The sequence below is a fragment of the Trabulsiella odontotermitis genome (assembly GCF_001188485.1).
Lineage (GTDB): Bacteria > Pseudomonadota > Gammaproteobacteria > Enterobacterales > Enterobacteriaceae > Trabulsiella > Trabulsiella odontotermitis_A.
This window is the reverse complement of sequence record NZ_JNGH01000085.1, coordinates 57,672-113,781: the sequence shown is the minus strand read 5'-3', so window position 1 is coordinate 113,781 and position 56,110 is coordinate 57,672. Positions and strand designations below refer to the sequence as shown.

At 56.0% G+C, this 56,110-nt stretch carries 50 protein-coding genes, 16 pseudogenes and 1 other annotated feature (2 of these 67 only partly in view); of the genes and pseudogenes, 36 read left to right on the top strand and 30 right to left on the bottom strand.

The window, feature by feature from the left end; translation table 11 throughout:
• Positions 1–193, bottom strand: partial view of a YceK/YidQ family lipoprotein gene (locus GM30_RS11610; protein WP_049848745.1) — the 5' portion only. 140 nt of this gene lie to the left of the window's left edge; the window shows 193 of its 333 coding nt (coding positions 1–193); it begins with the start codon at positions 191–193; its stop codon lies off the left edge, out of view.
• Positions 194–422: 229 nt separating this feature from the next.
• Positions 423–496: a sequence feature (ROSE (Repression Of Heat Shock gene Expression) occurs in the 5'-region of heat shock genes and acts as an RNA thermometer to modulate expression.), on the top strand.
• Here GM30_RS11610 and ibpA point away from each other — a divergent pair.
• The 3 genes from ibpA (at position 490) to GM30_RS11595 (ending at position 3,459) form a co-directional block, all read left to right on the top strand.
• Positions 490–903, top strand: coding sequence for a small heat shock chaperone IbpA (gene ibpA, locus GM30_RS11605; RefSeq protein ID WP_049848744.1), 414 nt, complete (start codon positions 490–492; stop codon positions 901–903). Its footprint overlaps the feature before it by 7 nt.
• Before the next feature lie 164 nt (positions 904–1,067).
• Positions 1,068–1,496: a small heat shock chaperone IbpB gene (gene ibpB, locus GM30_RS11600; protein ID WP_049848743.1), complete on the top strand. Its 429-nt coding sequence runs from the start codon at positions 1,068–1,070 to the stop codon at positions 1,494–1,496.
• A 301-nt stretch (positions 1,497–1,797) separates the two neighbouring features.
• Positions 1,798–3,459, top strand: a complete 1,662-nt coding sequence (locus GM30_RS11595) for a putative transporter (protein ID WP_049848742.1) — start codon at positions 1,798–1,800, stop codon at positions 3,457–3,459.
• Here GM30_RS11595 and GM30_RS11590 read toward each other — a convergent pair.
• A complete protein-coding gene (locus GM30_RS11590) occupies positions 3,452–4,336 on the bottom strand; it encodes a helix-turn-helix transcriptional regulator (protein ID WP_049848741.1) in 885 nt (294 codons plus the stop codon). The two genes, GM30_RS11595 and GM30_RS11590, sit on opposite strands and share 8 nt — an antisense overlap.
• A 174-nt stretch (positions 4,337–4,510) precedes the next feature.
• Between GM30_RS11590 and GM30_RS11585 the strand changes: the two genes are divergently transcribed.
• From GM30_RS11585 to GM30_RS27215, 5 genes and pseudogenes are all read left to right on the top strand, one after another.
• Complete coding sequence (locus GM30_RS11585) at positions 4,511–6,070, top strand: solute:sodium symporter family transporter (RefSeq protein ID WP_049848740.1); 1,560 nt, start codon at positions 4,511–4,513, stop codon at positions 6,068–6,070.
• Positions 6,067–7,546: pseudogene (locus tag GM30_RS11580) on the top strand (sulfatase-like hydrolase/transferase). The gene GM30_RS11585 and the pseudogene GM30_RS11580 overlap by 4 nt, the downstream one beginning before the upstream one ends.
• A gap of 47 nt (positions 7,547–7,593) precedes the next feature.
• On the top strand, positions 7,594–7,941 hold the full coding sequence (locus tag GM30_RS11575; protein ID WP_049848739.1) for a YidH family protein: 348 nt from the start codon (positions 7,594–7,596) through the stop codon (positions 7,939–7,941).
• Positions 7,931–8,293: a DUF202 domain-containing protein gene (locus GM30_RS11570; RefSeq protein WP_049848738.1), complete on the top strand. Its 363-nt coding sequence runs from the start codon at positions 7,931–7,933 to the stop codon at positions 8,291–8,293. The genes GM30_RS11575 and GM30_RS11570 overlap by 11 nt, the downstream gene beginning before the upstream one ends.
• A pseudogene (locus GM30_RS27215) lies at positions 8,290–8,754 on the top strand (radical SAM protein); the annotation flags it as partial. The gene GM30_RS11570 and the pseudogene GM30_RS27215, both read left to right, overlap by 4 nt.
• A gap of 417 nt (positions 8,755–9,171) precedes the next feature.
• Here GM30_RS27215 and emrD read toward each other — a convergent pair.
• From emrD to GM30_RS26595, 4 genes and pseudogenes are all read right to left on the bottom strand, one after another.
• Positions 9,172–10,197 (bottom strand): annotated as a pseudogene (gene emrD, locus GM30_RS11560) (multidrug efflux MFS transporter EmrD); the annotation flags it as partial.
• Between the two features lie 199 nt (positions 10,198–10,396).
• A complete protein-coding gene (locus GM30_RS11555; protein ID WP_049848736.1) occupies positions 10,397–10,843 on the bottom strand; it encodes a GNAT family N-acetyltransferase in 447 nt (148 codons plus the stop codon).
• A 64-nt stretch (positions 10,844–10,907) separates the two neighbouring features.
• Positions 10,908–10,997: a type I toxin-antitoxin system toxin TisB gene (tisB, locus tag GM30_RS11550; protein WP_038161205.1), complete on the bottom strand. Its 90-nt coding sequence runs from the start codon at positions 10,995–10,997 to the stop codon at positions 10,908–10,910.
• Between the two features lie 37 nt (positions 10,998–11,034).
• Positions 11,035–11,538: a hypothetical protein gene (locus GM30_RS26595; RefSeq protein ID WP_162212992.1), complete on the bottom strand. Its 504-nt coding sequence runs from the start codon at positions 11,536–11,538 to the stop codon at positions 11,035–11,037.
• On the opposite strand from GM30_RS26595, the gene ivbL reads away from it, so the two are divergent.
• The 3 genes from ivbL to ilvN all read left to right on the top strand — a co-directional run bounded on the left by ivbL (position 11,521) and on the right by ilvN (position 13,706).
• Complete coding sequence (gene ivbL / locus GM30_RS26155; protein WP_124965767.1) at positions 11,521–11,619, top strand: ilvB operon leader peptide IvbL; 99 nt, start codon at positions 11,521–11,523, stop codon at positions 11,617–11,619. The two genes, GM30_RS26595 and ivbL, sit on opposite strands and share 18 nt — an antisense overlap.
• Before the next feature lie 104 nt (positions 11,620–11,723).
• Positions 11,724–13,412 carry an acetolactate synthase large subunit gene (ilvB, locus tag GM30_RS11535; protein WP_049848734.1) on the top strand — a complete coding sequence of 563 codons (1,689 nt, stop codon included), beginning with the start codon at positions 11,724–11,726 and terminating at the stop codon, positions 13,410–13,412.
• A 3-nt stretch (positions 13,413–13,415) separates the two neighbouring features.
• Positions 13,416–13,706 carry an acetolactate synthase small subunit gene (gene ilvN / locus GM30_RS11530; protein WP_038161198.1) on the top strand — a complete coding sequence of 97 codons (291 nt, stop codon included), beginning with the start codon at positions 13,416–13,418 and terminating at the stop codon, positions 13,704–13,706.
• Position 13,707: 1 nt separating this feature from the next.
• On the opposite strand, the gene GM30_RS11525 is transcribed toward ilvN, so the two are convergent.
• Complete coding sequence (locus GM30_RS11525) at positions 13,708–14,499, bottom strand: DeoR family transcriptional regulator (RefSeq protein WP_049848733.1); 792 nt, start codon at positions 14,497–14,499, stop codon at positions 13,708–13,710.
• Between the two features lie 353 nt (positions 14,500–14,852).
• Between GM30_RS11525 and rbsK the strand changes: the two genes are divergently transcribed.
• The 5 genes and pseudogenes from rbsK to nepI all read left to right on the top strand — a co-directional run bounded on the left by rbsK (position 14,853) and on the right by nepI (position 19,935).
• Complete coding sequence (rbsK, locus tag GM30_RS11515; RefSeq protein ID WP_049848731.1) at positions 14,853–15,776, top strand: ribokinase; 924 nt, start codon at positions 14,853–14,855, stop codon at positions 15,774–15,776.
• Between the two features lie 26 nt (positions 15,777–15,802).
• On the top strand, positions 15,803–17,080 hold the full coding sequence (fucP, locus tag GM30_RS11510) for an L-fucose:H+ symporter permease (RefSeq protein ID WP_049848730.1): 1,278 nt from the start codon (positions 15,803–15,805) through the stop codon (positions 17,078–17,080).
• An 11-nt stretch (positions 17,081–17,091) separates the two neighbouring features.
• Positions 17,092–18,085 (top strand): annotated as a pseudogene (locus tag GM30_RS11505) (aldose 1-epimerase family protein).
• Between the two features lie 130 nt (positions 18,086–18,215).
• Complete coding sequence (locus GM30_RS11495; protein WP_049848727.1) at positions 18,216–18,668, top strand: DUF1198 family protein; 453 nt, start codon at positions 18,216–18,218, stop codon at positions 18,666–18,668.
• An 85-nt stretch (positions 18,669–18,753) separates the two neighbouring features.
• The gene (gene nepI / locus GM30_RS11490) at positions 18,754–19,935 is read left to right on the top strand and encodes a purine ribonucleoside efflux pump NepI (RefSeq protein WP_049848726.1); all 1,182 of its coding nucleotides are present in this window, start codon (positions 18,754–18,756) and stop codon (positions 19,933–19,935) included.
• A 4-nt stretch (positions 19,936–19,939) separates the two neighbouring features.
• On the opposite strand, the gene GM30_RS11485 is transcribed toward nepI, so the two are convergent.
• From GM30_RS11485 to GM30_RS27930, 5 genes are all read right to left on the bottom strand, one after another.
• Positions 19,940–20,845: an EamA family transporter gene (locus tag GM30_RS11485; RefSeq protein WP_049848725.1), complete on the bottom strand. Its 906-nt coding sequence runs from the start codon at positions 20,843–20,845 to the stop codon at positions 19,940–19,942.
• 67 nt (positions 20,846–20,912) lie between these two features.
• Positions 20,913–22,214, bottom strand: coding sequence for a PTS N-acetylmuramic acid transporter subunit IIBC (gene murP / locus GM30_RS11480; protein ID WP_049848724.1), 1,302 nt, complete (start codon positions 22,212–22,214; stop codon positions 20,913–20,915).
• Between the two features lie 21 nt (positions 22,215–22,235).
• Positions 22,236–23,138 carry an N-acetylmuramic acid 6-phosphate etherase gene (gene murQ / locus GM30_RS11475; protein WP_049848791.1) on the bottom strand — a complete coding sequence of 301 codons (903 nt, stop codon included), beginning with the start codon at positions 23,136–23,138 and terminating at the stop codon, positions 22,236–22,238.
• A gap of 80 nt (positions 23,139–23,218) precedes the next feature.
• Entirely contained in the window at positions 23,219–23,635 is a 417-nt protein-coding gene (locus GM30_RS27935) for a LysR substrate-binding domain-containing protein (protein ID WP_420802261.1), read from the bottom strand.
• Entirely contained in the window at positions 23,602–23,847 is a 246-nt protein-coding gene (locus GM30_RS27930; protein WP_476690939.1) for a helix-turn-helix domain-containing protein, read from the bottom strand. Before GM30_RS27930 ends, GM30_RS27935 begins: the two co-directional genes overlap by 34 nt.
• A gap of 127 nt (positions 23,848–23,974) precedes the next feature.
• Here GM30_RS27930 and GM30_RS11465 point away from each other — a divergent pair.
• Positions 23,975–24,620 (top strand): annotated as a pseudogene (locus GM30_RS11465) (pyridoxamine 5'-phosphate oxidase family protein).
• Complete coding sequence (locus GM30_RS11460) at positions 24,613–25,083, top strand: nuclear transport factor 2 family protein (RefSeq protein ID WP_049848723.1); 471 nt, start codon at positions 24,613–24,615, stop codon at positions 25,081–25,083. The pseudogene GM30_RS11465 and the gene GM30_RS11460 overlap by 8 nt, the downstream one beginning before the upstream one ends.
• Positions 25,084–25,124: 41 nt before the next feature.
• Here GM30_RS11460 and argE read toward each other — a convergent pair.
• Positions 25,125–26,215, bottom strand: a pseudogene (argE, locus tag GM30_RS11455) (acetylornithine deacetylase).
• An 88-nt stretch (positions 26,216–26,303) separates the two neighbouring features.
• Between argE and GM30_RS11450 the strand changes: the two are divergent.
• The 5 genes and pseudogenes from GM30_RS11450 to oxyR all read left to right on the top strand — a co-directional run.
• A pseudogene (locus GM30_RS11450) lies at positions 26,304–26,803 on the top strand (Asd/ArgC dimerization domain-containing protein); the annotation flags it as partial.
• A gap of 64 nt (positions 26,804–26,867) precedes the next feature.
• A pseudogene (locus GM30_RS27925) lies at positions 26,868–27,020 on the top strand (N-acetyl-gamma-glutamyl-phosphate reductase); the annotation flags it as partial.
• Between the two features lie 9 nt (positions 27,021–27,029).
• Positions 27,030–27,806 (top strand): acetylglutamate kinase, encoded by a 777-nt coding sequence (gene argB, locus GM30_RS11445; RefSeq protein WP_124965765.1) that lies wholly within the window; start codon positions 27,030–27,032, stop codon positions 27,804–27,806.
• 64 nt (positions 27,807–27,870) lie between these two features.
• Positions 27,871–29,172 (top strand): annotated as a pseudogene (gene argH / locus GM30_RS11440) (argininosuccinate lyase).
• 215 nt (positions 29,173–29,387) lie between these two features.
• Complete coding sequence (oxyR, locus tag GM30_RS11435) at positions 29,388–30,305, top strand: DNA-binding transcriptional regulator OxyR (RefSeq protein WP_049848722.1); 918 nt, start codon at positions 29,388–29,390, stop codon at positions 30,303–30,305.
• Here the strand turns inward: oxyR and sthA are convergent.
• The gene (gene sthA, locus GM30_RS11430) at positions 30,288–31,688 is read right to left on the bottom strand and encodes a Si-specific NAD(P)(+) transhydrogenase (RefSeq protein WP_049848721.1); all 1,401 of its coding nucleotides are present in this window, start codon (positions 31,686–31,688) and stop codon (positions 30,288–30,290) included. The genes oxyR and sthA overlap by 18 nt on opposite strands.
• Positions 31,689–31,885: 197 nt before the next feature.
• On the opposite strand from sthA, the gene fabR reads away from it, so the two are divergent.
• The 5 genes and pseudogenes from fabR (at position 31,886) to GM30_RS11405 (ending at position 35,803) form a co-directional block, all read left to right on the top strand.
• The gene (gene fabR / locus GM30_RS11425; RefSeq protein ID WP_049848720.1) at positions 31,886–32,536 is read left to right on the top strand and encodes an HTH-type transcriptional repressor FabR; all 651 of its coding nucleotides are present in this window, start codon (positions 31,886–31,888) and stop codon (positions 32,534–32,536) included.
• Positions 32,536–32,895, top strand: a complete 360-nt coding sequence (locus GM30_RS11420) for a YijD family membrane protein (protein ID WP_049848719.1) — start codon at positions 32,536–32,538, stop codon at positions 32,893–32,895. The genes fabR and GM30_RS11420 overlap by 1 nt, the downstream gene beginning before the upstream one ends.
• A 146-nt stretch (positions 32,896–33,041) precedes the next feature.
• Positions 33,042–34,031: a sulfate ABC transporter substrate-binding protein gene (locus GM30_RS11415; protein ID WP_049848718.1), complete on the top strand. Its 990-nt coding sequence runs from the start codon at positions 33,042–33,044 to the stop codon at positions 34,029–34,031.
• Between the two features lie 93 nt (positions 34,032–34,124).
• Positions 34,125–34,849, top strand: a pseudogene (locus GM30_RS11410) (CDP-diacylglycerol diphosphatase).
• 72 nt (positions 34,850–34,921) lie between these two features.
• A pseudogene (locus GM30_RS11405) lies at positions 34,922–35,803 on the top strand (SLC13 family permease).
• Between the two features lie 80 nt (positions 35,804–35,883).
• On the opposite strand, the pseudogene tpiA reads toward GM30_RS11405, so the two are convergent.
• Both tpiA and GM30_RS11395 read right to left on the bottom strand, forming a co-directional pair.
• Positions 35,884–36,598 (bottom strand): annotated as a pseudogene (gene tpiA / locus GM30_RS11400) (triose-phosphate isomerase).
• A 109-nt stretch (positions 36,599–36,707) separates the two neighbouring features.
• Positions 36,708–37,307: a DUF1454 family protein gene (locus tag GM30_RS11395; RefSeq protein WP_049848717.1), complete on the bottom strand. Its 600-nt coding sequence runs from the start codon at positions 37,305–37,307 to the stop codon at positions 36,708–36,710.
• Between the two features lie 111 nt (positions 37,308–37,418).
• On the opposite strand from GM30_RS11395, the gene GM30_RS11390 reads away from it, so the two are divergent.
• Positions 37,419–37,838 carry a DUF805 domain-containing protein gene (locus tag GM30_RS11390; protein ID WP_049848716.1) on the top strand — a complete coding sequence of 140 codons (420 nt, stop codon included), beginning with the start codon at positions 37,419–37,421 and terminating at the stop codon, positions 37,836–37,838.
• Here the strand turns inward: GM30_RS11390 and GM30_RS11385 are convergent.
• The 7 genes and pseudogenes from GM30_RS11385 to gmk all read right to left on the bottom strand — a co-directional run bounded on the left by GM30_RS11385 (position 37,839) and on the right by gmk (position 45,485).
• Positions 37,839–38,503: pseudogene (locus GM30_RS11385) on the bottom strand (ferredoxin--NADP(+) reductase). It lies immediately after the preceding gene.
• 95 nt (positions 38,504–38,598) lie between these two features.
• Complete coding sequence (glpX, locus tag GM30_RS11380) at positions 38,599–39,609, bottom strand: class II fructose-bisphosphatase (RefSeq protein ID WP_049848714.1); 1,011 nt, start codon at positions 39,607–39,609, stop codon at positions 38,599–38,601.
• A 49-nt stretch (positions 39,610–39,658) separates the two neighbouring features.
• On the bottom strand, positions 39,659–41,740 hold the full coding sequence (gene recG / locus GM30_RS11375; RefSeq protein ID WP_049848713.1) for an ATP-dependent DNA helicase RecG: 2,082 nt from the start codon (positions 41,738–41,740) through the stop codon (positions 39,659–39,661).
• A gap of 3 nt (positions 41,741–41,743) precedes the next feature.
• Positions 41,744–42,433: a tRNA (guanosine(18)-2'-O)-methyltransferase TrmH gene (gene trmH, locus GM30_RS11370; protein WP_049848712.1), complete on the bottom strand. Its 690-nt coding sequence runs from the start codon at positions 42,431–42,433 to the stop codon at positions 41,744–41,746.
• A gap of 4 nt (positions 42,434–42,437) precedes the next feature.
• A pseudogene (gene spoT / locus GM30_RS11365) lies at positions 42,438–44,512 on the bottom strand (bifunctional GTP diphosphokinase/guanosine-3',5'-bis pyrophosphate 3'-pyrophosphohydrolase).
• Positions 44,513–44,531: 19 nt separating this feature from the next.
• Positions 44,532–44,807 carry a DNA-directed RNA polymerase subunit omega gene (rpoZ, locus tag GM30_RS11360; RefSeq protein ID WP_000135058.1) on the bottom strand — a complete coding sequence of 92 codons (276 nt, stop codon included), beginning with the start codon at positions 44,805–44,807 and terminating at the stop codon, positions 44,532–44,534.
• A 54-nt stretch (positions 44,808–44,861) separates the two neighbouring features.
• Positions 44,862–45,485 carry a guanylate kinase gene (gmk, locus tag GM30_RS11355; protein ID WP_049848711.1) on the bottom strand — a complete coding sequence of 208 codons (624 nt, stop codon included), beginning with the start codon at positions 45,483–45,485 and terminating at the stop codon, positions 44,862–44,864.
• A 258-nt stretch (positions 45,486–45,743) separates the two neighbouring features.
• Here gmk and ligB point away from each other — a divergent pair.
• Positions 45,744–47,250: pseudogene (gene ligB, locus GM30_RS11350) on the top strand (NAD-dependent DNA ligase LigB).
• Here the strand turns inward: ligB and GM30_RS11345 are convergent.
• The gene (locus tag GM30_RS11345) at positions 47,244–47,861 is read right to left on the bottom strand and encodes a trimeric intracellular cation channel family protein (RefSeq protein ID WP_049848710.1); all 618 of its coding nucleotides are present in this window, start codon (positions 47,859–47,861) and stop codon (positions 47,244–47,246) included. The pseudogene ligB and the gene GM30_RS11345 overlap by 7 nt on opposite strands.
• 190 nt (positions 47,862–48,051) lie before the next feature.
• The gene (locus GM30_RS11340; RefSeq protein WP_049848709.1) at positions 48,052–48,915 is read right to left on the bottom strand and encodes a YicC/YloC family endoribonuclease; all 864 of its coding nucleotides are present in this window, start codon (positions 48,913–48,915) and stop codon (positions 48,052–48,054) included.
• A 126-nt stretch (positions 48,916–49,041) separates the two neighbouring features.
• On the opposite strand from GM30_RS11340, the gene rph reads away from it, so the two are divergent.
• Positions 49,042–49,758, top strand: coding sequence for a ribonuclease PH (gene rph, locus GM30_RS11335; protein WP_049848708.1), 717 nt, complete (start codon positions 49,042–49,044; stop codon positions 49,756–49,758).
• Positions 49,759–49,820: 62 nt separating this feature from the next.
• A complete protein-coding gene (gene pyrE / locus GM30_RS11330) occupies positions 49,821–50,462 on the top strand; it encodes an orotate phosphoribosyltransferase (RefSeq protein ID WP_049848707.1) in 642 nt (213 codons plus the stop codon).
• 44 nt (positions 50,463–50,506) lie between these two features.
• Here the strand turns inward: pyrE and slmA are convergent, their stop codons facing one another.
• From slmA to coaBC, 3 genes and pseudogenes are all read right to left on the bottom strand, one after another.
• On the bottom strand, positions 50,507–51,103 hold the full coding sequence (slmA, locus tag GM30_RS11325; RefSeq protein ID WP_049848706.1) for a nucleoid occlusion factor SlmA: 597 nt from the start codon (positions 51,101–51,103) through the stop codon (positions 50,507–50,509).
• Positions 51,104–51,215: 112 nt separating this feature from the next.
• Positions 51,216–51,674 carry a dUTP diphosphatase gene (dut, locus tag GM30_RS11320; RefSeq protein WP_049848705.1) on the bottom strand — a complete coding sequence of 153 codons (459 nt, stop codon included), beginning with the start codon at positions 51,672–51,674 and terminating at the stop codon, positions 51,216–51,218.
• Positions 51,652–52,668, bottom strand: a pseudogene (coaBC, locus tag GM30_RS26150) (bifunctional phosphopantothenoylcysteine decarboxylase/phosphopantothenate--cysteine ligase CoaBC). Before coaBC ends, dut begins: the two are co-directional and overlap by 23 nt.
• Before the next feature lie 174 nt (positions 52,669–52,842).
• Here coaBC and radC point away from each other — a divergent pair.
• The 4 genes from radC to mutM all read left to right on the top strand — a co-directional run bounded on the left by radC (position 52,843) and on the right by mutM (position 55,029).
• On the top strand, positions 52,843–53,508 hold the full coding sequence (gene radC / locus GM30_RS11310) for a RadC family protein (RefSeq protein ID WP_049848704.1): 666 nt from the start codon (positions 52,843–52,845) through the stop codon (positions 53,506–53,508).
• Between the two features lie 216 nt (positions 53,509–53,724).
• A complete protein-coding gene (gene rpmB, locus GM30_RS11305) occupies positions 53,725–53,961 on the top strand; it encodes a 50S ribosomal protein L28 (RefSeq protein WP_002436699.1) in 237 nt (78 codons plus the stop codon).
• 22 nt (positions 53,962–53,983) lie between these two features.
• A complete protein-coding gene (rpmG, locus tag GM30_RS11300) occupies positions 53,984–54,151 on the top strand; it encodes a 50S ribosomal protein L33 (RefSeq protein WP_003024094.1) in 168 nt (55 codons plus the stop codon).
• A 68-nt stretch (positions 54,152–54,219) separates the two neighbouring features.
• Positions 54,220–55,029, top strand: coding sequence for a bifunctional DNA-formamidopyrimidine glycosylase/DNA-(apurinic or apyrimidinic site) lyase (gene mutM / locus GM30_RS11295; RefSeq protein WP_049848703.1), 810 nt, complete (start codon positions 54,220–54,222; stop codon positions 55,027–55,029).
• Here mutM and coaD read toward each other — a convergent pair whose 3' ends face one another.
• Complete coding sequence (gene coaD, locus GM30_RS11290) at positions 55,030–55,509, bottom strand: pantetheine-phosphate adenylyltransferase (RefSeq protein ID WP_049848702.1); 480 nt, start codon at positions 55,507–55,509, stop codon at positions 55,030–55,032.
• Positions 55,510–55,511: 2 nt separating this feature from the next.
• Positions 55,512–56,110, bottom strand: partial view of a glycosyltransferase family 2 protein gene (locus tag GM30_RS11285; protein ID WP_049848701.1) — the 3' portion only. 178 nt of this gene lie beyond the right edge of the window; 599 of the gene's 777 nt are visible here — the last part of the coding sequence; its start codon lies beyond the right edge, outside the window; its stop codon occupies positions 55,512–55,514.

Here is a 56,110-nt window from a genome sequence, read left to right as displayed (position 1 = left end):
TGAAGGGCATATCCAGCGCGACCAGCGATTTTGTTCCCCAGTTGGTGTCGTCATCGCCCAGCATCGCGGCGCTGGCGCGCGTGCCGGGATACGTTCCTTCCTTACCACCGGTGTGCGACATCACGCTCGAACAGCCGCCAAGAACCATCATTCCACTGAGCAGAGCCAGTTTTAGCAGAGTCAATTTCATCATAATGTTATCGTTGTGATGCCTGTCGTTGGGTTATATCGACCCGCAGATCAAATAGAAAGTTTGAAAGCGCCGCTCTGTGGCGGCTGTCTCACTTTAACCTTTAGTGCTGTCATTCAGTCTAAACACTTAGCCTGAAAGTGCAAAAAAACTCAGACAACAGCCCTTGAAATGCGTTCCGTCGCACCCATTTTAAGAGTACGGCCCGATGTGGGATACGCCTGCGGGGTATTCCGGGCAAACGACCTGTCCAAGATGGAAGGTGATTAAACACTCGCTGATTTCAGGAGCTTTTTACTATGCGTAACTTCGATCTTTCTCCGCTGTACCGTTCTGCTATTGGTTTTGACCGTCTGTTCAATCTGTTAGAAAACAACCAGAGCCAGAGTAACGGCGGCTACCCTCCGTACAACGTTGAACTCGTTGACGAAAACAACTATCGCATCGCCATCGCCGTGGCCGGTTTTGCGGAAAGCGAACTGGAAATCACCGCGCAGGACAATCTGCTGATTGTCAAAGGGTCGCATGCGGCAGAGCAAAAAGAGCGGACCTACCTCTATCAGGGCATCGCTGAGCGCAACTTTGAGCGCAAATTCCAGCTAGCGGAAAACATCCACGTTCGTGGCGCCAACCTGGTGAACGGCCTGCTGTATATCGATCTCGAGCGTGTGATCCCGGAAGCGAACAAACCGCGCCGCATCGAAATTAACTAATTCCGTTGGGCCGCGCGGCGGCCCACATCTCAACCTGCCCGCCGTCAGGGGGCAGAAAATGCGAATCATGCGATTCGTAATAGTACGCTAAATCATTCGGGTTGCATCGAGGCAGCTTGAAGGATGACGCGTAAAAACTCGCTTCTTAGAAGGAGATTTATACTATGCGTAACTACGACTTATCCCCACTGCTGCGTCAATGGATCGGTTTTGACAAACTGGCCAATGCCCTGCAAACCGCCGGTGAAAGCCAAAGCTTCCCGCCCTATAACATCGAAAAAAGCGACGATAACCACTACCGCATTACCCTTGCGCTGGCCGGTTTCCGTCAGGAAGATTTGGACATTCAACTGGAAGGCACGCGGCTGACCATCAAAGGCGCACCGCAGCAGCCGGAAAAAGAGACCAAATGGCTGCATCAGGGGCTGGTAACCCAGGCCTTCAGCCTGAGCTTCACCCTTGCGGAAAATATGGAAGTGTCTGGCGCGACCTTTACCAACGGTCTGCTGAACATTGATTTAACCCGCAATGTACCGGAAACCCTCGCTCCGCAGCGGATCGCTATCAGCGATCGCCCGGCACTAAATAGCTAATAAATTAGCGATGTCATAGCCCCGCTTCGGCGGGGCTTTTTTGTGTGTAAACGCAGAAGAACACGCCTTATCGCTTTTTACCGATAAAAGCATTCAGCAACTGCAAAACTGTGTGCCGGGAACAGAGAAAAAGTCTGCAAAGTAGCGGTATTGCTTATTGGAGGGGTAAATGTGCGCTATCGCGCATACAACCCCCGATCTCTCTGCCAGAATCCATTATATCTATAATGTTATTCACCTAATCTATCAGCTGCCTCGAGGCAGTCTGAAAGATGGCGTGTATCTTCACAGGGAATCTGTCATGAGTGACATAGCATTGACCGTCAGCATTCTGGCACTCGTCGCCGTGGTTGGCTTATGGATAGGCAATGTAAAAATACGCGGCGTTGGGTTTGGCATTGGCGGCGTCTTATTCGGCGGCATTATCGTTGGTCATTTTGTCGATCAGGCCGGGCTGACCCTCAGTAGCCCAATGCTGCATTTCGTTCAGGAATTTGGCCTGATCCTGTTCGTCTACACCATCGGGATTCAGGTGGGGCCGGGCTTTTTTGCCTCGCTTCGCGTGTCGGGGCTACGGCTTAATCTTTTCGCCATTCTGATCGTCATTCTCGGCGGTCTGGTGACGGCGCTGCTGCATAAAATTTTCAATATTCCGTTGCCGGTGGTGCTGGGGATTTTCTCCGGTGCGGTCACTAATACCCCTGCGCTGGGCGCCGGGCAGCAGATCCTGCGTGATTTAGGTGTGCCAACGGATATTGTCGACCAGATGGGGATGAGCTATGCGATGGCTTACCCGTTTGGGATTTGCGGCATTCTGATGACCATGTGGCTGGTGCGTCTGTTCTTTCGCGTTAACGTTGAGAAAGAAGCGCAGCAGTTTGATGACAGCGTCGGCAACGGCAGTGCGCATCTGAACACTATCAACATCCGTGTTGAGAACCCGAACCTCAATAATCTGGCGATTCAGGATGTGCCGGTGCTGAACAGCGACAAAATTATCTGTTCGCGCCTGAAACGGGGCGACATGCTGATGGTACCGTCGCCAACCACCATTATTCAGGCAGGTGATTTGCTCCACCTGGTGGGGCGGCACGAGGATTTGCACAGCGCCCAGCTGGTGATCGGTAAAGAGGTGGAAACGTCGCTTTCAACCCGGGGAACCGATCTCCGCGTCGAGCGTGTGGTGGTCACCAACGAGAAGGTATTAGGCAAAAAAATCCGCGATCTGCACTTTAAACAGCGTTATGACGTGGTGATCTCGCGCCTCAACCGTGCCGGTGTTGAACTGGTGGCGAGCAGTAATGCCAGCCTGCAGTTCGGCGATATCCTCAACCTGGTCGGCCGTCCCTCGGCGATTGACGCGGTCGCCGCAGAACTGGGTAACGCGCAGCAAAAACTGCAACAGGTGCAGATGCTGCCGGTATTTATCGGTATCGGCCTTGGGGTGTTACTGGGCTCGGTACCGCTGTTCGTGCCGGGTTTCCCGGTGGCACTGAAGCTGGGACTGGCGGGCGGTCCGCTGATTATGGCACTGATCCTCGGGCGTATCGGCAGCATCGGTAAGCTCTACTGGTTTATGCCGCCGAGCGCCAACCTGGCGTTGCGTGAACTGGGGATTGTGCTGTTCCTGGCGGTGGTGGGGCTGAAATCCGGCGGCGATTTCATTGAGACGCTGACCAAAGGCGACGGTCTGAGCTGGGTAGGTTACGGCATCTTTATCACCGCCATCCCGCTGCTGACGGTGGGGATCCTGGCGAGAATGTTCGCGAAGATGAACTACCTGACGATTTGCGGCATGCTGGCCGGCTCAATGACCGATCCGCCGGCGTTAGCCTTTGCTAACAACCTGCACGCCACCAGCGGTGCGGCAGCACTCTCCTATGCGACGGTTTATCCGCTGGTGATGTTCCTGCGTATCATCACGCCACAGCTGCTGGCCGTGCTGTTCTGGGGGCTCAGCTAGTCCCCTCTTTCTGGCTTTTATGCGCTTTCAGGACGGCTGAAGGCGCATAGCCAAACTTATGTTTGAACGCTTTGCTGAAATGGAACGAGTCGAAAAAGTTCAGCATGTTCGCCACGTCACTGACCGAATTCCCTTCCTGCTTAAGTAATGACTGCGCGAGTTCCAGCTGCGCGTCGAGATAATACTCTTTCGGCGTTTTGTCGGTATAGCGCAAAAACAGACGCCGCAGCCAGGGTTCGCTGCACTGCATCCACTGCGCCATATCCGCGACGCTCCAGCGTTTTTGCGGATTGCTGTGTAACGCGGTGATCAGTTTTTCCAGTTTTATTAACTGACGGTCTTTTTGCCCGTTTTCTGTAATAAGACAAATCCACTGATAGATAATTTTGGTGAGAAAGGCCACCGCAAGGTTATTTTTAAGCGACTCCCCGCTATTTATCAGCTCTGCAACCTCATTGAGCTCTTTATTAAAGTTCTCTCCGTTATATATTATCCCCGTTTGTAATATCGGTATTTCCATTATGCTGGTGGGGATAAACTCCATCCAGTATTGTTCCCAGACCAGCCCGTCACAATGATAGGACTTAATCTCCATTGGTTTCAGGAAAATAACGCAATTGCCATTAAGGGTTATTTCGGAATTATCTTTCAGGTATATCCGCCCGCAGCCTTGTAGGGTGTACACCGCGACCCAGGAGTTGGCGATCAGCGGCTTCTTTTTATCACGAGGCCAGGTGACGCGGTACGTCTCGTCGGCCAGGGTGTGCCATAACGAGATGAGGGAAATTCCGCTTGAGATCACATTTTCATCAAGAACTAATGGAATATTGTACGTGGTTTCGTTTTTTACATGCGAAATTTGAGTTTTTCCATTCATTTTAATTTCCCGTCGGCGAATTATGCCTGCAACCTGAAATTAAAACCTAGCATACTTTTTTCTTTTCAGGGATGTGTTGCTTGTCGTTTAAGAAAACAAACCGCCTGGTTCCGGTACGTCCTTAATTCCTCTGTGCTTTGACGGGCCGGACATAATCATAAATAAGGGCATATGATGAGTATTCAGCAAATTGTGAGCTTTATCGCTTTTACGCTGCTGGTGGCTTTCATTACCTGGTGGAAGCTGCGTAAAGCGGATACCGGTTCGCAGCAGGGGTATTTTCTCGCCGGACGGTCGCTGAAAGCGCCGGTGATCGCGGCCTCCCTGATGCTAACCAACCTGTCGACAGAACAGCTGGTCGGGCTGACCGGTCAGGCCTATCGCAGCGGAATGTCGGTGATGGCCTGGGAGGTGATTTCCGCCATTCCGCTGATCTTTCTGGCATTGATTTTCCTGCCGCGCTATTTACAGCGTGGCATCGCTACCATTCCTGATTTTATTGAAGAGCGCTATGACAAAACCACGCGCATCATCATCGACTGCTGTTTTCTGATTGCCACCGGGATTTGCTTCCTGCCGATCATTCTTTATTCCGGCGCGCTGGCCTTTAACAGCATGTTTCACGTCACGGAAGCGTTTGGCATTTCGCAAAACGCTGCCATCTGGGCGATGGTCACCGTACTCGGGATTTGCGGCATTTTGTATGCGGTGCCCACCCCCATCGGCGCCAGCCACGACCCGGTACCGATTGGCGCGGCGCTGACCGGGCTGATTCTGGTGAACACCTTTTACTGGTGTACTAATCAGGGCATCGTCCAGCGTACGCTGGCCTCAAAAAGCCTGTCGGAAGGGCAAAAAGGGGCGCTGCTGACGGCGGTACTGAAAATGCTCGACCCGCTGATTCTGGTGCTGCCGGGCGTGATTGCGTTTCATCTTTTTCAGGACTTGCCGAAAGCGGACATGGCCTATCCGGCGCTGGTTAACAAAGTGATGCCGCTGCCATTGGTGGGTTTTTTTAGCGCGGTACTGTTCGGCGCCATCATCAGCGCGTTCTGCGGTTTCTTAAACAGCGCCTCGACGCTGTTCAGCATGGGGATTTATCGCCGCATCATTAACGAGCAGGCGACGCCGGACCAACTGGTATCCGTCGGTCGTCGCTTCGGGTTTATCGTCGCGATTGTCTCGGTGCTGGTTGCGCCGTGGATCGCCAACGCGCCGCAGGGGCTTTATACCTGGATGAAGCAGCTCAACGGCATTTACAACGTGCCGCTGGTGACGATTGTGATTATGGGCTTTTTCTTCCCCAGAATTCCGGCGATCGCCGCAAAAGCCGCCATGTTCTTCGGTATTTGTAGCTATATCGTCGTCAATTACCTGGTTAAATTCGACTTCCATTTCCTCTATGTGTTGGCTTGTACGTTCTGCATCAACGTGGTGCTGATGCTGGTCATCGGTGCTGTCAGGCCGCGTGCAACGCCGTTTAAATTTCACGACGCGTTTGCAGTGGATATGGTGCCGTGGCGACACGTGAAAATCGCCTCCGTTGGCGTCCTGTTCGCGATGATTGGCGTCTATTCCGGCCTGGCGCAGTTTGGCGGTTATGCGTCTCAATGGCTGACCATTCTCTGCTATCTCATCGTGGCCGCCGTGGTGATTTACCTGATTTACAGCCGTTGGCATGAGCGCCGCACCGCGCCTGCCGAATTTGCTTCAGACGTTAAGGACAAATCATGACTCGCCCCAATTTTCTGTTCATCATGACCGACACCCAGGCGACCAATATGGTGGGTTGTTACAGCGGTAAGCCGCTGAATACCCAAAATATTGATAAGCTGGCCGACGAAGGGATCCGTTTTAACTCCGCTTACACCTGTTCCCCGGTATGCACGCCCGCGCGTGCCGGGTTATTTACCGGCATTTACGCTAATCAGTCCGGGCCGTGGACTAACAACGTCGCGCCGGGGAAAAACATTTCGACGATGGGGCGCTATTTTCAGGATGCGGGCTACCACACCTGTTACATCGGCAAGTGGCATCTCGACGGGCACGACTATTTCGGCACCGGCATTTGCCCGCCGGAATGGGATGCGGAGTACTGGTACGACGGCGCAAACTACCTCTCCGAATTGACCGACGAGCAAATCGGGTTGTGGCGAAACGGTCTCAACAGCGTCGAGGATTTGCAGGCGCACCACATTGATGAAACGTTTACCTGGGCGCACCGCATCAGCAATCGGGCGATTGATTTCCTGGCGCAACCCGAGCGCGCCGAAGAACCATTTCTGATGGTGGTCTCCTACGACGAACCGCATCATCCGTTCACCTGCCCGGTGGAGTATCTTGAGAAGTATCAGGATTTCCGTTACGACCTCGGGGAAAAAGGGCGCGACGATCTGGCGAACAAACCGGAACATCACCGCTTGTGGGCACAGGCGATGCCGTCGCCGGTGGGGGACGATGCGCAGTACAATCACCCGATGTATTTTGCCTGTAACGATTTTGTCGATGACCAGATCGGCCGGGTGATCAACGCGTTAACGCCGGAACAGCAGCAAAATACCTGGGTGATTTATACCTCCGATCATGGCGAAATGATGGGCGCTCATCGCCTGATCAGCAAAGGCGCGGCGATGTATGATGACATCACTCGTATCCCGCTGATCGTGCGGTCGCCGACCGGCATCAAAAAGCAGGTGGATACGCCGGTCAGCCATATCGATTTGCTGCCAACGATGATGGCGCTGGCAGGGATCGATAAGCCGGATATCCTGCCGGGCGAGAACCTCTTCAGGGCGCAACCTGAGCGCGGCGTGATGGTGGAATTCAACCGTTATGAGATAGAGCATGACAGCTTCGGCGGGTTCATTCCGGTGCGCTGTTGGGTGACCGATCGCTATAAACTGGTATTAAATCTGTTTACCAGCGATGAGCTGTACGACCGGCAAAACGACCCTAACGAGATGCGAAATCTCATCGATGTCGCTGATTTTTCACAGATTCGCGATCATCTGCACGATCAACTACTGGACTNGGGATCCGTTTCGCACCTATCAATGGAGCATGCGGCCGTGGCGGGTGCAGGCGCAGCCGCGCTGGATGGGAGCGTTTCGCCCGCGCCCGGAAGATGGCTATTCGCCGGTGGTGCGTGATTACGATACCGGCATGCCAACGCAGGGTGTTAAGGTGGAAGAGAAGAAACAGAAATTCTGATGTTACCCCCTCTCGCCGGTAGAGGGGGCGTCTGCAAAGGAGATTGAATGAAAATTTCGCGCCTTGGCGAAGCGCCGGATTACCGCTTCTCGCTGGCTAACGAGCGAACCTATCTCGCCTGGATCCGCACTTCGCTGGGGTTTCTGGCCGCGGGTGTCGGGTTAGATCAGCTGGCACCCGATTTTGCCACACCGCTCATTCGTGAAGTGTTAGCGCTGTTGCTGTGCCTGTTTGCCGGGACGCTGGCGATTTATGGCTATCTGCGCTGGCTGAAAAATGAAAAAGCGATGCGGATGAAAGAAGATTTACCCTACACGCACACGCTTTTGATCATCAGCGTCATTTTGCTGGTCGTCGCCTTCACCGTGATGGGCCTGGTGCTGTATGCCGGATAGCCGCAAAACGCGCCGCCAGCAGGATCCTGGTCTGCAACCGGAACGCACGTCACTGGCCTGGTTTCGAACGTTGCTGGGCTATGGCGCGCTGATGGCGCTGGCGGTCAAACATAACTGGCATCAATCAGGCATGCCGTTCTGGATTTCCCTCGGCCTGCTGGCATTGGTCAGCATTATCTTATGGCGATATACCCGCAATCGTAACGTTATGGACATCAATAAGAGCGATTTCGCCCAACCGCGGGCAGTGCGTGACAAATTTTTGATCTCCCTCGCTGTCCTTTCCCTCGCATTATTGTTTGCTGTAACGCACTTAAGACAAATCGCCATATTTTTAAAGGATGCTGTATGACAGGATGTCACGTGATGGCTAAGCCAGCCAGTTCGCGGTGTAACCTCAAATGCCGTTATTGCTACTACCTTGATAAGCCCAAAAATGAAGAAATGGATGACGCCACCCTTGAGGCGTTTATCCGCCAGCAGATAGACGCGCAGCCCGGAAAGGACGTTCAGTTTGCCTGGCAGGGTGGCGAACCAACGCTGTGCGGGCTCGATTTTTTCCGTCGCGTTGTCGCCCTGCAAAAACAGTACGCTGGCGAAAAGCGCATCCATAACGCCTTTCAAACCAACGGGCTACTGGTCACTGATGAATGGTGCCGTTTTTTTCATGATAACGACTGGCTGGTGGGCATTTCGCTTGATGGCCCGGCAGATCTTCATGATACGTGGCGAGTTAGCCGCAGCGGAAAACCGACGCATTTTAAAGTGGTGGAGGCGATCGGCAGGCTGGTCGCACACCGCGTCGACTTCAATCTGCTGACGGTGGTCAACCGGCAAAACAGTCAGCATGCCGAGCGGGTGTACCGGTATTTGCGTCGTCAGGGCACGCCGTTTATCCAGTTTATTCCTCTGATGGAGCTGGATAAAAATGGCGAGCCGAGTGCGGAGTCGGTATCAGCGGAAGCCTGGGGGGCATTTCTCACCACGGTGTTTGACGTCTGGGTGCGGGAAGATGTGGGCCGCACTTACGTGCAGCTGTTTGATTCAACGCTTGGCNGCGATGACCCGCAGTCCGGAGGCGATCGCCTTTGGCGAAAACAAAAAAGCCTCGCTGCCGCAGGCGTGCCAGGAGTGTCACATGCGGCAGTTGTGCAACGGCGACTGCCCGAAACACCGCACAGCGGACGGCGTGAGCGCGCTGTGCGAGGGGTATCAACGCTTTTTTACCTATACCGCACCNCCCAGCGCGCCTGCTGTACCGGCGAGGAACGGGAACGGCTCCATCGCGCCGCTGGTGGCCAGCGGGAACAGCATGCCCGCGCCGAAGAAGAACAGCGCGGCGGGGATCAGCAACGTCCAGACCGTCATCACGCCAAGCAGACCGGGGATCCACATCATCAGCCCCGCCAGCAGACAGCTAATCACCGACTGCCACATCAGCGACGAAAAACGCTTGTTCTGACGACCGGCAAACCAGGCGCCGAAAAAGGCGGCGGGGATCGGCAGAATAAACAGAATACTGACCGCCATGCTGCTCAGGCCGAGCACGCCACCCAGCAGTACACCGGAGCTGGCTTCAAACACTGCAATGCCCGCCAGCCCGCCGATCAGCATCAGCAGATAACAGTTAAACGCTGTGCTGCCAAACAGGGTTTTATAGCTGGTGAGTAGACGGGTTTTCGGTGCCGCTTTCGGCCGCGTTTCCGGCATCCAGCGGGCCATGCTGAACGTCACGATAACGCACAGCGCCAGCAGGAAACCATAACAGGCGCGCCAGCCCCAGGCGGTATCGAGCAGGCCGCCAATCAGCGGCGCCAACAACGGACTGACCAGAATCCCCATATTTAACAAACTGTTGGCGTGGCGAAGCTGCGTGCCTTCATACAGGTCGCGCGGCAGCGTTCGCGCCATCACACCGCCGACGCCGGTCCCCATGCCCTGCAACGCGCTGGCGGCGATCAGCACCGTCAGGCTGTGCGTGGTGATCGCCACCACCGTTGCCAGCATAAAAATCGTCATCCCGACCAGAATCACCGGGCGTCGGCCAACGCGATCAGAGAGCGGGCCGTAGAACAGCTGCGAGACGCCATAAGTCAGCAGGTAGGCCGCCATCACGCTCTGCACCGCACCTTCCCGCACCTGTAATTCCAGCGCCATATCCGCAATAGCCGGGATGTAGATGGTTTGCGCCATCTGACCGACGGCCACGAGCAGAACCAACATCAACAACAAATTGAAGTTCTTATGCCTTTTCATGTCGAATGTTACGTCTTAAAAAATGAGAAAATGAAGAATAAATCGCCAGGAACACCGGTAAATTCGGGAGGAATCTACCACAGCCTGATGGCAACTTAACCATCGTGAACGTTAAAGGTGAGGCGGAGGCAGGCAGGATTTGTAAACAACTTCGGCAAGTAATGTTGCCAGTTTTGGCCTGCCTGGGCGCGGCGTGCGATCAGACCGAGCAGAACAGCCGGTGGGTGACGCGCGATTCGCCGATAACCGGCACAAAGCCCATTTTATGATAGAAACCGTGCGCTGCTTGTGGGGCGTGCGTATTCAGGAAATCAAACCAGATGCTGGCGTCGGCCATCACCGTGGTCAGCAGTTGTTTGCCAATACCTGCCCGGCGCCAGGCTTTGCTGATGTAGAGATGGCGAATGCGCCCGGCGCGTGGCAACTGGCTGAACGGATCGCGATTCAGGCCGCAAATGCCGACCAGCCTGCCGTTCAGGAACGCGCCTAACAGCTTTTCGCCAGGCGCATTGAACTGGTTTTCGCCGCGCAGCCAGCTCTCTTCGAGTCTGCGCAGCATGTTGAAATGGTGCGTCAGGCTTTCCGTCTTGAGCGCGATATAGCCGGGCTCCGCTGGGGTGATCGGCTCAATAAGTAAACGCATCATAACACTCCCTCGTGATGAAAGAGGGGCGGTTGCCCGCCCCTCTTAGGTGCGACCTGAACCTGAATTACCGGAAGTATTTCAGGACAGCATCAAGCAGTTGCAGTACTGCAACAATGAGTTTCAGGATAAGAATGATCATATCCATCACGCCCATACGCGTCTCCTCAGGTAAAGGAGCACTGCGGGTTGGCTTACCTTTCCGCCGCCTGTAACCAACCGCGTTGTTGACGTAACACAGTGTGCTCTCTCAGGGGTAAGGCACTGACGGCACCACCCGTTTCAGCCAGGACTTCATTGCGCCCGTGTAACACGCGGCCCCCGAATCTCACAAAGTGAACATCCTCATTATAGATAAACACTGTATGCATGAACAGTATTTTTTGGACAAAATCGACGGTGTCATCCATACTCAACACGTCAAAATCCGTGCCGAAAATTGCGCGTTCCTTTCCGTTCGCGTATACTTTAGCCGTTGACGTAACACAGTGTGTTCTGCGGCTACCACCCGCAAACGCTGTCGATAAAAACCTCGCTCCGGCGGGGTTTTTTGTTTTCTGGCGCCGCGAAACGAAACGTGATCGGCGGCGCAGTTTTACGCTGATGAAAATAATTCCGTTGTCTGTCAGCCAAACCTGTGTTTGTATAAATTCAATTGATGAATCACAGGCTGGTCCCAAATGAACGCTTCCATGCATACGACGAACCTACTAAACACCGCGCAACTAGCCGCGGTGGTCGTCGTGCGTGTGGTGGTGGTCGTCGGCAATGCGCCGTAGGGTCCGGAACACACGATTCCAAAACCCCGCCGGCGCAAACCGGGCGGGGTTTTTCGTTTAAGGAACTCGCCAGGTAAGTCGGCCCAGAAGAAAAGGACTGGAGCATGGCAAGTTCGGGCAAAACCTCACAAAGCACGCGTTATACCGGTGCGCAGTTAATCGTTCATTTACTGGAACGACAGGGCATAACCACCGTGGCAGGTATCCCGGGAGGGACAGTGCTGCCGTTGTATGATGCGTTAAGTCAAAGCACGCAGATCCGCCATGTACTGGCGCGCCACGAACAAGGCGCAGGGTTCATTGCACAAGGCATGGCGAGAACGCAGGGCAAACCGGCTGTTTGTATGGCCTGTAGCGGGCCGGGCGCGACCAACCTGGTCACGGCGATTGCCGATGCGCGACTGGATTCCATCCCGCTGGTCTGCATCACCGGCCAGGTCTCTTCGTCGCTGATCGGCACCGACGCCTTTCAGGAAGTCGACACTTACGGCATTTCCATTCCCATCACCAAGCACAACTACTTAGTCCGTGACATTCACGAGTTACCGCAGGTGATTTGCGATGCGTTTCGCATTGCGCAGTCGGGCCGCCCGGGCCCGGTGTGGATCGATATTCCCAAAGATGTGCAGACGGCGGAAATCGACATTGCCGATCTGCCAGTGCCTGGCGGACGCGCGCCTGCGCCGGTGTTCCGTCTGGAGGATATCCGTGACGCGGCGGCCATGATCAACGCCGCCCGTCGTCCGGTGCTCTACCTGGGCGGCGGCGTGATTGCCTCAGCCGATCAGGTGCGCAAGCTGGCGGAAAAAGCCAGTCTGCCAACCACCATGACCTTAATGGCGCTCGGCATTCTGCCGAAAGCGCATCCGCTGTCGCTCGGGATGCTGGGTATGCACGGCGCGCGGAGCACCAACTTTATTCTGCAGGAATCAGATTTGCTGGTGGTGTTAGGTGCGCGTTTTGATGACCGGGCGATTGGCAAAACCGAGCAGTTCTGCCCGAATGCGAAGATTATTCACGTGGATATCGACCGTGCGGAGCTGGGGAAAATCAAACAGCCGCACGTGGCGATTCAGGCCGATGTTGGCGAAGTGCTGGAGCAACTGATGCCGCTGATCGACGCCACACCGCGCGACGAGTGGCGCCAGATGGTCGCAGATTTACAGCAGGAGTTCCCGTCCGCTATCCCGACTGGCGGCGATCCGCTGAGCCATTACGGGCTGATTAACGCGGTGGCGGCCTGCGTTGACGACGACGCGATCGTGACCACCGACGTCGGCCAGCACCAGATGTGGGCCGCACAGGCCTATCCGCTGAACCGTCCGCGCCAGTGGCTGACCTCCGGCGGTCTGGGCACCATGGGCTTTGGTCTGCCTGCCGCTATCGGTGCGGCGCTGGCGAATCCGCACCGCAAAGTACTGTGCTTCTCCGGCGACGGTAGCCTGATGATGAATATTCAGGAAATGGCGACGGCAGCCGAAAATAATCTCGATATCAAAATTATTCTGATGAATAACGAAGCGCTGGGTCTGGTGCATCAGCAGCAGAGCCTGTTCTACAAGCAGGGCGTTTTCGCGGCGACCTATCCGGGCATGATCAACTTTATGCAGATTGCCGCCGGGTTTGGCCTGCAAACCTGCGACTTAACCACTGAAGACGATCCGCAGGCGGCGCTGCAGGCGATTATCGCGCGACCGGGTCCGGCGCTGATCCACGTGCGTATTGATGCTGAAGAGAAGGTCTATCCGATGGTTCCGCCGGGTGCGGCAAATACTGAAATGGTGGGGGAATAAGCCATGCAACAACCGACACATGACAACGTGATTCTGGAACTCACCGTGCGCAACCACCCTGGCGTTATGACCCACGTCTGCGGGCTGTTCGCCCGCCGGGCGTTTAACGTTGAGGGCATTCTCTGTCTGCCGATTCAGAACAGCGACAAAAGCCGCATCTGGCTACTGGTCAACAATGACCAGCGACTGGAGCAGATGATCAGCCAGATAGACAAACTGGAAGACGTGGTGCACATCGTCCGTCACCAGAGCGACCCGGGCGTGTTTAACAAACTCGGGCTGTTCTTTGAATAAGTTATTCGCCGTCTGAATCTGGCGTAATGACCTTCACAAATCCGTTCCGGCAGTGGGTCGCGTACTCTGCCGGCAGCGGACGATCGCTAATCAACACATCAAAGGTCGACAACGGACCAATGCTGGCGGGCGCGACGTCATCGAACAGGGCGTAGCGCGCCAGCAGGATTTTACGCAGGCCGTGCTGCAGCGCTTTTCGTTTGGTGGCGAGGTCATCCAGATTAAACCAGGTCACGCCATAGTGTTCATGAACGCCGCTGGCTGAGATAAACACTTTGCGCGGATTCAGCGAATCAAGAATCGAGGGGTTGCTGCTGTCATAAAAGGCATCGCTCTTGGCGCGGTAAGTGCCGCCGCACAGGATCGCCGTGGCGTTGGGTTTGTCATTCAGCGCCATAAATACGCGGTGGGAGTAGCAGATCCCCGTAAAGGTGATGTCATCCGGGATCATACTAATGACCAGTGGCATCTCCGGGCCGTTATCAAAAAAGACCAGGTCGTTTTCCGCCACCATGCCGGCAGCCAGGATCGCCACCGGTAAATCATCCGGGTGATGGGTTTTTTCCTTCACGTGCGGCGCGGAGACCGACGTCGGTTTGTTCACCATCACAATGTAGCCGCCAAGCAGCGTCAGCGGCAGCGCGTCGTCGCCGTTGTTATCCGGGCTTAAGTCGCGGCGAATGGTCATCACGGAGACTTCAAGCATGCGTGCGGCATCTTTAAGGTGAATACGATCTGTTTTCTTTAACAGCTCCACCAAACGACGAATGCGTTCTTTTTGCTTGGTTTCCATTCACTTTCTCCGCTGTAAGAACCTGTCCCTGTTGGCTCTTAATGTTTTTTCAGTAACATTGCCTGGTGCGAGCGCAACATCCCGCCTGCGCTTTACTATACTGCGCCGTTCGGGGAAAAGAAAGTCTGACACGCTGCGCTTAATCAATATTAATATGATGTATATCAGCATGTTATTTGCTTTCTGCATGGGCGGTTTTGCAGGATGCTAGCTGCATCACAAAAACAATCGATCAACAAATAAACAGGCATATGATCTTTTAATCGCGATCAGAATCACAAATGATACAAAAGTAACATGATAATGTTTCGATAATATCATTGCAGTGTGATTGTTTCAGAGAGGAAGTAAACATGGATATCGCGGTTATTGGCTCCAACATGGTTGATCTCATCACCTACACCAACCAGATGCCAAAAGAGGGGGAAACCCTCGAAGCCCCCGCTTTCAAGATTGGTTGCGGTGGAAAAGGCGCAAACCAGGCGGTGGCGGCGGCTAAGCTCAATTCTAAAGTGATGATGCTGACCAAAGTCGGCGATGACATTTTTGCTGACAACACCATCCGCAATTTAGAATCCTGGGGCATCAACACCACATACGTTGAAAAAGTGCCCTGCACCAGCAGCGGTGTGGCGCCGATTTTTGTGAATGCCAACTCCAGCAACAGCATTCTTATCATTAAAGGTGCGAATAAATTTTTGTCGCCGGAAGATATTGACCGTGCGGCAGAAGATCTGAAGAAATGTCAGTTAATTGTTCTGCAACTGGAAGTCCAGCTCGAAACGGTCTATCACGCCATTGAGTTTGGCAAAAAACATGGCATTAAGGTGTTATTAAATCCGGCTCCGGCATTACGCGAACTGGATATGTCTTATGCCTGTAAATGTGATTTCTTTATTCCTAATGAAACCGAACTGGAAATACTGACCGGTATGCCAGTGAATACCTACGACAATATTCGAATGGCCGCCCGCTCGCTGTTAGAAATGGGGCTAAATAATATTATCGTTACGATGGGTGAAAAAGGCGCGCTGTGGATGACCCGCGATCAGGAAGTCCATGTTCCCGCGTTTAACGTCAATGCCATCGATACCAGCGGCGCAGGCGATGCCTTTATTGGCTGCTTTGCGCATTACTATGTCCAGAGTGGCGACGTGGAATTCGCGATGAAAAAAGCCGCTCTCTTTGCCGCGTTTAGCGTAACGGGAAAAGGCACGCAGTCGTCTTATCCCAGCATTGAACAATTCAATGAGTATCTGGCGCTAAACGAAAAATAAAACTCTGCACAGTTAAAGGTAGCACTATGAACGATAAAAACATCGTTCAGATGCCTGACGGGTATCTGAATAAAACCCCTCTGTTCCAGTTTATTTTGTTATCCTGTTTGTTTCCATTGTGGGGATGCGCCGCTGCGTTAAATGATATTCTCATTACCCAGTTTAAGAGCGTATTTTATGGCGGTTATTTTTTAATTGCCATTCCGGCGTCACTGGTCATTAAAAATAGCACCTATAAAATCGCGATATTAATTGGACTAACGCTCTATATCGTCGGCTGTACGCTGTTTTTCCCGGCTTCGCACATGGCCACCTACACCATGTTCCTGGCGGCGATTTTCGCTATCGCCATCGGTCTGAGTTTCCTTGAGACCGCGGCAAACACCTACAGCTCGATGATTGGCCCGAAACAGTGGGCCACGTTGCGCCTGAACATCAGCCAGACCTTCTACCCGATTGGCGCGGCCTCCGGCATCCTGCTGGGTAAATATCTGGTCTTCTCCGAAGGCGACAGCCTTGAGAAACAGATGGCGGGCATGACGGCGGAGCAGGTGCACAATTTCAAAGTGCTGATGCTCGAAAACACCCTCGAGCCGTACAAATACATGATTATGGTGCTGGTAGTGGTACTGGTGCTGTTCCTGTTTACCCGCTTCCCGAAATGCAAAGTTGAGCAGACTGCCGCGCACAAACGCCCGTCAGCGATGGACACGCTGCGCTATCTGGCGACCAATGCCCGCTTCCGCCGCGGTATCCTCGCCCAGTTCCTGTATGTGGGCATGCAGGTGGCCGTCTGGTCATTCACTATTCGTCTGGCGCTGGAGTTAGGCGATATCAACGAACGCGACGCTTCCAACTTCATGGTCTACAGCTTCGCCTGCTTCTTTATCGGCAAGTTTATCGCCAACATTCTGATGACGCGCTTCAACCCGGAAAAAGTGCTGATCATGTACTCCGTCGTCGGCGCGCTGTTCCTCGCCTATGTTGCGCTGGTGCCGAGCTTCAGCGCAGTGTATGTCGCGGTGCTGGTAAGCGTGCTGTTTGGCCCCTGTTGGGCGACGATTTATGCCGGTACGCTGGATACGGTCGATAACGAACATACGGAAATGGCCGGTGCGGTGATCGTGATGGCGATTGTCGGCGCGGCGGTAGTTCCGGCCATTCAGGGCTACGTGGCTGACATGTTCCATTCGTTACAGGTCTCTTTCCTGGTATCGATGCTGTGCTTTGTTTATGTCGGTATTTACTTCTGGCGTGAGCTGAAAGTCCGTCGCACCCTGGGTGAAGAAGCCACCGCGTCCTGAGGAGAACGATGATGACAACCCGCATTCCGTTATGGCGCTCTCTGTTTACCGAACAGCCCCGCGTCCTGCTGGAAAACAGCGATTTTTCGGTCACGGCGTTTCGCTATGACAGTGGCATCGAAGGCTTACGCCTGCAGAACCGCCGCGGTCATCTGGTGATCCTGCCGTGGATGGGGCAGATGATTTGGGACGCGCAGTTCGACGGTCACGACCTGACGATGCGCAACATGTTCCGCCAGCCCAAACCAGCGAAAGAGGTGGTTGGGACCTACGGCTGCTTCGCGTTCCACTCAGGCCTGCTGGCTAACGGCTGCCCGTCGCCGGAAGACACGCACCCGCTGCATGGCGAAATGGCCTGCGCGACGATGGATGACGCCTGGCTGGAGCTTGATGGCGATACGCTGCGCATCGGCGGCGGCTACGAATACGTGATGGGTTTCGGACATCACTATCAGGCAAGCCCGACGGTGGCGCTGCATAAAGCAAGCGCGCTGTTTGATATCACCATGTCGGTGACTAACCTTGCGTCGGTGGCGATGCCGTTGCAGTACATGTGCCACATGAATTATGCGTATGTACCGCAGGCGACCTTTGCGCAGAATTTCCCGGACGAGGCGCTAANCACACGTCAAACCGACGCCGCAGTGGCTGGCGTTCAATCAGCGCATTCTGCAGGGCGAGGTGTCGCTGAAAACGCTGAACGCGCCGGAGTTTTGCGATCCGGAAATCGTCTTTTTTGGCGATCAGCTTGATCGCTACACGCAAACGCCAGAATTTAAGATGATCGCACCTGATGGCACCACGTTCGTCACCCGTTTCTCCAGTCGCGAGCTGAACTACGTCACGCGCTGGATCCTCTATAACGGCGATCAGCAGGTCGCAGCGTTTGCGCTGCCGGCCACCTGTCGCCCGGAAGGGTTTCTGGCGGCGCAACGTAACGGCAGCCTGATTGAACTGGCGCCGCAGCAAACCCGCACTTTCCACGTCACCACCGGGGTGCTGTGACCCCGCGTCTTCCTTGAGATTGTTCGTTTTCACGCGCTTATCGTTACGGTAAGCGCGTTTTTTTATCTGTCTGTCGACTTGAAAGGAATTCCCTTTATGATGTGAACGCAGAGACAACGTGAGAGGTTGCATGATCTGGTTGATGTTGGCCACGCTGGTGGTCGTATTTGTAGTGGGATTCCGGGTGCTGACCTCCGATTCCCGTCGTGCTATCCGCCGTCTGAGCGAGCGCCTGGTGATCACGCCGGAGCCGGTAGAATCGATGATCGATCAGATGGGCAAGCCTGCGGGCAACGAATTTCTCCGCTATCTGGAAAGGCCGAACGAGGCCCATCTGCAAAATGCGGCGCAGGTGCTGCTGATCTGGCAGGTGTTTATCGTCGACGGCAGCGAGCAGAATATGCGCTACTGGCACCGCCTGATGCAAAAAGCCCGGCTGGATGCGCCGATCACCGACGCGCAGCTGCGTCTGGCGCAGAGTTTCCTGCGCGAGCTGGAGCCGGACGGCTGGGAACTTAGCGCTTTCCAGACTCGCTACAACGCCCTGTATATGCCTGAAGAGGGTGTTCACTGGTTGCACTGAGTCGCCGGAAAAGTTGGCAAAACGTTAAATGCGTCACAGTTAAAATGATACACTGCGCAACCCACCACCAGGATCAGGACACCCGATGAGTGAATGCGCAGAAAAACAACAATCCGCTGATGTGATAGCCCGTGCTAACTGGTCCGCTGTTTTTGCGGTCGCGTTTTGTGTGGCGTGTCTGATCACCATAGAATTTCTGCCGGTCAGCCTGCTGACGCCGATGGCGCAGGATTTAGGCATCACCGAAGGCGTGGCCGGGCAGTCGGTCACCATCACCGCGTTTGTGGCAATGTTCGCCAGCCTGTTTATCACGCATCTCATTGGTAAAACCGATCGCCGTTACGTGGTGATCCTGTTTGCCGTGCTGTTAACGCTCTCCTGTCTGCTGGTCTCTTTCTCCAACAGTTTTGCCCTGCTGTTGCTCGGGCGCGCCTGCCTTGGCCCCGCGCTGGGTGGCTTCTGGGCGATGTCGGCGTCGCTGACCATGCGGCTGGTACCGCCGCGCGTGGTGCCGAAAGCGCTGTCAGTGATTTTTGGCGCCGTGTCGATTGCACTGGTGATTGCCGCACCGCTCGGCAGTTTCCTCGGCGGAATTATCGGCTGGCGCAACGTATTTAACGGCGCGGCGCTGATGGGGCTGCTGTGCATTATCTGGGTGGTGAAGGCGCTGCCGTCGCTGCCTGGCGAAACGGCGCAGCAACAAAACATGTTTGGCCTGCTGAAGCGTCCTGGGGTGCTGGCGGGCATGTTGGCGATTTTTATGGCCTTTGCCGGTCAGTTTTCCTTCTTCACCTACATCCGGCCGGTGTTTATGACGCTGGCCGGGTTTGATGTCGATGGCCTGACGCTGGTGCTGCTGAGCTTTGGTATCGCCAGTTTTATCGGCACCTCGTTGTCGTCGGTTATTCTGAAACGTTCGGTGAAAGCCGCGCTGGCCTGTGCGCCGCTGGTGCTGGCGTTAAGCGCGGCAACGCTGATGCTCTGGGGAGAGAATAAAATCGTCGCGTCGGCAGTGGCGATTATCTGGGGCTTTGCTTTTGCACTGGTGCCGGTCGGCTGGTCAACGTGGATCACCCGTTCGCTCTCTGACCAGGCGGAAAAGGCCGGTTCCATTCAGGTGGCGGTGATCCAGCTGGCGAACACTTGCGGTGCGGCAGTCGGCGGTTTTGCGCTCGACCATTTCGGACTGCTGTCGCCGCTGGCGCTGTCCGGCACGCTGATGCTGCTGACGGCGCTGCTGGTGGCGACGAAGGTGAAGATAAAATAAGCGCTTACAGGCCCGGTTTCACTCGTCGGCGCGAATCCAGCGAAATCAAAATCACCGAGGAGAGGATCAGCAGCGTGCCGAGCCAGTCGAGCAACGTGAAGGTCACGCCCAACAGCAGCAGGGACAACAGCGCGCTGCTCAGCGGTTCCGTACAGCTCAGAATGCTGGCTTTTGGCCCGCCAATTAACTGCGCGCCTTTCAGGTACAGGCTGAAGGTCAGCGCGGTGCCGATCACCACAAAGTAAAAAAAGGCCAGCACCAGACTACCGGTAATGGTGACCTGCGAGCCCTGTGCGGTGTAAAACGGTAACAGCACGATACCGCCGAGCAGCATGCTCCAGCCAACGATAGGGAGTGTGCCGTAACGGGCGATCAGCGTGGACGGATAAGTGGTATAAAACGCCGCCGCAAATGCCGAGGCGATGCCCCAGAACAGCGCCGCCGCGGAGATAGACAGCGACGTCGGGTTGCCGTGAGTGACCAGCAAAAAGGTGCCGATAAGCGACGTCAGAATAGCGACCACCACCAGCAGACCGGGGCGAACGCGTTTCGCCAGCGCAAACCACGCGACGATGATCGTCGGCGAGAGAAACTGCAGCACGGTGGCGGTGGCGGCGTTGGATTTTTCAATGGTCAGCAGGAAGGTCAGTTGTACCGTTAGCGCCCCCACCAGGGTGAAAAACAGCAGGCTGAGGGCATCTTTACGGTCACGCAGCACGGCAAAAATCTTATCGCCGTGAACAAACGACAGCGTTAACAGGATAGTGCCGGCAAACAGCAGTCGCGTCATGGTCAGAAACCCTGACGACATCTGGCTCTGTTCCATAATGTACTGCGCACAAACGCCTGAACTGCCCCACAAAATGGCGGCGATCAGCACGTTCATCATCCCTTTTCTGGTGGAGCCCATGATGTCCTCTTCGCTGTTTTATCTCACTTTTTGCCTCGGAGGACATCATAGCACAGGGATTTTGAGCTCAGCTTAAATCCACATCCTTGCTGCCAAACAGCCAGGTCAGGGCAAACCCGCAGAGGTAGGCCACACNNAAGACCCCGCCGCAGGCACCGCCCAGACAGGCCGTCACAAACGGTTTCATGCGCGGCAGGGTGACGCCGTAAATCAGCGGTTCGCCAATGCCGAGGAAACCGGGAATGATCGCCCCTTTAATCTGCGTACGCAGCAGCGCACCTGCTTTCGCGCGGAAAAAGAGCGCCAGCGCCGCGCCGACTTGCCCCGCGCCCGCCATCGCCAGAATGGTGAACAGTGAGTTAAAGCCCTGGGCGTCCATCAGCGCAAAATAGACCGGCACAAATCCCTGATGCACGCCGAACATCACCGCCAGCAGGAACAGTCCCGCCAGTACCGCTGAACCGAATGGGTTGCCGTTGAGATGCAGGAACAGCCACGACATGCCGGTAAACAGATAGCCGCCGAGCGGCATGATGACGACAAAGGTAACAGCGCCCATGATCAGCAGCGTCACGGCAGAGGTGAGGATCATATCGAGGTTAGCGGGCATCACGCTGCGTACCCGTTTTTCCACCCACGCGCCGAGCATGGAGGCGATCAGCACACCGATGATATTGCCGCGCGGATCGATACCGTGGCCGAAGAACGTCGAAATGCCGGAATAGACACCGCTGGTGGCGTCCGGGTTGTAACCGAGCACAAACAGCGAAGCGATAATTGCGCCGTTGACGCCGGAACCGCCGAAGGCTTTCTGCGCGTTATAACCAATCAGAATGCTCAGGAAAGTAAACATCCCCTTGCTGAATACTTTCATATACCCGATCAGTGCTACCAGCGTGGCGTTGGGGTGGGCGTTCTCCAGTACGAACATCTGTTCCGCCAGTGTTGCAAAGCCGAGCAGCAGGCCGACGGCGATAAACCCGGGAATTAATGGTGTGAAGATGGTGGCGAACTTCGCCAGAAACTTCTGCACGCCGCTGGTTTGTTTGCTTTTCAGCGCCTGCTTTTTGGCAGCAGCCATGTCGTTAAGCGACGGGCTGTCTGCCGCAGGAGCGGACTCAAGCAGCTGGTTCATTATCTCTGCCGCGGTATGCGCTTTACCGGGGCCGAGCACCACCTGGAACTGTTCGTCGCTGACAATCACCCCCAGCACGCCATCAATCTGGCGGATGGCGGCTTCATCGGCCTGGCTGTCGTTGCGCAGCGTCAGACGCAGACGCGTCATGCAGTTTCCTGCCTGCGCCACGTTTCCGGCACCGCCCACGTGGGACAGGATCCGGGCTACCATCTCTTGTGTTATTTTCGCCATTCATAATGTCCTGTGTGGAGTTCAGGCGTGGTTCAGCGCCTGACGGATATAGCCGTGGTTATCAGCCAGAAGGGTTCGGGCCTCGTCAGCGCTGAGATCGGCCAGCACCATTACGATGGCGGTTTTGCAGTGGCGACCGCAGGCGGCCAGCGCCTGTTGCGCCGTGTCGCGCGAGCACTCGGTGGCTTCCATCACAATAGATACCTGGCGCTCAATCAGCTTGGCGTTGGTCGCTTCCACGTCCACCATCAGGTTGCTGTAGACCTTGCCGACGCGGATCATGGCGCCGGTGGAGATCATGTTCAGCACCAGTTTTTGCGCGGTACCCGCTTTCAGGCGCGTGGATCCGGTGACCACTTCCGGGCCAACCACGGGCGTAATGGCGACGTCTGCCAGTTGCGCCATTTCGCCGTGCGGGTTGCAGCTGACAATTGCCACAAAGGCGTTTTGCGTTTTCGCGTATTCCATCGCGCCAATGACGTACGGTGTGCGGCCACTGGCCGCCAGCCCGACCAGCACATCGCGCTCGCTGAACTGGATGGCCTGCAGGTCAGCGGCACCCTGCGCTTTGTTGTCCTCAACGTTTTCCACTGCGCTGAGAATGGCTTTATGCCCTCCGGCAATCAGCCCCACCACCTGCTCCGGACGCGTGCCGAACGTCGGCGGGCATTCACTGGCGTCAAGAATGCCCAGTCGCCCGGACGTGCCTGCGCCAATGTAAATCAAACGCCCACCCGCCTGAATCGCCGCGGCAACGCGATCAACCACCTGCGCGATCTGCGGCAGATATGGCGTAATGGCGTGCGGCACCTGCTGGTCTTCGTGGTTGATCACCGCCAGCATTGCTTCGGTGGAGAGGGTGTCGATGTCAGCGCTGTTGCTGTTGCGGCGTTCGGTCAGTAACTTACTCAGGTCAATACTCATTTTTACCTCGTTTTTATGCACCTGTGTCATGCTAAGGAATATTATATTCCAGATTGCGGCAGAGTTGATGGAATTAATTATTACAACGAGGATGAATCAGTATTGATGACCTGTCGAGAGCGCTTTAATCGGCCCATCACTAAGCCGTGCGGGCAATCTGCTGGAGTGCAAGGCGCAGCGCGGGCGCTGCGAAATCGATGAATTTGCGCAGTTTCAGCGGTGTGAGATCGCGCGAAGCATAAAGCAGATGCACCGGCACCGGTGGTGGCTCGAAAGCGTCGAGGATCAGCGACAGCTCGCCGCGCCGCAGCCNGCATCTCTCCGGCGCGGGTCGCCACCATCGAGCTGTCCGGTAGCTGGCCGATGCGCACGGCGAGATCGATATGCTCTCCGACCAAATCCACATTGCGGTCGCTGAGCAACAGCCGCAGGGTGATTTGCGGATAACGGGCGAGAAATGCCGTCACCACCGGCAGCACATACAGGCGGCCAAACATTGTCGGTGCGCTGATTGCCAGTTCCCCTTTCGGCTCCTGATATTCCCCGGTGGCGCGCCGTTCGGCATTTTCCACCTCTTCCAGAATGCGCCGAGCTGCGGAGACNNCTCCAGCTCGGCAATATTACGGCTGACGGTGGTTAACGGTGTGTTCAGCGCCCGCGCCGCCGCCGACATGCTGCCCAGTTCGCTGACCTTCACCAGTAGCGCCATGGCTTCCAGACGATCCATGATTCTCCCGTTTTTCGGAAAGATGTTTGCTGAACTCTCAGTATTATCATTTACCCCGGCAGAGTCCATCATCGCGGCAGAACATAACGACGCGATGCAGAGGTGAAAGATGGCACTGGGATTTCTCGATATCGCCATGACACCGGACGTGATGGACGTGCAGCATGAAATGGGCAGCGATGCGCTGTGGCAGCATCCGCATCCGGGGCGGACGTCCGACCGCTTTACCGCCAGCGAAGCGGCGATGATCGCCAGCCGCGACAGTTTCTACATNNTTCTACAGGGCGACGGTGTCGCAAACCGGCTGGCCGTATCTTCAGCATCGCGGCGGGCCGGCAGGGTTTCTGCGGATGATTGACGACAAAACGCTGGCGATGGCCGATTTCAGCGGCAACCGACAGTACATCACCAGTGGGAATCTGCGTGGCAGCGATCGCGCCTGTCTCTTTTTGATGGATTACCCGCGTCGTGCCAGGCTGAAAATCTATGCCACCGTTGAGGTGTTCAGCCCGGAAGCGGCGCCTGAATTGCTGGCACAGGTGACGCTGCCTGACTATCGCGCGCGCATTGAGCGGGTCTATCTGTTTCACCTGATGGCGTTTGACTGGAACTGTCCGCAGCACATTACGCCGCGCTACACCACCCAACAGGTGGTTGAATACAGTCAGACGCTGCAAACACGTATCGCGGAGCTGGAGCATGAAAATCAGCAGCTCAAAGAGAAATTAACGTCGAATGGAGAACATCATGACTGAACAACGCCCCCCGTTGCCGCCGTTTACCCTGGAGAGCGCCGTGCAGAAGGTGCGCGCCGCTGAAGACGGCTGGAACAGCCGCGATCCGCAGAAAGTGTCGCTGGCCTACTCCCCGGACAGCGTCTGGCGCAACCGCAGCGACTTTGTGAACGGGCGCGAAGAGATTGTCGAATTCCTGACGCGCAAATGGCGCCGCGAACAGGAATATCGCCTGATTAAAGAGATCTGGGCATATAGCGACAACCGCATCGCCGTCCGTTTCGCCTATGAATGGCACGACGACAGCGGCAACTGGTTCCGTTCTTACGGCAACGAAAACTGGGAATTCGACGAGAACGGCCTGATGCGCAAGCGCTTCGCCAGCATCAACGACTTGCCGATTGCCGACAGCGAGCGCCTGTTCCACTGGCCGCAGGGGCGTCGCCCTGACGATCATCCGGGCTTAAGCGACCTCGGGCTATGAATCATCACCACGCCCTTTCCTCGCAGAGAAAGGGCGTGCGGTCAGTGCCAGCAAAAGTGATGCACGACCTGAGTGATTAATTCGCGGGTGGGTTTGATAAAACGCGTTTCGAGGTATTCATCCGGCTGATGCGCCTGATTGATGGAGCCAGGGCCGAGCACCAGCGTCGGACATCGGGTCTGAATAAACGGCGCTTCGGTACAATAGTTCACCACGTCGGTATGCGTACCGAGCAGCTCAGCTCCGACACCGTCAGCCTGCCCGGCCAGCGTTCGCTGACCGGTGCCAGCGCCTCATTCAACAAGCCGTTTAAATCGTCCAGCGTCATGCCCGGCAGCGGGCGGATATCCATATGCAGCTCACAGCAGGCACAAATACGGTTCGACGCATCACCGCCATGAATGGCACCGAGGTTGAGCGTCGGGTACGGTACCGTAAACGCTTCGTAGTGATAGCGTGATTTGAGATCGTCCCGCAGATGCAGAATGTGGCCGATGGCATCGTGCATCAGCTCAATGGCGTTCACCCCACGCGCCGGATCGCTGGAATGGCCAGACTGACCGAGCACGCGCACGGCGGTGGAAATATGGCCTTTATGGGCGCGAACCGGCTGCAGTGAAGTCGGCTCGCCAATAATGGCGCAGTCCGGGCGCAGCGCGGTGGTTTCGGCAAAATAGCGCGCCCCCGCCATGCTGGTTTCTTCATCAGCGGTAGCCAGAATGTAGAGCGGTTTTTTCAACTGCGTCACGTCAACGTCACGCAGGGCATCAAGAATAAAGGCAAAGAAGCCTTTCATGTCAGCGGTGCCGAGACCATAGAGCTTGTTGTCGTGTTCGGTCAGGGTAAAGGGATCGCGCGTCCAGCGTCCGTCGTCAAAAGGGACGGTATCCGTGTGTCCTGCGAGCAACAGTCCGCCAGCGCCGCTGCCGGTACTGGCCAGCAGGTTGAATTTATTGCGCGTTCCCGGCACCGGCTGCACCTCGACATTGAAGCCCAGAGAGGCAAACCAGTCGGCCAGCATATTGATTAAAGTCGCATTACTCTGATCGAGTGCTTCTTCGGTTGCGCTGATCGAGGGAGTGGCGATTAATGCGCGATAAATCTCGAGAAATGGCGGTAAATCGTTTTTCATTGTTGACACACCTCAGGTCATGATAGTATCAATATTCATGCAAAATTAGTGAATAAAAATACATTATCGTTGAGCTTAAAGGAACCCGATGTTGAATACGCTGATTGTAGGCGCCAGCGGTTATGCAGGTGCTGAGCTGGTGGGTTACATAAATCGTCATCCGCATATGAACATAACCGCTTTGACGGTCTCAGCGCAAAGCAATGATGCAGGAAAGTTAATATCTGATTTGCATCCCGCCCGCTCCAGCCGATGTCAGACATCAGCGAATTCAGCGGCGGCGTGGACGTGGTGTTTCTCGCCACGGCGCACGAAGTCAGCCACGATCTGGCGCCGCAGTTCCTGGCCGCCGGTTGTGTGGTGTTCGATCTCTCCGGAGCGTTTCGCGTCAANGCGCGAAAGCCGCTGATTGATGCCGGGGTGCTCAATCTCAATCAATGGCCGGTGATTAACGCCACCAGTGGCGTCAGCGGCGCGGGGCGTAAGGCCGCCATGTCCAACAGCTTCTGCGAAGTGAGCCTGCAGCCGTACGGCATCTTTACTCATCGCCATCATCCGGAAATCTCCACCCATTTGGGCGCTGAGGTGATTTTCACGCCGCATCTGGGTAACTTTAAGCGTGGGATCCTGGAAACCATTACCTGCCGTCGAGGGCCTGCCGTTCTGCGATATTGGCTTTGCGGTGGACGGCGAACATTTGATTATCGTGGCAGCGGAAGACAATCTGCTGAAAGGCGCAGCGGCTCAGGCGGTGCAATGCGCGAACATTCGTTTCGGCTACCCCGAAACGGCGTCTCTTCTTTAAGGTGTGATGATGATGAATCCTTTAATTATCAAACTCGGTGGTGTACTGCTGGATAGTGAAGAGGCGCTGGAGCGCCTGTTTACCGCGCTGGTTAATTATCGTGAATCTCATCAGCGCCCGCTGGTTATTGTTCACGGTGGCGGTTGTGTGGTCGATGAGCTGATGAAGCAGCTCAACCTGCCGGTGCAAAAGAAAAACGGCCTGCGCGTCACGCCAGCCGATCAGATCGATATCATTACCGGCGCGCTGGCGGGGACGGCAAACAAAACGTTGCTGGCGTGGGCGAAGAAGCACCACATTCCGTCTGTCGGCCTCTACCTTGGCGATGGCGACAGCGTAAAAGTGACCCAGCTCGACGAAGCGCTCGGTCATGTTGGACTGGCGCAGGCCGGTTCGCCTAAGCTGATTACCTCGCTGCTGGCGGGCGGTTTCCTGCCGGTGGTAAGTTCCATTGGCGTGACCGATGAAGGGCAACTGATGAACGTCAATGCCGATCAGGCGGCGACGGCGCTGGCGGCCACGCTGGGCGCGGATCTTATCCTGCTGTCGGACGTCAGCGGGATTCTGGACGGCAAAGGGCAACGCATCGCGGAAATGACCGCTGCCAAAGCGGAACAGCTGATTGACCAGGGCATCATCACCGACGGTATGATTGTCAAAGTCAACGCGGCGCTGGATGCGGCCCGCGCGCTTGGTCGCCCGGTGGATATCGCCTCATGGCGGCATGCGGATCAGCTCCCGGCGCTGTTTAACGGCACGCCGATTGGCACACGTATTCTGGCGTAATCCATTTACAGCCCGGTAAGCGCAGCACCACCGGGCAAAAATATCATTATTAAGGAAATTTGTTATGGCACTTTGGGGCGGGCGTTTTACTCAGGCAGCAGATCAACGGTTCAAACAGTTCAACGACTCTTTGCGCTTTGATTATCGCCTGGCGGAGCAGGATATCGTTGGCTCTGTGGCCTGGTCGAAAGCGCTGGTGACGGTAGGCGTGCTGACCGCCGACGAGCAGCAGCAGCTGGAAGCGGCGCTGAACGTGCTGCGGGAAGAGGTTCAGGCGAACCCGCAGCAAATCCTTGAAAGCGACGCGGAGGATATTCACAGCTGGGTGGAAGGGAAACTCATCGACAAAGTCGGTCAGCTGGGGAAAAAACTGCACACCGGTCGCAGCCGTAACGACCAGGTTGCTACCGATCTCAAACTGTGGTGCAAAGACACCATCGCCGAGCTGCTGACGGCGAACCGCCAGCTACAGAGCGCGCTGGTGGACACCGCGCAGAACAATCAGGACGCGGTGATGCCTGGATACACGCACCTGCAACGCGCCCAGCCGGTGACGTTTGCGCACTGGTGCCTGGCGTATGTTGAAATGCTGGCGCGTGACGAAAGCCGCCTGCAGGATGCGNCAGCTGGCCGGCTGGCTCGGCTTCGCGTCGGCCACCCGCAACAGCCTCGACAGCGTCTCCGATCGCGACCACGTGCTGGAACTGCTGTCTGACGCTTCCATCGGCATGGTGCATCTGTCGCGCTTTGCCGAAGATCTGATTTTCTTTAACTCTGGCGAAGCCGGGTTTGTTGAGCTGTCCGACCGCGTGACGTCGGGCTCGTCGCTGATGCCGCAGAAGAAAAACCCTGACGCGCTGGAGCTTATCCGTGGTAAATGCGGTCGCGTGCAGGGCGCGCTGACCGGCATGATGATGACCCTGAAAGGGCTGCCGCTGGCGTACAACAAAGACATGCAGGAAGACAAAGAGGGGCTGTTCGACGCGCTCGNNCCTGGCTCGACTGCCTGCATATGGCGGCGCTGGTGCTGGACGGCATTCAGGTGAAACGTCCGCGCTGTCAGGAAGCGGCGCAACAGGGTTATGCGAATGCCACCGAACTGGCCGATTACCTGGTGGCGAAAGGCGTTCCGTTCCGCGAGGCGCACCACATCGTGGGTGAAGCCGTGGTGGAAGCGATTGGTCAGGGCAAACCGCTGGAAGCGCTGGCGCTGGCGGATCTGCAAAAATTCAGCAGCGTGATTGGCGACGATGTTTACCCCATCCTGTCGCTGCAGTCCTGTCTCGACAAACGAGCGGCCAAAGGCGGCGTCTCACCGACGCAGGTGGCGCAGGCAATTGCCGACGCCAAAGCGCGTCTGCTCTGAGCGCCAGGCAAAAAAAAAGCGGACCACGGGGTCCGCAAAAGTTCACGTTGGCTTTAGTTATTGAGAGAAACTCTCTGAACGGGCGGTGGCTTCAAGGGTTAACGAGATACCGCTTCGTTTCTGGGTGTATTATTGAACAGAAAGCTTGATAGGGATAATCGTTCATTGCTATGCTACCTATCGCCATGAACTATCATGGCGATGGAGGATGAATAATGAATATTCGTGATCTTGAATACCTGGTAGCGTTAGCCGAACACCGTCATTTCCGCCGTGCTGCAGATTCCTGCCACGTAAGCCAGCCCACCCTGAGCGGGCAGATTCGTAAGCTGGAAGATGAGCTGGGTGTGATGCTGCTGGAACGCACCAGCCGTAAAGTGCTGTTCACCCAGGCCGGTTTGCTGCTGGTGGATCAGGCGCGGACTGTGCTGCGTGAGGTCAAAGTGCTCAAGGAGATGGCGAGCCAGCAGGGAGAAACCATGTCCGGGCCGTTGCATATTGGCCTGATACCTACCGTCGGTCCCTATCTGTTGCCGCATATTATCCCGATGCTGCACCAGACGTTCCCGAAGCTCGAAATGTACCTCCACGAAGCGCAAACGCATCAGCTGCTGGCGCAGCTGGACAGCGGTAAGCTTGACTGCGCGATCCTGGCGCTGGTGAAAGAGAGCGAAGCGTTTATTGAAGTGCCGCTGTTTGATGAGCCGATGCTGCTGGCGATCTACGAAGATCACCCGTGGGCGAATCGCGATCGTGTTGCCATGTCCGATCTGGCTGGTGAAAAGTTGTTGATGCTGGAAGACGGGCACTGCCTGCGCGATCAGGCGATGGGTTTCTGCTTTGAAGCGGGTGCTGACGAAGACACGCATTTCCGCGCGACCAGTCTGGAAACGCTGCGCAACATGGTGGCTGCCGGTAGCGGAATCACGCTGCTCCCTGCGCTGGCCGTGCCACAGGAACGTAAACGCGACGGCGTGATTTATCTGCCGTGCATTAAGCCGGAACCGAAACGTACGATTGGTCTGGTCTACCGTCCGGGATCACCGCTGCGCAGCCGCTATGAGCAGCTGGCAGAGGCCATCCGTGGATCGATGGATGGCCATTTCGATAAACCGTTAAAAGAGGCGGTTTAAGCCGTTCAGCGCCGCTACCCGATAGGCTTCCGCCATGGTCGGGTAGTTGAAGGTGGTGTTAACGAAGTACTCAATGGTGTTGCCACCACCTTTCTGCTCCATAATCGCCTGACCGATGTGAATAATCTCGGCCGCGCGCTCGCCAAAGCAGTGAATGCCCAGAATCTCTTTCGTGTCACGGTGGAAGAGAATTTTTAGCGTCCCGACGTTCATCCCCACAATTTGCGCTCGTGCCAGGTGCTTAAACTGCGCGCGTCCCACTTCGTACGGCACTTTCATCGCCGTCAGCTGCTGTTCGGTTTTGCCGACCAAGCTGATTTCCGGAATGGTGTAGATGCCGGTAGGGATATCTTCCACCAGATGCGCAGAGGCTTCGCCTTTGATCATCGCCTGTGCGGCAATGCGGCCCTGATCGTACGCCGCCGAGGCCAGGCTCGGGTAGCCAATCACGTCGCCCACCGCGTAGATGTGCGGCAGCGCAGTCTGGTACATGCTGTTGACTTTCAGCTGGCCGCGGTTGTCCGCTTCCAGACCGATGTTTTCCAGCGCCAGCGAGTCGGTATTACCGGTGCGTCCGTTGGCGTACAGCAGGCAGTCGGCTTTCAGCTTCTTGCCGGATTTCAGGTGCATGATGACGCCGTCATCCGTCCCTTCAATTCTCTCGTACTCTTCGTTGTGGCGAATCACCACGCCACTGTTCCAGAAGTGATAAGAGAGGGAATCCGACATCTCCTGATCGAGAAACGCCAGCAGACGGTCGCGGGTGTTGATCAGATCCACTTTTACGCTCATGCCGCGGAAGATCGACGCATATTCGCAGCCAATCACCCCGGCACCGTAAATAATCACGTGGCGCGGTTCGTGGTGCATCGACAGGATTGAGTCGCTGTCATACACGCGCGGATGGGAAAAATCGACATCGTTCGGGTGATACGGGCGTGACCCGCAGGCGATAACAAATTTCTCTGCGGTGATCGTTTCGACGGAGCCGTCGTGGCACTCGAGCGCCAGGGTGTGTTCGTCAATGAAATGGGCGTTGCCCTGCAAAATTTCGCAGTGGTTGCGCTCATAAAAACCTTGCCGCATCCGGGTTTGCTGATTAATAACGCTGTCGGCGTGGTTCAGGATATCGGCAAACGAGGAGCGGAGAAGTCGGGAGTGATCGCTGTAAAGAGGATTCTGGTTAAATTCGATGATGCGGCTGACTGCGTGTCGCAGCGCTTTCGACGGGATAGTCCCCCAGTGAGTACAACCGCCGCCGACGTTATGATAACGCTCAATAACGGCGACACGGGCTCCCTGCTTCACCAGACCCATTGCAGCGCCTTCGCCGCCGGGGCCGGAACCTATCACAATTGCATCATAATCGTAGGAGTGTGGCATGGTAAGGCTTACCTGTTCTTATACATAAAAGCAACAGAATAATAACATCATCAGCGCGATAACCCAATTATCGTTGTGCTTTTTTGCATCGCGAAAGCACAATCGGCGCGTAAACAATCATTCACAAAGCAGTACAAATCACGTAGCGTTATTCTCTGGTATAGTGCCAGCAGGGCCTTTGGAAGGATTCAGACATCGTGATGGGCGTAAGAGCGCAACAAAAAGAGAAAACCCGGCGTTCGTTAGTCGAAGCCGCATTTAGTCAGTTAAGCGCTGAGCGTAGTTTCGCAAGCCTTAGCCTGCGCGAAGTCGCGCGCGAGGCAGGGATCGCGCCAACCTCCTTCTATCGCCATTTCCGCGACGTGGACGAGCTTGGCTTAACGATGGTCGATGAGAGCGGTCTGATGCTGCGCCAGCTGATGCGTCAGGCGCGTCAGCGTATCGCCAAAGGCGGCAGCGTGATCCGCACGTCAGTCTCCACCTTTATGGAGTTTATTAGTAACAACCCTAACGCCTTCCGCTTACTGTTGCGTGAACGTTCCGGCACTTCGCCAGCGTTTCGTGCCGCCGTTGCGCGTGAAATTCAGCACTTTATTGCGGAACTCGCGGACTATCTGGAAATCGAAAACCATATGCCGCGCGCCTTTACTGAAGCACAGGCCGAAGCGATGGTTACCATCGTGTTCAGCGCAGGCGCGGAGGCACTGGACGTTGGCGCGGAACAGCGTCGGCAATTAGAAGAGCGACTGGTTTTACAGCTGCGGATGATCTCCAAAGGCGCGTATTACTGGTATCGCCGGGAGCAGGAAAAGAGTTCACAACATTCCGACCAGGTGAAGGACAAGTAATGAAACAGTCAGTGCAGGATAAAGGTACGCTCTTGCTGGCCCTGGTGGCTGGCTTATCGATCAACGGCACGTTCTCTGCGGTTTTCAGTTCCATTGTGCCGTTCTCCATCTTCCCGATCATTTCGCTGCTGCTGGCGGCTTACTGCCTGCATCAGCGCTACCAGAACCGCACCATGCCGGTGGGGCTGCCAGGTCTGGCGGCGGCCTTTTTTATTCTTGGCGTACTGCTTTACAGCACCGTCGTACGCGCAGAGTACCCGGACATCGGCTCTAACTTCCTGCCCGCCGTGCTGTCGGTGGTCATGGTGTTCTGGATTGGTTTCCGTCTGCGCAGCCGCAAAGACGACATCACCGAGTAAGATGAGAACCCCTCGCCATGCTGCCGGGGGTTTTTGTTGGCATGCTTTATGCTCAATGGTTATAGCAAATCTTTTTTTATTCTTTAATCATTGGATCGCTTTCTGGCAGGCTGGTTTCATCACAACACAGCATAAGAGAGCGGGCGATGAAAAAGTGGCATTTGGGCTTAACGCTTTTGCTGGTCTCTACCAGCATTCTGGCAAAGGATATTCAATTATTAAACGTGTCGTACGATCCGACGCGCGAACTGTACGAGCAATACAACAAAGCATTTAGCGCGCACTGGAAACAAGAAACCGGCGATAACGTCGTGATTCGCCAGTCGCACGGCGGCTCGGGCAAACAGGCAACGTCAGTGATCAATGGCCTTGAGGCAGACGTCGTTACCCTCGCGCTGGCCTATGATGTTGATGCCATTGCCGAACGCGGCCGCATCGATAAAAACTGGATTAAACGTCTGCCGGATAACTCTGCGCCGTACACCTCCACCATCGTTTTCCTGGTGCGTAAAGGCAACCCGAAACAGATCCACGACTGGAACGATTTGATTAAACCGGGCGTGTCGATCATCACCCCGAACCCGAAAAGCTCCGGCGGCGCGCGCTGGAACTACCTGGCGGCCTGGGGCTACGCGCTGCACCATAACAATGGCGATCAGGCAAAAGCGCAGGAATTCGTGAAGGCGCTGTTTAAAAACGTCGAAGTGCTGGATTCCGGTGCCCGTGGCGCAACCAACACCTTCGTGGAACGCGGCATTGGCGATGTGCTGATTGCCTGGGAAAACGAAGCGCTGCTGGCCACCAACGAACTGGGTAAAGACAAGTTTGAAATCGTCACCCCGAGCGAGTCGATTCTGGCTGAGCCGACCGTCTCTGTCGTCGACAAAGTCGCTGAGAAAAAAGGCACGCAGGCGGTGGCGGAAGCCTACCTGAAATACCTCTACTCGCCGGAAGGCCAGGAGATCGCCGCGAAGAACTTCTACCGTCCGCGTGACCCGGCGATAGCGAAAAAATATGACAGCGCATTCCCGAAACTGAAGCTGTTTACCATTGATGAAGAGTTCGGCGGCTGGACGAAGGCGCAAAAAGAGCACTTCTCTAACGGCGGCACGTTCGACCAGATCAGCAAGCGTTAAATACGAAAAAAGTATGCGGCCCTTCGGGGCCGTTTTTATTTGGTCATCATTATGCTGTACTCTTCCGGTTCGTATTCAACCAGGGAAAGCACAATGAGAAGTGTACGACGTATCATTCTGGCGCTGGTGATCATCGTGGTGGTCGTCGCCGCTGGTGGCTGGTTCTGGCTGCAATCCGGTAATCCTGACGCGCTGCGTGACAAAGTGTTAGGCGAGTGTGTGCCGAAGGCGCAACAGCACCAGCCGACCGCACCTTGCGACGAGGTGAATTTACAGGGCGGTTATGTCCTCTTCAAAGATCGCAACGGTCCGTTGCAGTACCTGCTGATGCCCACCTACCGTATCAACGGCACCGAAAGCCCGCTGCTGCTCGACCCGCAAACGCCGAACTTTTTCTGGCAGGCGTGGCAGGGGCGCAATCTGCTGAGCAAGCGCCATGGCGCACCGGTGCCGGATGAGGCCGTCTCGCTGGCGATTAACTCGCGCGTCGGTCGGACGCAGAACCATTTTCATACGAACAGCTTAATGGCGATATGGCGGCCATCAGCACGCGCTGGCTGCCGCTGCCGGGTGGGTTGATGGGCCATGAATATCTGGCGCGCCGGGTGACGGAAAGCGAGCTGGTGCAGCGCAGCCCGTTCCTGATGCTGGCGGAAGAGGTGCCGGAAGCGCGCGACCATATGGGGCGCTTTGCGCTGGCGATGGCGCAGCAGAGCGACGGTTCGTTTGTGCTGCTGGCGACCGAGCGTAATCTGCTGACCCTGAACCTGGCGTCTTCAGAAGAAATTCAGGATCATCAATGCGATATTCTGCAATAACCCACTAACTCTGGCATTTACCTGCTTCTCCTGTCGTCGTATTCTTGCTGAAAAAAACGACAGGAGACAGGCATGTCCTGGCTTTCGCATCCTCTGTTTCTCCCATCACTGATTGTCGGCGTCACCATTGTGTTATGGGCGTCGTCGCTGTTGCCGGAATTCATCACCGNGTTATCCATGAAAATCCCCGCGCCTGGTACGGACTGGCGCTGGCCGTGGGCTTCGGTACGTTCCAGCTTTCCGCCACCATTCTGCCTGCTAACGTGCCGAATCTGGTGATGAGCGGGGCGGCGGAAGGCTCTTATGGGATCCATCTCAACTACGTTCCCTATCTGCTGCTGCATACGCCGGTGCTGGGCTGGCTGAAAGGTCTGATTCTGATTGGCCTGATCTGCTGGCTGTTTCCCGGCAAGCCNNCCCCCCCCGCCTGGACTGGCCTTGCCGCCGCCTGTGTGACGCTGCTGCCGCGCATCGGGTTTATCAGCGGGGAAGAGTTTTCGACCGGCGTTAACATCCGCACCTGTATTTACGTCGCCGGGATCCTCGGGCTTGCCATTATTGTCACGCAAACCGGCATTGGCGACGCGGTGGGCGATGCGTTGCTGAAGGTGATGCCGCTCGATCCGCAGCGTCCGTTTGTCAGCTTCCTGGCGTTGACTGGCATTACCACGGCACTGAACTTTATCATGACGGCCAACGGTGTCCCGGCGCTGTATACGACGTTTGCGCAGAGCTTTTCNNGGTTTCCCGCTGCTCAGCGTGATCATGATTCAGGTGCTGGGATATTCCACGCCGCTGCTGCCTTATCAGGCGTCGCCGATTGTGGTGGCGATGGGATTAGGGAAAGTGCCGGCGCGGGCGGGTATGATGCTGTGTCTGGCGCTGGCGTTAGCGAGCTATCTGGTGCTGCTGCCGCTGGATTATTTGTGGTTCAGGGTATTAGGTCAGTTGTAAAAAAGCCCGGTGGCGCTGGCGCTTACCGGGCCTACGAGTTTGTAGGGCGGGTAAGCGAAGCGCCACCCGCCACAACAGAATTACTTCTGTTTTGCCGCTTCTGCTGCTTTAACGATCACCGCGAAAGCGTCCGCTTTCAGGGATGCGCCGCCAACCAGTGCGCCGTCGATGTCCGGCTGGGTGAACAGCTCAGCCGCGTTAGACGCGTTAACAGAACCGCCGTACTGGATGATGACCTGCTGAGCGATTTTCGCGTCAGCTTTCGCAATGTGGTCACGGATGAATTTGTGAACCGCCTGCGCCTGCGCCGGGGTGGCAGATTTGCCGGTACCGATCGCCCATACTGGCTCGTAGGCGATAACCACGCCTTCGAACGCGGAAGCGCCCTGGGTTTTCAGTACAGCGTCAATCTGACGTGCGCAGACTTCTTCGGTTTTGCCCGCTTCGTTTTCCGCTTCGGTTTCACCGATGCACAGTACCGGCACCAGACCCTGCTCTTTCAGCACGGCAAATTTCTTCGCGATGAACTCGTCGGATTCTTTGTGATAGGTACGACGCTCAGAGTGGCCGATGATGATGTATTTCGCGCCGATATCTTTCAGCATTTCAGCGGAAGTTTCACCGGTGAATGCGCCGGACAGGTTAACGTCAACGTTCTGCGCGCCCAGGATGATGTGGCTGCCCGCAGCGGCCTGTTTCGCCAGATCAAGGTACATTTCTGGCGGAGCGATAGCTACGTCANGTGTGGCGCCTGCCGTTCAGTTTCCAGTTACCCATCACTAAAGGATGTCGCATTTCAATTCTCCACGCTACAAAAGCGAATTAAGGAATATGGCCACCCGTCAGGGCAGCATGGTCTGTGAAACAGTATAGAGATTGATGGCTCCGATGGCTTTGCTTTTTATCATTTATTGTTGCTCTCAAGAGCCTCAGATAGCGCCAGCTTAATCGGTTCAACAGCGAAGGTCAGCCCTTTTTCACCGTTATCTGCGACAACATAGCGGATCGCGCCTTCCGCGGCGGCGTAATAGTGTTTGCCTTTGCCGAGCGTCAGCAGTTTTTGCAGCTTTTGCAGACTTTGGGGTTTGGTCAGTGCCGGGGTAAAGGTGCGGATGATCGCCGCCATGTATTCAAGCGCTTTATCTCTGGCTGCCTTTTTTTCCGGCCCCTGAATCGGTAGCCAGGTGACCTGCATCGATTTAATTTTCAGTGTGCCGCGTTCAAGGGCGGTGGAAGCGTACAGGTTTTCGTTAATTTTGGTGGCGGCGCGGGTCAGGTTGAGCTGGTCGCGACTGCCGCCAATCGAACGGAATTCATTAAGTGCGAGAGTGGGATTATCGGCGTTGAATTTTTCCCGGAACTGGCTGATGGAGAGATCAAACGTGGGTGCGCCCGGCAGCAGGTAGGGCGCCGTCGTGGTTGCAGGTGCATCGGCCGACAACGCGCGATAGCTCGCCGTCGTGACGGCGAGCGCTAACAAAAACAACGATATCCACTTTTTCATCTTACCATCCTCGGAATCTCTTGCTGACGATTAAAACGGGAAGCGTCCGGCTTGTCAAAAAGAGACGTTACCAGGGTAAACTACGCGCCACGACAGAATAAGGAATGGGAAATGACCCTACAGCAGTGGCTTTTTTCGATTAAGGGGCGTATCGGGCGCCGTGATTTCTGGATCTGGATAGGCATCTGGATCCTGGCGATGATTGTGCTGTTTACCCTCGCCGGTAGCAACTGGCTGAATCTGCAGACCGCCGCCTTCGCGCTCGTCTGCCTGTTATGGCCAACGGCGGCCGTCACCGTAAAACGGCTGCATGATCGCGGAAAATCCGGGCTGTGGGCGTTGCTGATGATCCTCGCCTGGATGCTGCTCGCCGGAAACTGGGTGATGCTACCCGGCGTCTGGCAGTGGGGCGTGGGCCGTTTCATTCCGACGCTGATTATCGTGATGATGCTGATTGACCTGGGCGCGTTTGTCGGCACCCAGGGCGAGAATAAATACGGTAAAGAGACGCAGGATGTGAAATACCGCTGATCACCAGTAGTGTTCGGCGGTCATATGGCCCGGACGGCGGCGCAAATGTTTGGTCATCTGCCGGGTATCTTTCAGTAATTGCTGGGTANGGCCCGCCCGCCGCTTCCAGTTCGCCGTTATCAATCAACGCCGGGACGCGTCCGGTCAGCGAACCGGCAATCGTTTCGCGACTCACCACCGTCTGGATCCGCAGCTTCCCTTCGTAGCGTTTTTGCAGTTCGAGCATCAGTGGCAGATAGCTTAAATCGGCGGCGTAACGCACCGCATGGACCAGCACCAGGTTTTTAAAGCGGTCGAGGCCGTTGCCGTCCTGCAGAATGGAGAGATAAGGGCCAAGCGCGGTGCCGGTCGCCAGCATCCACAACGTCTCGCAGTCGGGCACTTCGTTGAGGACAAAGAAACCGGAAGCTTCGCTGACCAGCTGGAGTTCGTCGCCGGGTTTCAGCGCGGCCAGNAACGGTAACCAGATAAAACTCGAGATCGGGACTGGCGGGCGCATTGACGTAGGAATAGGCGCGCTGGACGCGCTCGCCATCAATTTCCAGCCCCAGTTTGGTGAACTGCCCGGCAGTAAACGGCTGAACAGGCGCATGAACGGTAAGACTAAACAACGCGTCGGTCCAGTACTCCACCTTCGTCACTTTGCCAGTAACCCAGTCCGCCATAATCTTCTCCTGTTCTGAAGCGATACCTTATCTTCGTCACTCAGGGCGCAGATTTCCAGCCCCGCAGGGCCGGAAAGCTCAATCAGACAAATGGCTTACAGGATGTGGCGCTGCACGTCCGGGTCTTTGCGATCGAGGTAATGAATCGACTGGATGCGGCGAATCGTCCGCGATTTACCGCGGATCAGCAGGGTTTCGGTGGTCGCCATGTTGCCCTTGCGGGTGATGCCGTCCAGCAGATCGCCTTTGGTGATGCCGGTGGCGGAGAAAATCACGTTGTCGTTGCGCGCCATGTCGTCGAGCCGCAGCACCTGATTTGCTTCGATGCCCATCGCTTTGCAGCGTGCCAGCTCGTTTTCGCCGATCCGACGGTTCTCTTCACTGTCGCCCTTAACGTCATGACGAGGCAGCAGACGACCGTGCATATCGCCGTCGAGCGCGCGGATCACCGCCGCAGACACCACGCCTTCCGGCGCACCGCCGATGCCGTACAGCACGTCCACTTCGCTGTCCGGCATGCAGGTGAGAATCGAGGCGGCCACGTCGCCATCAGGAATGGCAAACACACGCACGCCTAACTGCTGCATAAAGGCGATCACCGCATCGTGGCGCGGCTTTGCCAGAATGGTCACGGTAAGCTCGCTGAGCGGCTTGTTGAGCGCGGCGGCGACGTTACGCAGGTTATCCGCCAGCGGCAGGTTGAGGTCGATAGCGCCTTTCGCGCCGGGACCGACGATCAGCTTTTCCATATACATGTCCGGCGCGTTCAGGAAGGTGCCTTTATCGCCCACCGCCAGCACTGCCAGCGCGTTCGCCTGACCCATCGCGGTCATACGGGTGCCTTCAATCGGATCGACAGCGATATCTACGGCATCGCCCTTGCCGGTACCCACTTTCTCACCGATGTAAAGCATTGGCGCTTCGTCGATCTCGCCTTCGCCAATCACGATGGTGCCGTCGATATTGACCTGGTTCAGCATGATGCGCATGGCGTTGACCGCCGCGCCGTCCGCCGTGTTCTTATCACCACGGCCCAGCCACTTATAGCCCGCCAGGGCGGCAGCTTCGGTGACACGCGAAAATTCGATGGCAAGTTCTCGTTTCATAACAAACTCTTCAGGAAAAAAATGGGCGAAGCCACCCCAATAAGGGCAGCTACGCGTTGGAATAGCGTTCCGTTTCCGGCATCCAGCGTTCGATCAGTGCCTGCGCCTGCGCCGGATAACGTTCATGAATATGGCGTGCGATGCGCTGAACGTCGGGGATTAGACCCTGATCGCGCAGCAAGTCGGCGACTTTAAATTCCGCATTGCCGGTCTGGCGCGTGCCGAGCAGTTCGCCGGGGCCGCGAATTTCCAGGTCTTTTTGCGCGATCACGAAACCATCATTGCTGTCGCGCAGCACCTGCAACCGTTTTTGCGCGGTTTTTGACAGTGGTGATTTGTAGAGCAGCACGCAGTGGGAAGCGACCGCGCCGCGCCCGACGCGCCCGCGCAGCTGATGGAGTTGCGCGAGACCCAGCCGCTCCGGGTTTTCAATGATCATCAGGCTGGCGTTGGGGACATCCACACCCACTTCAATGACCGTCGTTGCCACTAACAGTTGCAGGTCGCCCTGCTTAAACGCCAGCATCACGTCCTGCTTCTCGGCAGGCTTCATACGACCGTGCACAAGGCCGATTTTCAGTTCTGGCAGCGCCAGTTTGAGCTCTTCCCAGGTGGCTTCCGCCGCCTGCGCTTCCAGCAGTTCCGACTCTTCAATCAGTGTACAGACCCAGTATGCCTGACGCCCTTCAGCCGTACCGGCATGGCGTACGCGGTCAATAATTTCGTTGCGCCGGGTATCCGGGATGGCGACCGTCGACACCGGCGTACGCCCAGGCGGCAGTTCGTCGATGACCGAGGTGTCGAGATCGGCGTAGGCGGTCATCGCCAGGGTGCGCGGGATCGGCGTTGCGGTCATGATCAGCTGATGCGGGTGAAAACCCTGTTGTTGACCTTTTTCCCACAGCGCCAGCCGCTGATGCACGCCGAAACGGTGCTGTTCGTCGATGATCACCAACGCCAGCCCGTTAAACTGCACCTGCTCCTGAAAAATAGCATGGGTGCCGACAATCATCTGCACCTGGCCGAGGGCGATGGCTTCCTGTTGCGCCTGGCGCGCTTTCCCTTTCTGTTTGCCCGCCAGCCAGCCGACTTCAATGCCCAGCGGGGCAAACCAGTTGCGGAAGTTGTTGGCGTGCTGCTCTGCGAGCAGCTCCGTCGGTGCCATCAGCGCCACCTGATTGCCGTGAGCAATCGCCCGCAGCGCGGCCAGCGCGGCAACCAGCGTTTTACCGGAGCCGACATCGCCCTGCACCAGGCGCATCATCGGCACATCCAGCGCCATATCACGTTCGATTTCCGCGACCACGCGTTCCTGTGCGCCGGTCGGTTTAAACGGCAGCGCGGCCAGCAGCTGATTTTTCAAATCGTCTTTCGCGCTGAGTGGTTGGGCGTGGTAGCGCTGCGCGCCCGCACGAAGCGCCAGCATGCTCAGGTTGTGCGCCAGCAGCTCTTCGAGAATCAAACGCCGCTGCGCCGGNNGTTGCCCGGTTTCGAGGTCACTGAGTTGCATTGTCGGCGGCGGGCGATGCAGCGTACGCAGCGCCTCAGGTAGGCTCATCATCCCTTGCGCCAGATCCGGCGGCAGCAGTTCGGTAATGGCACAGGTGTCGAGCAGATCGAGCGCCTGGTCGGTGAGCTTGCGCAGCGTCGCCTGCTTAATGCCTTCGGTCGTCGGATATACCGGCGTCAGCGTTTCCTGCAGCTCCGGCGTGCTGAGATCGCCCTGTACGCGGTATTCCGGGTGGATCATTTCCGCGCCGTATTTGCCGCGTTTGGCTTCACCGTAGGCCAGCACGCGACGCCCGGTCGCAAGGCTGTTTTTCATCGCCGCGTTGAAGTTGAAAAAACGCATGGTGAGAATGCCGGTGCCGTCGCTGATCTGGCAGGTCATCATCCGACGGCCACCAAAGGAGACGTTGCAGTTCAGCACTTCGCCCTCCACGGTCGCGTAAACGCCGGGGAGCAGGTCGTTAATCGGGTAAAGTTGGGTGCGGTCTTCGTAGCGCAGCGGCAGATGCAGGAGCAAATCCTGCACGGTATGCAGTCCGATTTTTGCGAGCTTGCTGGTCTGCGCCGCGCCAACGCCGGTGAGCGAACTCAGCGGAACGGCATCCAGCAGACGGCCGCCCATGGCTTATCTCGCCGCCTGCATGGTGGCCCACCACGCCGCATCGGCTTCGATTTCGCCGGACGCATTTACATGGGGGTAAGGCAATTTTTTACGCTTCGCCACGCGTGCCAGCACCGGGTAACCGCCTTCGAACAACAAACGCTGCTGTTCCGCTTCCGGCAGGGTGCTGTTTTCGCGCTCGTACATACCGGCGTTTTGCCGCTGGCGTTGCGCTTCGTAGAGGATCAAGGCTGAGGCGACGGAGACGTTCAGCGACTGCACCATGCCGATCATCGGAATAATGATGTCCTGGTCTGCCAGCGCTAACGCTTCCTGAGTGATGCCGGTTTTCTCCTGACCCATCAGAATGCAGGTCGGGCGGGTGTAATCGATGTCGCGAAAATCGACGGCTTTATCAGAAAGATGCGTCGCCAGCACCTGCATGCCGCGCGCTTTCAGGTGCGTAACGGCTTCGCCAATCGTCGGGTGCGTTTTTACACTGACCCAGCTGTTGCTGCCCGCCGCTGTCGATGCCATGGTGCGCATGCGGTTACCAGGCCAGATGGCATGCACTTCATGCACGCCAACCGCATCGGCGGTGCGAACGATTGCGGAAACATTATGTGGTTTGTGGACCTGCTCCATGCAGACGGTCAGGTCGGGCTGACGCCTGGCGAGCATTTCACAAATGCGCTCATAACGTTTCTGATTCATGTTTCTAGTTTCGGTTACGGGTGACTTTAATCACGTCCGGCATCACGCGGATTTTACGCATGATATTCGCCAGATGGACGCGATCGCGGGCGGTCAGGCGAATAAATGCGCTGTACACGCGGCCGTCTTTCTCTTCCGTATTCAGGCTCTGAATATTGGACGTCGCGGTGTTGATCGCCGCCGTCAGGTTTGCCAGCGCACCCTGATGGTTGAACATATCCACTTTAATTTCGGTGATGAATTCCTGCTCGGTCTCTTTATCCCTCTCTTTACCCCCCCCCCCCGCCATAAACTTCTCAGGCTCTTTCTGATAACCACGGATGTTACGGCAGGATTCATGGTGGATCACCAGCCCTTTACCCGGGCTGACGTGGGCGATGATCGGATCGCCTGGAATCGGACGACAACACTTGGCGAAGGTGATCAGCGCGCGCCTGCCGCTGCGTCGCCCTGCAGCAGGTTTTTCGCGACCACAACGCTCATCGCGTTTCCGAGGCCAATTTCCGCCAGCAGATCGTCAAGACCGGCCAGTTTCATGCGGTCGAGCTCGCGTTGAATGCTCTCATGCGGGATTTCCGCCAGCTTGCGGCTACCACCTAACGCGTGGTTAAGCAGGCGACGGCCAAGGCTCACGGAATCATCACGCTTGAGGTTTTTCAGCAACTGGCGAATTTTCGCGCGCGCTTTCGAACTCACCACAAAGTTCAGCCAGGCAGCGTTAGGACGCGCGCCAGGGGCGGTGATGATTTCCACAGTTTGGCCGCTGGAAAGCGACTGCGATAGCGGGTAAGGCTGGCGATCGACGCGTGCGCCAACGCAGGCGTGGCCGATATCAGTATGCACCGCGTAGGCGAAGTCGACCGGCGTGGCGCCTGCCGGTAATTCGACAATGCGGCCTTCCGGCGTGAAAACATAAATCTCATCCGGGAAGAGATCAGATTTAACGCTCTCGATAAATTCAAACGAACTACCGGCGCTTTGCTGCAGCTCCAGCAGGCTCTGCATCCAGCGCTGGGCGCGGATTTGCGCGGTAGTGCTGGTCTCGCCGTGCTCTTTATAAGCCCAGTGCGCCGCAACCCCCATCTCCGCCATCTGATCCATATCTTCGGTACGAATCTGCACCTCAACCGGCACCCCATGCGGACCAATCATTGAGGTGTGCAAAGACTGATAGCCGTTCGCTTTCGGAATGGCAATATAGTCTTTCACCCGCCCCGGGCGCGGTTTGTACAGGCTGTGCATCTGGCCGAGAACACGGTAGCAGGTGTCCGGGTCATGTACGATCACGCGGAAGGCGTAGATATCCATGATCGAATGAAAACGCTGCTCTTTCAGCACCATTTTGCAGTAGATCGAGTACAGATGCTTCTCACGACCACTCACGCGACAGGGAATGCCTGCCTCTTGCAAACGCCCTTCGATTTCAGAGAGGATTTTTTGGATCATCTCTTTACGGTTGCCACGTGCGGCTTTCACCACCTCTTTAATTACGCGATAGCGGTTCGGGTACAGCGCTTCAAAACCCAGCTCTTCCAGCTCGGTTTTAATGTGATGAATACCTAAACGGTGCGCCAGCGGGCTATAAATTTCGAGGGTTTCACGGGCGATGCGGCGACGTTTGTCCGGGCGTAGGGAGCCCAGGGTGCGCATGTTATGGGTGCGGTCAGCGAGTTTGATGAGAATGACGCGGATGTCCTGCACCATCGCCATAATCATCTTGCGAAAGTTTTCGGCCTGCGCCTCTTTCTTATCGCGGAATTTGAGCTTATCAAGTTTCGACACCCCTTCCACCAGTTCGGCAACGCTTTTGCCAAACAGCTGTTCCATGTCCTGGTAGGTGGCGGGGGTATCTTCAATCACGTCATGCAGCAGGGCAGCCATCAGCGTTTCGTAGTCGAGTTTCATCTCGGCCAGGATACAGGCTACCGCCACCGGGTGCGTGATATAGGGTTCACCGCTTGAACGTGTCTGGCCCTCGTGAGCGTCACGTGCAACGAGATACGCCTGCTGAAGACGCTTGATTTGATCTTCAGGCAGGTAAGTTTGAATCAGCTGATTCAGGCTTTCAAACAGATACAAGGGCGACCCGCAGGTTTAATTAACGACGACCTTCAGCAATGGCGGTAACGGCCTGCAGTTCTGCGGCTTCCTGCTCTTGCTGCTCCTGGCGCTCACGTACGTCGAGGATCTGGTTGTTAATCAGGCCTTCTTCGATTTCGCGCAGCGCGATAACGGTGGTTTTATCGTTTTCTTCCGGTACCAGCGGATCTTTACCGCCTACCTGCATCTGACGAGCGCGACGCGCGGCGACCAGTACCAGGTCAAAACGGTTACCAATTTTCTCTACAGCGTCCTGAACAGTTACGCGTGCCATACTTAAAATGCTCCACAGGTGAAGAAATGACTGGGCATGATACTGAAAGTGGGTTCAGTCTGCCAATAGTTTGCTGATTAAAGCGTCATGTCGCTGCTTTTGGCGGCTCATGCGCAGACGTTCAGCGCGAATGATGGTTTTCAGATCGCCCAACGCGGTGTCGAAATCATCGTTCACAATAAGGTAATCATATTCCGCGTAATGGCTCATTTCTGCAACTGCTTGCGCCATACGTTTCGCGATCACCTCTTCGCTATCCTGACCGCGCCCACGCAACCGGCGATCCAGCTCCTCTTTCGAGGGCGGCAGAATAAATATACTGCGCGCGTTGGGCATTTTCTGACGAATTTGCAGTGCGCCTTGCCAGTCGATATCCAGGAAGACGTCCACGCCAGAGGCTAATACCTGCTCGATGGTTTCACGAGAGGTGCCGTAATAGTTACCAAAAACTTCTGCGTGCTCAAGAAACGCGTCTTTGCCAATCATATGACGGAATTCATCATGATTGATGAAGAAATAATGTTCGCCGTGCACTTCACCCGGACGCGGCGCGCGCGTGGTATGTGAAACAGAAACCTGGGTGTCGTACAACGGTTGGGTTTTTAACAGCGCCTGAATCAGGCTGGATTTACCCGCGCCACTGGGGGCAGAAACAATATATAGCGTGCCTTGAGCCATGAGAGTCTTTTGTATGTGGTTATCGAGAGAAGTCTACATACGAGCCTATTATACACGCCGCGCTCGGGTGACGTAGCTTTTGTCACACTTTTTACGGCAGTTAATTGCATTTTGCGAGCCGTTTTCCCGAATTCATGGTGAGTTACTGCAACAACGCGAAAACCCTGGAATTCGCTACGCAACGTTCAACATCACGCGTCGCCATAAAACAAATCAAGGCGTTAAATCCGCAGAGTTGCCTGGAAGGGAGGTGAAACGATGGCGAAATGGGGATGGTTGCTGGTGTTTATGGTCTGCGGTTCGGTGAGCGCGGCATGTCCTGTCTGGTCGACCGCACGGGCTGATGAAGAAATCGCGCGGCTGAGCGAGCAGATAACACAGTGGAACGACGCGTACTGGACGCAGGGANTGTGAAAAAGCTCCCGGATGCCGCAGCGCTGTCTGGCTGGATGAAGGGCAAATCTGATTTATGGCTCCAGCCAAAAGTCGATGGCGTTGCCGTGACGCTGGTCTATCGCGAGGGCAAACTGGCTCAGGCGATCAGCCGGGGAGACGGGCTCAAAGGTGAAGACTGGACGGCGCGCGTCCGGCTTATTCCTGCCGTTCCACAAACCGTGAGTGGAGCGCTGGCAAACAGCGTGTTGCAGGGCGAACTGTTTTTACGGCGCGNNCCAGAGCGAAAGTGGCTGGTGCGATGATGCGTAAGAGCACGCCGGAATCGCTGCAGGCGCTGTCGTTGTTCGTCTGGGCGTGGCCGGATGGCCCAAAAAGTATGTCTCAACGACTGGCGCTGTTGCGTGACGCCGGTTTTGACTGGGTTTTTCAGTATTCGTTGCCCGCTACCACGGCTATGCAGGTTGAAGCGCAGCGCGCTCGCTGGTTTAACTCGCCGCTGCCGTTTGTGACTGACGGGGTCGTGGTGAGGGAGGCGTCGGAGCCGTCAGGCAAGCACTGGTTACCGGGACAGGAGCGCTGGATTGTGGCCTGGAAATATCCGCCTGTGGCGCAGGTTGCAGAGGTCAAAGCGGTCAACTTTGCCGTAGGGCGCACCGGGAAAATTGCCGTCGTTGCACAACTCGACCCCATCCAGCTGGATGATAAGCGCGTGCAGCGGGTAAACATTGGCTCAGTGAATCGCTGGCAGCAACTGGATCTCGCGCCGGGCGATCAGGTGCAGGTTAGTCTTGCCGGGCAAGGTATCCCACGGATTGACAGCGTGGTCTGGCGCAGCGCCGAACGCCACAAGCCAGAGCCGCCTGCCGGGCGCTTCACGCCGTTAACCTGTTATTTTTCAAGCCCCGAGTGCGAAGCGCAGTTTCTGTCGCGGCTGGTCTGGAGCAGTTCGTCACAGGCGCTGGACATCGACGGCATTGGCGCGGCGACCTGGCAGACGTTGCACCGCACTCATCATTTCAGTCATCTCTTTTCCTGGCTGGTACTGACGCAGGAGCAGCTACAGGCCACGCCGGGGTTAGGCACTGGCCGAGGATTGCAGCTGTGGCACCGCTTTAACCTGGCGCGGAATCAGCCTTTCAGGCGCTGGATTACGGCGATGGGGATCCCGCTCAGTCAGGAAACCCTGAACAGCATTGCCGGTGTGAACTGGCAACAATTGCTGGCGAAAAGTGAAGCGGAGTGGCAAGCGTTGCCCGGCACCGGGGCACAACGGGCAACGCGAATCCGGCAATGGCTTAACAGCGACGCGGTAAGCCTGCTCGCAAAATGGCTGAGCGAGCAGAAGATCGACGGATTTTCTGTTCAGTGAGCGTTGTGCTTGTAGTCAAACACGGGCAAGCCCAGCTTCAGGCGCAGCGCCAGCAGGCGCGCAGTGAAACCGAACAGCAGTGTCGAAATCACCACCACGTCGTGGCTACTGACGTAATGTTGCAGCGCGATGTACAGCACTGCAGAGGCAAACGAAATGCCCGCATACAGCTCTTTTTGAAACACTAGCGGGATGCGTTTGCAGAACATGTCGCGCAGTACGCCGCCAAACACGCCAGTAACCACTGCGGCGATAGTGGCGATAACCGGGCCTTCACCCATATCCAGCGCAATTTGCGCGCCGATAATGGAAAACACCACCAGGCCCAGCGCGTCCAGTACCAGAAAAAGGCGGCGAAGATGGGGCATGACAGGAGCGAAAATAGTCGTTAACACAGCGGCGGTGGCGACAATGATGACGTATTCGGGGTGCTTCACCCAACCCAGCGGGTAATGTCCCAGCAGGATATCGCGAACGGAGCCTCCACCAAGGGCGGTGGCAGTAGCAATAATCATGACACCAAAGGTATCCATGCGACGACGACCCGCGGCCAGCGCCCCGGTCATCGCTTCCGCGGTGATACCGATTAAATAAAGTATATGTAGCAGCATGCTTGCTCCCGTCAACGATGGCGGCAGCTTAGCGGTTTGCGCGCGCGATCACGATTGAGATTTTCTCACGCGACGCGTTTCGGATAAGTATTTCTAATGTATTTTGTCGAGGGGTTTAGTGCTGAAGTTAAAAAGTCCGCAATGATGCGGACTTAGAGATGATGATTTATGTTCTGAACGTACCTGAATCTTACTCGATATTCTGAATTTGCTCGCGCATTTGCTCGATCAGCACTTTCAGCTCGATGGCGGAGTTGGTGACTTCCGCATTGATAGATTTTGACGCCAGGGTGTTCGATTCGCGGTTGAATTCCTGCATCATGAAGTCGAGACGGCGACCGACCGCTTCTTTTTTCTTCAGGATGTTATAGGTTTCTTTTACGTGCGCTTCCAGGCGATCGAGCTCTTCGGCAACGTCGATACGCTGTGCCATTAGCACCAGTTCCTGCTCCAGACGGTTGTTTTCCAGCTGCACTTCCGCCTCTTCCAGCTTCGCTACCAGGCGGTCGCGCTGCCACTGCAGGATTTCCGGCATATGACCGCGGACTTTGCTGACTTCGGTGCTTACGCCTTCCAGTCGCTGTTCGATCAGCGCTTTCAACGCCTGACCTTCGGTTTCGCGGGCGACAATGAAATCATCCAGCGCGCCGTCCAGCGCCTTGAGGATTTCTGCGGCGATAGCGTCCAGATCCTGTTCCTGAGCGGCCATCACGCCCGGCCAGCGCAGAATATCGACCGGATCGATTTCGCCTTCATCGCTCTGCATTTTGACCCAGTTCGCGGCGCTGACCAGCTGTTTAGCCAGTTTTTCGTTGAGGATCAATTCCCCTTGCGCGCTGGCGTCAGGTTCAAAACGCAGGTTACATTCGATTTTTCCGCGCGTCAGGCGGGCACGGATGCGTTCACGCACCACCGGCTCAAGGCTGCGGAATTGTTCCGGCAGACGAAAATAGGTTTCCAGATAACGTTGGTTTACCGAGCGCAGTTCCCACGCGGCAGTGCCCCACTCACCCTTGATTTCACGCCGGGCATAGGCGGTCATACTGCGGATCATAGACGTTCCCGTTTTTTGTCGGAGAGATGGGGGGATTATAGCTTTCCGGGACCGCACGGGATAGGAATAAGCGCGTTTAATCCGTATAATGCGCAGCCACATTCGTTTCACGCCGGAGAAAACATCATGCGTCCAGCAGGTCGTAGCGCTCATCAGGTGCGCCCCGTAACCCTGACCCGTAACTATACAAAACACGCTGAAGGCTCCGTGCTTGTCGAATTTGGCGACACCAAAGTGCTGTGTACTGCCTCAATCGAAGAAGGCGTTCCGCGTTTCCTGAAAGGCCAGGGGCAAGGCTGGATCACCGCCGAATACGGCATGCTGCCGCGTGCGACCCATACCCGTAACGCCCGCGAAGCCGCAAAAGGCAAGCAGGGTGGCCGCACCATGGAAATACAGCGACTGATCGCCCGTGCGCTGCGTGCGGCGGTGGATCTGAAAACGCTTGGTGAATTCACCATTACCCTCGACTGTGACGTAATTCAGGCCGATGGCGGCACCCGTACCGCGTCGATTACCGGTGCCTGCGTGGCGCTGGCGGATGCGCTGAATAAACTGGTGGTGGCAGGTAAACTCAAAACCAACCCGATGAAAGGGATGGTCGCTGCGGTGTCTGTCGGGATTGTGGATGGCGAAGCCGTCTGCGATCTGGAGTATGTTGAAGATTCCGCCGCTGAAACCGACATGAACGTGGTGATGACCGAAGACGGGCGCATCATTGAGGTGCAGGGCACGGCCGAAGGTGAGCCGTTCACTCACGAAGAACTTCTCACCTTGCTGGCGCTGGCCAGAGGGGGAATTGAATCCATTGTAGCGACGCAGAAAGCGGCGTTAGAAAATTGATTTCAGGGCGACGTAGTCGCCCTTTTTTTTGTCTGTTATTAAGTGAGATGAGGAGCGAATCCATGAAATCCTATCAGCGTCAGTTTATTGAATTTGCGCTTGGCAAGCAGGTACTGAAGTTTGGCGAATTTACGCTGAAATCCGGGCGTAAGAGCCCTTATTTCTTCAACGCCGGGCTGTTTAATACCGGGCGCGATCTGGCACTGTTAGGCCGTTTCTATGCAGAAGCGTTAGTGGATTCCGGCATTGATTTTGACCTGCTGTTTGGGCCGGCATACAAAGGGATCCCTATTGCGACCACCACCGCCGTTGCGCTGGCGGAGCATCACGACCGTGACTATCCGTATTGCTTTAACCGTAAAGAAGCCAAAGATCACGGCGAAGGCGGAAACCTGGTTGGCAGCCCGTTGCAGGGCCGCGTTATGCTGGTGGATGATGTGATTACAGCGGGAACGGCGATCCGTGAATCCATGGAAATTATTCAGGCCAACGGCGCAACGCTGGCTGGCGTGTTAATTTCGCTGGACCGTCAGGAACGCGGTCGCGGTGATATTTCTGCGATTCAGGAAGTCGAGCGCGATTACGGTTGCGGCGTGATTTCCATCATCACGTTGAAAGATCTGATTGCATATCTGGAAGAGAAGCCTGAAATGGCGGAACATCTGGCGGCGGTGCGGGCGTATCGCGAAGCGTTTGGGGTGTAAGTCGAACAGAGCTGCCCGGTGGCAAGTGCTTACCGGGCCAGTATTTACTGCAGTTGTGCGGCGAGGAGCGGCCAGCGGGCGTCAAAGTCATCCGTCGGGCGATATTTAAATTCGCTGCGCACAAAACGTGAGAGCATCCCTTCGCAAAACGCCAACAGCTGGCTGGCCAGCAGCGTTTCGTCAGTCTGATACCCTTCACCTTCACGCATTTTCTTTTCTCTTAACACCTGACGCAGTTGCGCTTCAATGCGTTCGAAAAGCTGATTAATTCTGCCCTGCAGCCTGTCCTGTTCAAACATCAGCGCGTGACCGGTGAGAATACGGGTGAGTCCCGGGTTGCGTTCACCAAAGCCAAGCACCAGCAGCACGATAAGACGCACGCGCGCGGCAGTGTCTTTCTCGTCTTTCATGATCAGGTTAATGCGGGTTGTCAGGGTGTCTTCGATAAACTCAATGAGGCTATCGAACATGCGGGTTTTGCTGGGAAAATGACGATACAACGCCGCTTCGGAAACCCCGACGGAAGCCGCCAGTTTTGCGGTGGTGATGCGTTGACTGCCATCGCTGGATTCCAGCATGAGCGCCAGAGACTGAAGTATTTCTTCGCGACGGTTCCTTTTCGCAGTTTGTTTTTCTGCCATGTTCTAAAATACCCCTGAAAAATAAACAATTACCGGGCAGCCATCCACACAGCGACCGCAAACACGTGTTTGCGGCTTGTTTTAGCATTATTACGCTGTGTGTCGTGGTTGTTTAGTGGCGCCCGGAATGGCCGAAACCACCTTCGCCGCGATCGGTCACGTCGAATTCTTCCACCAGATTAAACTCTGCCTGTACGACGGGCACAAAGACCATTTGTGCGACACGCTCGCCTGGCTGGATAGTGAAACTGTCCTGGCCACGGTTCCACACGGACACCATCAGCTGGCCCTGGTAATCAGAATCGATCAGGCCAACGAGATTGCCGAGCACGATACCGTGCTTATGGCCGAGGCCGGAACGCGGCAGGATGACCGCCGCCAGCGAAGGATCGGCGATATGAATAGCCAGACCGGTCGGCAGCAGCGTGGTGGCACCCGGAGCCAGCTCTACGGCGTCATCGAGACAGGCACGCAGGTCAAGTCCGGCGGAGCCGGAGGTGGCATAGGTTGGCAGCGGAAACTGTTCGCCAATACGCGGGTCCAGAATCTTAACGTCGATTTTTTTCATCATAACGGGTAACGATCTCGTCCAGTAATAGTTGGCCCAGGAGCTCCTTGCGCTCAAGCGGCAGGATTTTATCTCCGTCTTGCCAGAATAGATGCAGGGCGTTGCTGTCGCTGTTAAAGCCCTGATTTGATTGCGATACGTCATTAGCGCAAATCAGATCGAGGTTTTTGCGGGCGCGTTTTTGCCGCGCGTATTCTTCCACATTATTTGTTTCTGCGGCAAATCCTACGACAAAGGGGCGGTGCTGGGTCAGCGCGGCCACGNGTGACGTCTCCCCGCTGCACAAACGGCGGCGTCGGCAGCGATACGGGGCCGCTGACCAGCGTCACGTTAGCGCCGCGTTTAGCGGCGGCGGCGGCAATCGCAAACCCCATTTTCCCGGAGCTGTGATTGGTGATGTAACGCACCGGATCCAGCGGCTCGCGGGTGGGACCAGCGGTAATCATGATGTTGAGATGTTGCAGATCGTTGACAGGCGAGAAATGCGCCGCAGCCATGTCGACAATCATCAGCGGGTCGAGCATACGGCCCGGGCCTACGTCGCCGCACGCCTGGCTGCCGCTGTCCGGGCCCCACAGCAGCACACCGCGGGAGGCCAGCACGGAGAGATTGTGCTGAGTCGCGGCAGCGCGATACATCTGCTGATTCATCGCCGGAACCACGGCCACCGGTGACGGCGTCGCCAGGCAAATTGTAGAGACCAGATCGTTGGCCATGCCGGCAGCGACACGGGCAATTAAATCCGCCGTGGCCGGGGCTTACCGAGTTCGATATGGCCCATCGCGGCTTCTGCGGCCGGATCCAGCAGGCTGTCGGATACCGGGTAACCCGAGACCGCCTGCAGACTCATCGGCGTGATAAACGCTTTTGCTGCGTCGGTCATGGCGACACGCACCTCAGCGCCGCGTTCGCGAAGACGACGCACCAGTTCAGGCGCTTTATATGCCGCGATACCGCCGCTCACGCCAAGAACAATTTTCTTACCGGCCAGGCTCATCATGATTCTTTCCTGTTGGGGTAAACCAGAGTGGGGCATTTTATCACAATCCTTTCGAGGTCGTGCGCTTGTGGCGGTTCCACTTTGCGAGGCGCTACGCAAGACGGAAAGAAGCCTGTCGGTGAGCGTCGTGGAGTGTGCGATCCTCCGGCGCAAGGTGAAAAAGGAGCAATAATGGAAACAATGGAATACACCATGCCGCGGGAAAAAATGCTGCGTAGCGGCATTGAAGCGTTGTCGGACGTTGAGCTGCTGGCGCTCTTTTTGCGTACCGGAACGCGCGGGAAAGATGTCATGAGCTGGTCGCTGGAACTGCTGCAACACTTTGGCTCGCTCTATGGATTACTGTCGGCGGACAGGAAAGAAATCACCGAGGTGTACGGCATGGGCGTTGCCACGTACGCTCAGTTGAAAGGGATTGCCGAGCTGGCGAAACGCTACTACAACACGCGGGTGCAGGAGGAAAATTCGCTGTCCAGTCCGGACATGGCGCGGGAGTTTGTGCAAAGTCAGCTGGCGGATGAGGAGCGCGAGATCTTTCTGGTGATCTTTCTTGATAACCAGAACCAGGTGATTAAGCACAGCCGTCTTTTTACCGGAACGTTCAGCCATGTTCACGTTTATCCACGGGAAATTGTACGAGAAGCCATCAAAGTGAACGCCTCGTCGCTGATCCTTGCCCATAATCATCCTTCAGGTTTGGCAGAACCGAGCAAAGCGGATAGAATAATCACCGCGAAAATTATGAAATGTTGCCATTTCATGGAGATACGTGTTCTCGACCATCTGGTGATTGGCCGCGGAGAGTCGGTTTCGTTTGCAGAACGCGGCTGGATTTAGCGCCGATCGCGCGATCCATCGGGATCTTTGTCTGTTCGGGACTTGAGCACACCGCCGACTCAGCGTATACTACGCCACCTTTGAGAATCTCGGGTTTGGCATTTGGGCCTGGCAATCGAGAGTTCACATTGAACTGCGATAACCAGGCTGTAAAGCCTGACGAGGCGCCAATACCCCATACGAAGCTCGAGCTAATTTGATTTTTGGAGAATAGACATGTCCCGAGTCTGCCAAGTTACTGGCAAGCGTCCGGTGACCGGTAACAACCGTTCCCACGCACTGAACGCGACTAAACGCCGTTTCCTGCCGAACCTGCACTCTCACCGTTTCTGGGTTGAGAGCGAGAAGCGTTTTGTCACCCTGCGCGTATCTGCTAAAGGTATGCGTGTTATTGATAAGAAAGGCATCGATACAGTTCTGTCTGAACTGCGTGCCCGTGGCGAAAAGTACTAAGTACTTAAAGAGGAAATAAATCATGGCTAAAGGTATTCGTGAGAAGATCAAGCTGGTTTCTTCTGCTGGTACAGGTCACTTCTACACCACCACGAAGAACAAACGTACTAAGCCGGAAAAACTGGAACTGAAAAAATTCGATCCAGTTGTCCGTCAGCACGTTCTTTACAAAGAAGCTAAAATCAAATAATTTTAGTGGATTGTACGAAAACCTCGCTCCGGCGGGGTTTTCTGTTTTCAGGGCCAGGAGAATGAACCATGCCGGAATTACCTGAGGTAGAAACCAGCCGTCGCGGTATCGAACCGCATCTGGTGGGAGCCACCATATTGCATGCCGTGGTGCGCAATGGTCGTCTGCGCTGGCCCGTTTCCGAAGAGATCCACAGCCTGAGCGATAAGCCGGTGCTGAGCGTTCAGCGTCGCGCTAAATATCTGCTGCTCGAACTGCCGGATGGCTGGATTATCATTCATCTGGGCATGTCCGGCAGCCTTCGCATTCTCGCGGAAGATATTCCTGCCGAAAAACACGACCACGTCGATCTGGTACTCAGCAATGGCAAAGTGCTGCGCTACACCGATCCCCGCCGCTTTGGCGCCTGGCTGTGGACCAAAGAGCTGGAAGGGCATAACGTGCTGGCGCATCTCGGGCCGGAGCCGCTCAGCGAGGCGTTCAATGGCGATTACCTGCAGCAAAAATGTGCGAAGAAGAAAACCGCCATTAAGCCGTGGCTGATGGATAACAAGCTGGTGGTGGGCGTGGGAAACATCTATGCCAGCGAATCGCTGTTTGCCGCCGGTATTCATCCCGATCGCATGGCGTCATCGCTGTCGCGTGAAGAGTGTGAACTGCTGGTGCAGGCAATAAAAACCGTGCTGTTACGGTCGATTGAACAGGGTGGGACCACACTGAAGGACTTCCTGCAGAGCGACGGCAAACCGGGCTATTTTGCGCAGGAATTGCAGGTCTATGGCCGCAAGGGCGAGCCCTGCCGCGTGTGTGGTACGCCGATTATCGCCAGCAAACACGCCCAACGCGCGACGTTTTATTGCCGCCGTTGCCAGAAGTAGTTATTTGAGTTTTTTCAGCAACGCCTGATGCACATTGGGAGGCAGGAAGTGGGTGACGTCACCCTGATGGCGCGCGACCTCTTTCACCAGCGACGATGAAATAAACGACCACTCTTTTGACGGCATCAGGAAAACGCTTTCCAGCTCCGGCATCAGATGGCGGTTCATGTGCGCCAGCTGCATTTCGTATTCAAAGTCTGCAACCGCCCGCAGCCCACGGATCAGAATATTCGCCTGTTGTGCGCGGGCAAAGTTGGCCATCAGATCGCTGAACCCCATCACGACGACGTTTTCAAGATGCGACGTCGCCTGCTGTGCCAGCGCCACGCGCTCATCGAGGTCGAACATTGGTTTTTTGCTCGGGCTGGCGGCAATCGCCAGGATCACCGTATCGAACATACAGGCCGCACGGGTGATGATATCGATATGCCCGTTGGTGATCGGGTCGAAGGTGCCAGGATAGATCGCTTTTGTCGCCATGTTTACGCTTTCTCTGACGCTGAGTAGCCGCGGTTTAACGCCCACAGCTCGGTATATTTGTTGAAAGTATACTGCGCATTGACCATCGCCAGTAACCATCCCTGCGCGCCGTCCAGCACGCCGCCACGAATCACCAGCGTTTTCACAAACGCACCCAACGTATGACCGAAGATCCCCGCAAGCGTCACGCGCTTGCCCTTCTGGTGGCGTTCCTTCGCCCATGCCGTGGCATACGCGAGCTGCTTTTGCTGGAAGCTGGCAAAATCACGGCAGGTCAGATGGCGTAAATCACCCTTCAGTTCGATGACCGGCGCATCCTGGCAATCGAGCGATTCGTGTACAAGGTTATCGTTATACTGAAAACGCTCGCGTTCATACAAGCGTATCACGCGATCCGGATACCAGCCGCTGTGGCGCATAAAGCGACCAAGGAAATAGTTCTGCCGCGCAATGCTGTAGACCGCGCCGGGCTGCGGCGAGGCCAGCACCTGACGGAGTGACTGCGCGAGTTCCGGCGTGACGCGCTCGTCAGTGTCGATCATCAAAACATAATCGCCGGTAGCATATGATTGCGCGCGCTGGCGCTGAGGCCCGTAGCCTT

Excerpts from the sequence above, each read along its gene's own strand:
- ibpA (WP_049848744.1), top strand. The coding sequence starts at position 490 with ATGCGTAACTTCGATCTTTCTCCGCTGTACCGTTCTGCTATTGGTTTT.
- ibpB (WP_049848743.1), top strand. The coding sequence starts at position 1,068 with ATGCGTAACTACGACTTATCCCCACTGCTGCGTCAATGGATCGGTTTT.
- GM30_RS11595 (WP_049848742.1), top strand. The coding sequence starts at position 1,798 with ATGAGTGACATAGCATTGACCGTCAGCATTCTGGCACTCGTCGCCGTG.
- GM30_RS11590 (WP_049848741.1), bottom strand. The coding sequence starts at position 4,336 with ATGAATGGAAAAACTCAAATTTCGCATGTAAAAAACGAAACCACGTAC.
- GM30_RS11585 (WP_049848740.1), top strand. The coding sequence starts at position 4,511 with ATGAGTATTCAGCAAATTGTGAGCTTTATCGCTTTTACGCTGCTGGTG.
- GM30_RS11575 (WP_049848739.1), top strand. The coding sequence starts at position 7,594 with ATGAAAATTTCGCGCCTTGGCGAAGCGCCGGATTACCGCTTCTCGCTG.
- GM30_RS11570 (WP_049848738.1), top strand. The coding sequence starts at position 7,931 with ATGCCGGATAGCCGCAAAACGCGCCGCCAGCAGGATCCTGGTCTGCAA.
- GM30_RS11555 (WP_049848736.1), bottom strand. The coding sequence starts at position 10,843 with ATGATGCGTTTACTTATTGAGCCGATCACCCCAGCGGAGCCCGGCTAT.
- tisB (WP_038161205.1), bottom strand. The coding sequence starts at position 10,997 with ATGGGCGTGATGGATATGATCATTCTTATCCTGAAACTCATTGTTGCA.
- ivbL (WP_124965767.1), top strand. The coding sequence starts at position 11,521 with ATGAACGCTTCCATGCATACGACGAACCTACTAAACACCGCGCAACTA.
- GM30_RS26595 (WP_162212992.1), bottom strand. The coding sequence starts at position 11,538 with ATGCATGGAAGCGTTCATTTGGGACCAGCCTGTGATTCATCAATTGAA.
- ilvB (WP_049848734.1), top strand. The coding sequence starts at position 11,724 with ATGGCAAGTTCGGGCAAAACCTCACAAAGCACGCGTTATACCGGTGCG.
- ilvN (WP_038161198.1), top strand. The coding sequence starts at position 13,416 with ATGCAACAACCGACACATGACAACGTGATTCTGGAACTCACCGTGCGC.
- GM30_RS11525 (WP_049848733.1), bottom strand. The coding sequence starts at position 14,499 with ATGGAAACCAAGCAAAAAGAACGCATTCGTCGTTTGGTGGAGCTGTTA.
- rbsK (WP_049848731.1), top strand. The coding sequence starts at position 14,853 with ATGGATATCGCGGTTATTGGCTCCAACATGGTTGATCTCATCACCTAC.
- fucP (WP_049848730.1), top strand. The coding sequence starts at position 15,803 with ATGAACGATAAAAACATCGTTCAGATGCCTGACGGGTATCTGAATAAA.
- GM30_RS11495 (WP_049848727.1), top strand. The coding sequence starts at position 18,216 with ATGATCTGGTTGATGTTGGCCACGCTGGTGGTCGTATTTGTAGTGGGA.
- nepI (WP_049848726.1), top strand. The coding sequence starts at position 18,754 with ATGAGTGAATGCGCAGAAAAACAACAATCCGCTGATGTGATAGCCCGT.
- GM30_RS11485 (WP_049848725.1), bottom strand. The coding sequence starts at position 20,845 with ATGGGCTCCACCAGAAAAGGGATGATGAACGTGCTGATCGCCGCCATT.
- murQ (WP_049848791.1), bottom strand. The coding sequence starts at position 23,138 with ATGAGTATTGACCTGAGTAAGTTACTGACCGAACGCCGCAACAGCAAC.
- GM30_RS11460 (WP_049848723.1), top strand. The coding sequence starts at position 24,613 with ATGACTGAACAACGCCCCCCGTTGCCGCCGTTTACCCTGGAGAGCGCC.
- argB (WP_124965765.1), top strand. The coding sequence starts at position 27,030 with ATGATGAATCCTTTAATTATCAAACTCGGTGGTGTACTGCTGGATAGT.
- oxyR (WP_049848722.1), top strand. The coding sequence starts at position 29,388 with ATGAATATTCGTGATCTTGAATACCTGGTAGCGTTAGCCGAACACCGT.
- sthA (WP_049848721.1), bottom strand. The coding sequence starts at position 31,688 with ATGCCACACTCCTACGATTATGATGCAATTGTGATAGGTTCCGGCCCC.
- GM30_RS11420 (WP_049848719.1), top strand. The coding sequence starts at position 32,536 with ATGAAACAGTCAGTGCAGGATAAAGGTACGCTCTTGCTGGCCCTGGTG.
- GM30_RS11415 (WP_049848718.1), top strand. The coding sequence starts at position 33,042 with ATGAAAAAGTGGCATTTGGGCTTAACGCTTTTGCTGGTCTCTACCAGC.
- GM30_RS11395 (WP_049848717.1), bottom strand. The coding sequence starts at position 37,307 with ATGAAAAAGTGGATATCGTTGTTTTTGTTAGCGCTCGCCGTCACGACG.
- GM30_RS11390 (WP_049848716.1), top strand. The coding sequence starts at position 37,419 with ATGACCCTACAGCAGTGGCTTTTTTCGATTAAGGGGCGTATCGGGCGC.
- glpX (WP_049848714.1), bottom strand. The coding sequence starts at position 39,609 with ATGAAACGAGAACTTGCCATCGAATTTTCGCGTGTCACCGAAGCTGCC.
- trmH (WP_049848712.1), bottom strand. The coding sequence starts at position 42,433 with ATGAATCAGAAACGTTATGAGCGCATTTGTGAAATGCTCGCCAGGCGT.
- rpoZ (WP_000135058.1), bottom strand. The coding sequence starts at position 44,807 with ATGGCACGCGTAACTGTTCAGGACGCTGTAGAGAAAATTGGTAACCGT.
- gmk (WP_049848711.1), bottom strand. The coding sequence starts at position 45,485 with ATGGCTCAAGGCACGCTATATATTGTTTCTGCCCCCAGTGGCGCGGGT.
- GM30_RS11345 (WP_049848710.1), bottom strand. The coding sequence starts at position 47,861 with ATGCTGCTACATATACTTTATTTAATCGGTATCACCGCGGAAGCGATG.
- GM30_RS11340 (WP_049848709.1), bottom strand. The coding sequence starts at position 48,915 with ATGATCCGCAGTATGACCGCCTATGCCCGGCGTGAAATCAAGGGTGAG.
- rph (WP_049848708.1), top strand. The coding sequence starts at position 49,042 with ATGCGTCCAGCAGGTCGTAGCGCTCATCAGGTGCGCCCCGTAACCCTG.
- pyrE (WP_049848707.1), top strand. The coding sequence starts at position 49,821 with ATGAAATCCTATCAGCGTCAGTTTATTGAATTTGCGCTTGGCAAGCAG.
- slmA (WP_049848706.1), bottom strand. The coding sequence starts at position 51,103 with ATGGCAGAAAAACAAACTGCGAAAAGGAACCGTCGCGAAGAAATACTT.
- dut (WP_049848705.1), bottom strand. The coding sequence starts at position 51,674 with ATGATGAAAAAAATCGACGTTAAGATTCTGGACCCGCGTATTGGCGAA.
- radC (WP_049848704.1), top strand. The coding sequence starts at position 52,843 with ATGGAAACAATGGAATACACCATGCCGCGGGAAAAAATGCTGCGTAGC.
- rpmB (WP_002436699.1), top strand. The coding sequence starts at position 53,725 with ATGTCCCGAGTCTGCCAAGTTACTGGCAAGCGTCCGGTGACCGGTAAC.
- rpmG (WP_003024094.1), top strand. The coding sequence starts at position 53,984 with ATGGCTAAAGGTATTCGTGAGAAGATCAAGCTGGTTTCTTCTGCTGGT.
- mutM (WP_049848703.1), top strand. The coding sequence starts at position 54,220 with ATGCCGGAATTACCTGAGGTAGAAACCAGCCGTCGCGGTATCGAACCG.
- coaD (WP_049848702.1), bottom strand. The coding sequence starts at position 55,509 with ATGGCGACAAAAGCGATCTATCCTGGCACCTTCGACCCGATCACCAAC.